The organism is Aromatoleum sp. (assembly GCF_036675785.1).
Taxonomy (GTDB): Bacteria; Pseudomonadota; Gammaproteobacteria; order Burkholderiales; family Rhodocyclaceae; genus Aromatoleum.
Genome location: NZ_JAKFEF010000062.1, coordinates 1 through 57,671, shown reverse-complemented (window position 1 = coordinate 57,671; position 57,671 = coordinate 1). Strand labels below are relative to the sequence as shown.

The window sequence follows — 57,671 nt, the reverse complement described above, 5'->3', positions numbered from 1 at the left end:
CGTCGTCGGCGGCGGCATCGCAAACACCTTTCTCGCCGCTCGCGGTCATGGGGTCGGGAAGTCGCTGTTCGAGCCGGACCTGCTCGACGCCGCCCGCCTGGTCGAACGCCGCCTCGCCGCGCGCGGCGCGCATCTGTGGCTGCCGGAAGATGTCGTCGTCGCGGACCGATTCGCCGCCGACGCGCGCGTCACGGTGCGTGGGGCAGGGGAGGTGCAGGCCGACGAGATGATCCTCGACATCGGACCGCGCGCGCAGGCGAGCCTCGCGGGCGAGCTCGCGCGCGCCGGCACGATCGTCTGGAACGGACCGGTCGGCGTGTTCGAGCTCGCGCCGTTCGCGGCCGGCACGCGCGCGCTGGCGACTGCGATCGCCGAGAGCCGTGCGTACTCGATCGCCGGTGGCGGCGACACGCTCGCGGCGATCGCGGCGTTCCGCGTCGGCGAGCGCATCGACTACATCTCGACCGGGGGCGGAGCGTTTCTCGAGTTCCTAGAGGGGCGCGAACTTCCGGCGGTCGCGGCGCTGCAGATCCGCAAACAGCTCTCCAGCCGCCGCGTCGTGCCGGTGCGTGAATACGAACACGAGCCGGAGCCGGGCTGACGCCGGCCCCACGCTCCACGAAAACCCGACCCCATCCAGGAGACAGCAATGGCAATGATCGCGCTGCGCCAACTTCTCGACCACGCCGCCGAACACGGGTATGGCGTGCCTGCTTTCAACATCAACAACATGGAACAGATCCAGGCCATCATGGCCGCGGCCGAACGAACCGACAGCCCGGTGATCCTGCAGGCTTCGGCCGGCGCGCGCGGCTATGCCGGCGAAGCCTTCCTCCGCAAGATGGTGGAGGCCGCGGTGGAGCAGTGGCCGGACATCCCGATCTGCCTGCACCAGGACCACGGTGCGAGCCCGGCAGTGTGCGCGCAGTCGATCCGCTCCGGCTTCACGAGCGTGATGATGGACGGCTCCTTGCATGAGGACATGAAGACGCCGGCAAGCTATAAGTACAACGTCGACGTCACCCGCCGCGTCGTCGAGATCGCGCATGCGGTCGGCGTATCGGTCGAAGGCGAGCTCGGCTGTCTCGGCTCGCTCGAGACCGGCCAGGCCGGCGAGGAGGACGGCGTCGGCGCCGAAGGCACGCTCGACCGCGCGCAGATGCTGACCGACCCGGCGGAGGCGGCCGACTTCGTCGCCGCGACTGGCGTCGACGCGCTCGCGGTCGCGATCGGCACGAGCCATGGTGCCTATAAGTTCACCCGGCCGCCGACGGGCGACATCCTCGCGCTCGATCGTATCGCGGCGATTCACCGCCGCATCCCCGATACCCATCTCGTGATGCACGGGTCCTCCAGCGTGCCGCAGGAATGGCTCGCGATCATCCGCGAGTTCGGCGGCGAGATCGGCGAGACCTACGGCGTGCCGCTCGAGGCGATCGTCGAAGGCATCCGCAACGGCGTGCGCAAGGTCAATATCGACACCGACCTGCGCCTCGCAATGAGCGGGGCGATCCGCCGCCTCGCGGTGCAGGCGCCGGGCGAGTTCGATCCGCGCAAGTTCTTCAAGGTCGCGAAGGACGCCGCCGCAGGCATTTGTACCGTCCGTTTCGAAGCCTTCGGCACGGCCGGGCAGGCGAGCCGCATCACGCCCTTGCCGCTCGCCGCAATGGTGAAGCGTTACTCCTGAAACGAACGAGCGGGCGCGCCCGATCGCGGGCGCCCGGGATGCGACGAGGCCGCCCGCGAGGCGGCCTTTTTGTGTCCATCACCGGCGTCACGCGCGGACCATTCCCCGACGCCGTACCCCCGCCGATGCGCCCGCCCTGTACCCCGGCCTGACACCCCGGTCCGACACCGCGGCGCCCGCGCCCGACCCAGCCCCGCGGCCCCGCGGCCCCCGGCACGTTGGCACCCCGGCCCGACACCCGGCCCGACACCCGGACACTTTCGTATTACAGACAGGAATGCGAGTTGGGTAATGACTCGTCAGTCATGCGGTCGCACGCCCCCGGTGGCAGTCCTCTTGGCCTGCCGCGGTAGCGGCCGCTACTACCCGCGGGGTAGTGCCAACGGGAAATTTCGGCGCTTTGTCGATCTACCGATACTTGGCCCCAGAACAACGACGGACATGGAGATTTTTCGATGACATCCCGACAGTCGGTCCTGAACGTACGGCACCGCGAACTTGGCTCCAAACTCGATGGCGACACCTGGAACGGAATGCCGATTCCCTGGCGCTACGGTCGCGACCCGCACGACGAGGTGGTCGCCGTGCGCACCGCGGCGGGCCTCTACGACATCAGCGCGTTGAATATCGTGCGCGTCAGCGGCCGGGACGCCGAGGCCGTCATCGACCGCCTGGTTCCGATCGATGTCCGGCGCCTGCGTCCGGGTTCAGCCCGGCTCGCCGCCGTCGTCAATGAGCGCGGGGCGATCAGCGACGATCTGATGGTCATTCGCGACGGCGAAAACGAGTTCCGCCTGTCGCACGGCAGCGGCGCGACGCAGGAGCAGTTGGCGGCGCTTTGCGCCGGCCGCGACGTGAGCTGGGAGCAGGATTTCGACGTACATATGCTGTCGCTGCAGGGTCCTCGCGCCGCGGCGATCCTCGCGCCGCACATCGGCATCGACCTGGCGTCGCTGCCGTACTTCGAACATCGCCAAACGACGCTGTGCGGGCTGAAGGTAACGGTGTCGCGCGGCGGCTATTCGGGCGAGGAGGGCTTCGAGCTCGCGTGCTCGGCCGCCGACGCCGTCGCGCTGTGGGACAGCCTTCTCGAGGTCGGAAAACCGGCGGGCCTGATTCCGTGCTCGTGGGACTCGCTCGACGTCGCGCGCATCGAGGCCGGCCTGCTGTTCTTTCCGTTCGACATGCCCGAAGGCGACACGACGCCGTGGGAGGTCAATCTCGGCTGGGCGATCGACGAGGACAAGGCCGCCGACTACATCGGCAAGACGGCGCTGCTCGCGGCGCGCGGAAACGAGCGGGTCTTCCAAGCCGGTGTCGCCGTGCGTGACGAGGTCGCCGTCGAGGGAGGCGCCCGCATCCTGGTCGACGGCAAGGAGGTCGGCGTCGTGACGAGCGCGACCTTCAGCCGTTACCTGATGCAGTCCCTCGCATTGGTGCACCTGAAACCCGAATACAAGGCGCTCGGAACGCGGGTCGAGATCCACGACAGCCGGGGCAGGCATGCCGGCGTGGTCGTCAGGACGCCGTTCTACGACCCGCAGCGCCTGCGCACCCGCGTGCGGGCGGCCTGACGAGTGCGGCCTGGAGGCCGGCGACGGGACTATGCGCGCGAACGCATTGCCAATGGCCCGCCGCGGCCAAATCTGCCCCCTGCCGACGAGTGCCGCCGCAAGCGCCGTCGTGCCGGCAAATCGCGGAACGCCCGATTCGACCCCCCCGGAGGCCTCATGAGCATGGACCATCCCCTCGACGTGCGTGTGACCGAGATCGAGCAGGTGACTCCCCTGATCAAGCGTTTCACGCTCGAAGCCGCGGACGGGGAAGCCCTGCCGTCCTTCAGCGCCGGTAGTCATATCGTCATCGAGATGACGGACGGCGACTCGGTCTATTGCAGCCCGTACTCGCTGATCGGTTCGCCGTGGGAGAGCGGGCCTTACCGGATCGCGGTGCGCCGCAGCGAGAAAGGGTGGGGCGGGTCGCACTACATGCACGAAAAGGTCGGAATCGGTTCCGTGCTGCGGATTTCGGCGCCGGTCAATCTGTTCCCGCTGATCCGCACACGCAGCAAGCACGTCCTGATCGCCGGCGGCGTCGGCGTCACCCCGTTCTTCGCGCATCTCGCCGAGTTGCGCGCGATGGCGGTTCCCCACGAACTGCATTACGCGGTGCGCAACGTCGAACACGCCGGCTTCGTCGATGAGCTGCGGCAGATGATCGGCGACGACCTGCATGTGTATGTCTCGGACGACGGGCAGTCGATCGATTTCGATGCGCTGCTGGCCCCGCAGCCGCAGGGCGCCGAGGTGTACGTCTGCGGGCCCGAGCGGATGGTGGCGGCGACCTTCGCCGCCGCCCGCGCCGCCGGCTGGCACGACGGCAGGGTGCATGCGGAACAGTTCGCCTCTCCCGCTGCCAGCGTGTCGCCCGAAGGCCGTGCGACGAAAAGCGGTTCCACCGCTAGCGAACCCTTCGAGGCGGGCGAGGGCGGCACTGCGCGCCTCCAGCGCGACGACCGCGTCGAGCTGGCCGTCTAGGAGGGGAGATGAAACCTGCCCTCGGCGGCCGCGCGAAGTTTCACGACGACATCCCCCGCGCGAACGCCTCCGCGATAACGCATTTCCCGTTTCCCTCGGGCTCCTCGCCCGAATGACCAGATGCGGCACCGGATGTCGGCCGGCGCCGCGCTGCAAACCGATGCCCTGACCGCAATCCACGCGAACAGGGCGGATTCCTACAACCCGCCTGGAGACAACACGATGGCTCGCGATCCTCGTTACGACATTCTCTTCGAACCGATCCAGATCGGCCCGAAAACCCTGCGCAACCGCTTCTATCAGGTGCCGCACTGCATCGGCGCCGGCTCGACGCTGCCGGGCTTCCAGGCCGCGCACCGCTCGATGAAGGCCGAAGGCGGCTGGGCGGCGATGAACACCGAATACTGTTCGATCCACCCTGAGTCCGACGACACGCATCGTCTGTCGGCGCGGATCTGGGACGAAGGGGACGTGCGCAATCTGCGCGCGATGACCGACGAGGTGCACAAGTACGGCGCGCTCGCGGGCATCGAGATGTGGTACGGCGGCGCGCACGCGCCCTGCATGGAAAGCCGCGCGACGCCGCGCGGCCCAAGCCAGTACGCGTCGGAGTTCGAGACCCTGACCTACTGCAAGGAGATGGATCTGGACGACATCGCGCAGGTGCAGCAGTACTACGTCGATGCGGCGCTGCGCGCGCGCGACGCGGGCTTCGACATCGTTTATGTCTATGGTGCGCACTCCTACCTGCCGCTGCAGTTCCTGTCGCCGTATTACAACAAGCGCACCGACAAGTACGGCGGCTCGGTGCAGAACCGGGCGCGCTTCTGGGTCGAGACGCTCGAAAAGGTGCGCCGCGCCGTCGGCGACGACTGCGCGATCGCGACGCGATTCGCGGTCGATTCGCTCTATGGCAAGGGCGGCATCGAGGTCGAGCGCGACGGCATGGCCTTCGTCGAGATGGCCGACTCGCTGGTCGACCTGTGGGACGTCGATGTGGGCGACATCGCCGAGTGGGGCGAGGACGCCGGCCCGTCACGCTTCTATCTGCAGGGGCACCAGGTGCCCTGGACGCGCTTCATCAAGCAGGTGTCGAAGAAGCCGGTGCTCGGCGTCGGCCGCTTCACCGATCCGGAGAAGATGACCGAGATCGTCACGAAGGGCATCGCCGACATCATCGGTGCCGCGCGGCCGTCGATCGCCGATCCGTTCCTGCCGAAGAAGATCGAGGAAGGGCGGGTCGACGACATCCGCGTCTGCATCGGCTGCAACGTCTGCATCTCGCGCTGGGAGATCGGCGGCCCGCCGATGATCTGCACGCAGAACGCCACCGCCGGCGAGGAATACCGCCGCGGCTGGCACCCGGAAAAGTTCGCCAAGGCCAAGTCGGATGATGCAGTGCTCGTGGTCGGCGCCGGCCCGGCCGGTTCGGAGTGCGCGCGGGTGCTGATGGAGCGCGGCCACACGGTGCACCTGGTGGACCAGGCCGAGAAGATCGGCGGCCACCTGAACAAGATCGTCACGCTGCCGGGCCTCGGCGAGTGGGGCTACCACCGCGACTACCGCGAAACTCAGATCACCAAGCTGCTGAAGAAGAACAAGCAGAACCAGCTCGCGCTCGGCCAGAAGCCGATGACCGCCGCCGACATCCTCGCGTACGGCGCGGAGAAGGTCGTCATCGCGACCGGCGCGCACTGGGTCGGCGACGGCACGAACTGCCTGACGCACGATCCCATCCCGGGCGCCGACGCCTCGCGCGACGACCAGCTCACTCCGGAGCAGGTCATCGAAGGCAAGAAGCCGATCGGCAAGCGCGTCGTGATCCTCAACGCCGACACCTACTTCATGGCGCCCAGTCTCGCCGAGAAGCTCGCGGTCGCCGGCCATGACGTGACGATCGTCAGCGGCGTGCATCTCGCGAACTACATGCACTTCACGCTCGAGTACCCGAACATGATGCGCCGGCTGCACGAGCTCGGCGTCAAGGAGATGGGCGACCACTTCGCGAGCCAGATCCGGCCGGGGGAGATCGAGGTGTACAACATGTGGGGCGACGGCTCCCGCCGCACCTATCGGGGTGCCGGCGAGTCGCCGCGCGACGCGAACAAGACCCACCGCTGGATCGGGTTCGACTCGCTGGTGCTGGTCACCGGCCGGCGCTCGAACGACAGCCTGTTCCGCGAGCTGAAGGCGGCCGAGGGCCAGTGGGAGAGCAACGGCATCAAGGGGATCTACCTGATCGGCGACGCGGAAGCCCCGCGGCTGATCGCTGACGCGACCTTCAGCGGGCACCGCGTCGGCCGCGAGATCCAGGAGAAGAATCCCCAGATCCCGCTGCCTTACCGCCGTGAAGTCGCGGTGTGGGGCACGCCGCACATGCCGGGCGGCAGCTTCGAGATCCAGTACAAGGTGTAAGGCGCCCTCCGCGCTGCGGGTGCGGCGCGTCAGGCGCCGCACCCCGCCGCTTCCCCTGAAAACCAGACGGAAAGCCTCCATGCTCGCGACAGACACATTCGATCCGCTGCAGGTCACGCGCATCCTGTTCGAGGGATTCTCGTCCCCCGCGATTGTCCTGTTCTACCTGCTCGGCTTCGGCGCCATCGGGGTGTTCGGTTACGGCACGTGGGTGCAGATTCGCAAGTACCGCCGCGGGCGGCCGCTGGAGTCCACGCTCGCGCTTGGCGCGCGCTTCCTCGACATGTGCCGCACCGTGCTCAGCCATCGCACGATCGTGCGCCGCGACCCCGCGGCCGGCCGCGCGCACCGGCTGATCTTCTTCGGCTTCGTGCTGCTCTTCCTCGGCACCGCGACGATCACGCTCGAATACGACGTCCTCGAGCCGCTGACCGGGCTGCGCTTCTGGCATGGCGACTTCTACCTGTGGTTCTCGCTCGTGCTCGATGTCGCCGGCGTCTGCCTGATTTCGGGCCTTATTTACATGATGGTGCGGCGCGGCTGGATCAAGCCGCCGAAGCTCGACTATGCCCGCCCCGACCGCCAGCTCGGCGACCCGGACTACGACCGCAGCGCCTACCGCCGCGAGGACTGGGCGTTCCTGTGGACGCTGATCGTGATCGGCATCACCGGCTACGTGCTCGAGGCGTCGCGCCTGGTGTGGCTCGCGGAGCGCCCGGAGGCGTGGGAGCTGCGCTGGTGGTCGCCGTTCGGGGCGCTGGTCGCCCACGCGATGAGCGCGGCCGGGCTCGGCGCAGACGGCGCGGGCGCCCTGCGCGCCGGACTGTGGTGGTTCCATGGCGTGCTCGCGCTGACGCTGATCGCGCTGATCCCCTTCACGAAGGTCAAGCACATCTTCACCGCGTCGGGGTCGCTGATGATGCGCAACCCGCTGGCCGCGCAGCGCCTGCCGCGCCAGCCGGCCGAGAGCGAGCGCGTCGGTTACGCGACGATCACGGACTTCACGTGGAAGCACCTGCTCAACCTCGACGCCTGTACGAAGTGCGGCCGCTGCCACGAGGCGTGTCCCGCGCGTGCGTCCGGCGCGCCGCTGTCGCCGCGCGACGTGATCCTGTCGCTGCGCGAGTTCGCGAACGAGGCGCTGCAGAAGAAGACGCTGCCCGACGAGGTGAAGCTCGACGTGCATGGCAAGGACGTCGGCCAGGTGTTCATGGAAACGCTGTGGTCTTGCCGTACCTGCATGGCGTGCGTCGAGATCTGCCCGGTCGCGGTCGAGCATGTGCCGATCATCGTCCAGATGCGCCGCAAGCTGGTCGAGGACGGCGCGATGGAGCCGCTGCTGCAGAAGACGCTGCAGACGATCCACAAGACCGGCAACTCGTTCGGCGAGTCGAAGCGCAAGCGCGCGGCCTGGACGAAGGCGCTGCCGTTCCCAATCAAGGACGCCCGCAAGGAAGAGGTCGAGGTCCTGTGGTTCGTCGGCGACTACGCGTCGTTCGACCCGCGCAACCAAAAGGTCAGCCAGGCTTTCGCGACCCTGCTGCACGACAATGACATCGATTTCGGCCTGCTCTTCGAAGGCGAATCGAACGCCGGCAACGATGTGCGCCGAGTCGGCGAGGAGGGGCTCTACGAACTGCTCGCGGAAAACAACATCGCGACGCTGAACGGGGCGAGCTTCAAGCGCATCGTCACCACCGATCCGCACTCGTACAACACGATCCGCAACGAGTACCCCGATTTCGGTGGACGGTACGAGATCGAGCACTACACGAGCTACGTGCAGCGCATGGTCGAGGAGGGGCGGCTGCGGTTCAAACGCCCGCTCGGGTACCGCGTCACGCTGCACGACCCCTGCCACCTCGGCCGCTACAACAAGGGGTACGGTGCGCCACGCGAGCTGCTGCGGGGGCTTGGCTGCGAGCTCGTCGAAATGCCGCGCCACGGCGACAACTCCTTCTGCTGCGGTGCCGGCGGCGGGCGCATCTGGATTCCGGATGCGGTCGGGACCGAGAAGCCCTCGCAGATCCGCATGCGCGAAGCCGGGGAGATCGAAGGGCTGGAAGTGTTCGTCGTGTGCTGCCCGAAAGACCTCACGATGTTCGAGGACGCGCGGAAGACCTGCGGTTTCGAAGGGCGCTTCGTCGTCCGCGAGCTGATCGAGCTGATCACCGAAGCGCTCGTCGATCCGAAGTCCGCGACCGCTGCCGAGGATGCCAGCCGTGACGCGGTCGCCGTCGTCTAGTTCGCGCTCCGTGGCGTCGTCGCAGCGGCACTGGCTCGAGTTGCTGCGGCGCGCGCGGGGGAGCGACGAGCCGTTCAGCGCGGCAGCGCTGTACCCCGACGCGGGGCCGCAGCAGCGGCAGTTGCTTGAACCGCGTTTGTTCGGCGCGCGTCGCGACCGGCTGCTGTTGGCATCGGCCGCGTTCGTCGCCCCCGCCGTGCTGGAGCGGCTCGCGAGCGTCGCCGACGACGAGACGCTGCGGGTACGACTGGCCCGCAACCCTTCGGCGCCCGCCGAAGCGTTGGGCCAGGTGTGGCGCGACGGCGCGCGCGCGCGCCTTGCCCCGTTGCTTGCCCGCCACCCGAATACCCCGCGCGAGATTCTCGCGGAACTGGGCGAAGCCACTACGGATCTCGATACGCTCTGCGCGCTGTGCGAGAACACCGGCAGCAGCTCCGACATCCTCGCGACGGTCGAGCAGCGGCGCATCCCCGTGCTCCAGCGTCTGCTCGCAGTCAATCTCGCGACCGATGGCCCGACGCTGATGGCACTGTGGCGAGCCACCGACGAGGAAGCGGTTCGCGCGCAGATCCTGCTCCATCAGCACTGCCCGGACGCGCTGCTGCGGGCGCTGCCGGCGTCGCCGCTGGAACGGCGCTGCATCGCGCGGCACGCTCGGACGCCGCCCGCGCTTCTCGCCGAACTCGCACGCGATGCCGAGGTCGCCGTGCGTCGCGCCACGACGGCGAACCCGGCGACGCCCGTCGCGGCCATCGTCGCAAGTTGCTTCGATACCGACGAAGCGGTGCGGCGCACCGTAGCCGCGCGACGCGATCTCCCGATCACCCTCGCCGCGTGTCTCGCCGACGACTCCGACACCTGGGTGCGCCGGGTACTCGCGCGCAACCCGGCGTGCCCCAGCTATCTCCTCGAACGCTCGGCGGCGGACCACGATCTCGAGGTCCGCCGCTCGGTGGCCCGGCACCCGGCCTGCCCCGAGTCGCTGCTCGATCGCCTCAGTCGCGACGCGGCCCCTTGGGTGCAGGCGGCAGTGGCCTATCGCGACGACCTGCCGCCCGCGGTCGTGCGGCGGCTCGCGCGCAGCAGCGACGTCGACGTCCTCGCCGGCGTCGGCCGCAACCCGGAGACGGCGGCGTCGCGGCTCGCCCGCCTCGCGGTGCACGAGTGCGCCGACGTGCGCCGCGCGGTGATCCTGAATCGGCAGACGCCGCGCGCGATCCTCCGGGTCCTGCGCCAGGACCCGTATCCGCTGCACCGTGCGCTCGCGGTCGACCATCCCAACCTCGCCGACGCCGACCGCTGGCGCATGCGCGACGACCCGGACATCCAAGTCCGGTACCGCGTTTACCACCATTTCGCGAGGCAACTCGGACCGGCAGCGGACGCGACCGGCGACGCCGCCATGCAGCACGAGCAATACCCCCACGCAGCGCAGGAGAAGATGGAGACGATATGAAAATACTGGTGACGATCAAACAAGTGTCCTCGCTCGACGAGGATTTCGAGATCCGCGAGGACGGTCGCGACGTCGATCCCGACTTCCTTCTCCACGATCTCAACGAGTGGGACAACTACAGCCTCGAGGAGGCGATGCGGCTCAAGGAAGGTCCGGGCGGCGCCGACATCGAGGTCGTCGTCGCGACAGTCGGTCCGGACAGCGCCGACGAGGAGCTGCGCAAGTGCCTCGCGAAAGGCGCGGACCGCGCGATCCGCGTGTGGAGCGACGAGCTCGAAGAATGCGACGCGATCGCGGTGTCGCGGGTGCTCGCCGCGCTCGCGCGCAAAGAGGCGCCGGGCCTGATCTTCGCCGGCGTGCAGGCGTCGGACCACGCGTTCGGCGCGACCGGCATGGCGATGGCCGGGTTGCTCGGTCTGCCGCATGCCGCGGTCGTCGCGGCGCTCGACTATGAACCCGGCGGCAAGAGCGCGACGGTCCGGCGCGAGCTCGAGGGCGGCACCTTCGCGTCGGTGCGCATCGACTGCCCGGCGGTCCTGACGCTGCAACTCGGCATCAATACGCCGCGCTACGCGTCGCTGCGCGGCATCAAGCAAGCCGCGCAACGGCCGATCGAGCTGCTCGATCCGCAAGCGCTCGGGATGCCGGCGGATGAGATTGGCACCGCGGGATCGCTGTCGCGCGTGCGGCGGATGTACGTGCCGGAGAAGGGCCGCGCCCAGATGATCGCGGGAACTCCCGCCGAACAGGCTGCGCGGCTGGCACAAATCATCAAGGAATTCAGGGGGGAAGCGTAATGAGCGGAATTCTCGTAGTCGGCGAACATCGCAAGGGCGAATTGCGGCCGGTCACCGGCGAACTGATCGGGGCCGCGGTCGCGCTGAAGTCCACGACCGGCGAGCCGGTACGCGTCGCGGTGATCGGCGAGGCGCCGGAGCGCTACGCGGACGCGCTGAAGCTCGAGGGGGTCGACGAGATTCTCACCGTGCAGGCCGTCGTCGATGCGTTCGACCCGGAAATCTACGAAGCGTCGGTGCGTGCGCTGATCGCGGCGCGCCAGCCGTCGCTGGTGCTGCTGCCGCACACCATCGATACGCTGGGATACGCCGCGCCGCTCGTCGCCTGCGACGGGCACGGGTTTGCGACCGACATATTCGGCATCGTGCGGGACGCCGACGGCTGGCTCGCGACGCGTGCCGGGTATGGCCAGAAAGTGAATGTGGAAGTGGACTTCCCGGGCCGCGAAACCGTCGTCCTGACGGTGCGTCCGGGCGCCTACAAGCCCGTCGAGAATGCCGGCGCCCCCGCAGTTGCCGCGATCCCGGCCCCTGCGGTCACGCCGCGCAGTCAGCACCTCGACTTCGAGGAGCCGGCCGGCGGCGACGACGTCGATATTCCGGGTGCGGAGTTCATTCTCTCGATCGGCCGCGGCGTCGGCGAAGAGGACAACGTCGAGCAGTTCAAGGAGCTCTCGGACGCGGCCGGCGCGACGCTCGGATGCTCGCGCCCGATCGCGGACTCGGGCTGGCTGCCGAAGTCGCGCCAGGTGGGCCAGTCGGGCAAGACCGCGGCGAACTGCAAGCTCTACATCGCGATGGGCATTTCGGGCTCGGTGCAGCACATGGCCGGGATGAAGCACGTCGACACGATCGTCGCAGTGAACACCGACCCCGAGGCTTCGATCTTCACGATCGCCCGGTACGGCATTGTCGGCGACATCTTCGACATCGGCCAGGAACTGCGCAATCACCTCTGACCATTCGGGGGGCCGCAGGCCCCCTTTTCACAGGGAGAGATCGAAAATGTCACAACGGCATCTGGGAATGCGCGCGCTCGGCTGCATGGCTGCATGCGGTGCGGGCCTTGCGGTTAGCGGCGGCGTCCTGGCGCAAGAAGCGGAGAGCCCGCACAAAGTCAGCTCCAACGTCGGCTTCTTCACGAACTACGTGTTTCGCGGCATGACCTACACGCAGAATCGCCCGGCGCTGCAGGGCGGGTTCGATTATGCGCACGCGAGCGGGCTTTACGCCGGCGTCTGGGGCACGAACGTCAGCAACGAGGCCATCAACGACGCCAGTCTGGAGATCGATCTGTACGGCGGCTATGCCGGGGCGGTCGGGGACTGGAGCTACGACGTCGGCCTGCTGCAGTTCTATTACCCCGAACACCCGAAGCTTCCGGGGACGCGGGAGAAATACGACACGCTCGAAGCCTACGCGTCGGTCGGCTGGCAGATGCTGACGCTGAAGTATTCCCACACGCTGACCGATTTCTTCGGATTCAACAGCGACTCGATGGGCGACGGGCGCGGCGATTCGAAAGGCAGCGGCTATCTCGAACTGAACGCCAAGGTGCCGCTCGGCGCGGACTTCGCTCTCGGCCTGCACGTGGGACGGCAGCGGGTGCGAAACTACGACGACTTCGACTACACGGACTGGCGGGTCGCTCTGAGCAAGACGTTCGGGGAAGGCTGGACGGCCGCGGTTGCCTACACCCGCACCAATGCGGACGACGGCCTGTGGGTCGCGGACGACGAGAAACTCGGTGAGGGGCACTGGATTGCGAGTCTCGTGCGGTCCTTCTGAAACCTCCGCAGGGGCGCGGGCCTATCCTTTCGCGGTCGTCGCCACGGAATCAGCTGCGGTGACAATTGCGACGCCCCGGCGGGCCGCGAGTTCGAGGAGGTCGGAAAGGCGATTGTCGGTTCCGCTGGCCCGGCCGGCGTCGGAAACGACATTGATACGCCAGAAGTCGGCGACCATCAGCCACGCCGATAGCGCGGTGTCTTCGTCGAGGGACGCGGCTGTGATGTGCAAGCCCACGCGGACTCCCGACTCGCGCAGAGACCGCAGATCGAGCTGCCGCGGCGCAACGCAGTGTGCCGCAGGCAGCGCGAGCAAAAGATCGACGCGACCGGCGGATTTCGGCGGGAGCGATTTCAGGGCAGCGGCGGCGCTGGTCAGCAGCGAAGCGGTCGGCGGCATGCAGTCGAGGCGGATTGCGAGCCGCTGCCCGAGCCGCAATGCAAGGAGCCCTTGTGTGCAAACGGCCTCGATATACCTCGAAACCAGGGCATCCAACGTGCCCTGCTGATATGCGTGGAGGAACATCTGCGCCGGGGGTATCGTGCCCATGCGCGGGCTATGCCAGCGGGCGGAGCCCTCGATTGCGCCGTGCCCCGCGTCCATGACAGCGTTGGAAACGAGACTCACCGCGAGCGCGTCCGCTATGAACGCGCGCTCGAATTCGCTCGCGGAATGGCGCCATCTCAGCGCGGATTGCTGCGCGCGCTTGCTCGCAAAGGCGAACCGCACGGCGCTACCGGCGCGTTGGCACTGGGGCGAACAGCCCGCGCGCATCGCGTCGCGTAACATCGACTGGGCATCCGAGTGGGGGTCGATGCTCAGGGCGACGCCGATCCGGACGCTGATAGAAATGTCGACGCCCTCGATGTCGAAGGGGGCCTCGAGCAGGCCGGCGATAACGTCCACCCATGCCCCCGTGCATACCACCGCTTCGGTGCAGACGTCACCGGCGGCCTGGCCGGTGAAGCGCGCCAGATCGGGCAACTGCGGCAATCGCCCGTCGGGCAGCGCGGTGTCGTAATGAATGAGAATGTCGAACTCGTCGCTGCCATGCCTCCCCACCGAGATCCCGGCGCGACAGAGCTGTCCCAGGCGCTTACCGAGTTGCGCCAGCAGCGCGTCGCCGGTCGCGCGGCCGTGGCGCTCGTTGATCCGTTTGAGGTTGTCGATGTCCAGGCGCAGCAGCGCGAACGGCCGCGGCGTTACCGCGTCGTCCCTGATCGCCGCCGCCACGCGGTCAAGGAGCAGTGCAGGGCTCTTCAGACCGGTCAGCGTGTCCCGCAGGGATTCACGGACGATCCGCTCTTCGTCCCGCTTCTGCCCACTGACGTCGGAGACGAAGCCTTCGATCGCGAGCAGCGTGCCATCACCGGCGAAAATGCCGCCGCTGCGTTCCTCGACCCATTTCTCCTGGCCTTCGCGCGTGCGGATGCGATAGCGCAGGTGAAAAGCCTTCTGCTGCGCCAACTGGGTCTGGACGTAGTCCCACACGTATTCGCGATCTTCGGGGTGGATCAGTTGGTCGTAAGACGACTGGTCGAGCAGGTCCACTGCTTCGTAACCGGTCAGTTCGAAGCATCCGTCGCTGACGAATTCCATTGTCCAGCGGCGGTCGTTGCGGCAACGGAAGGCCGTTCCGGGAAGGTGATCGAGCAGCGTCGAGAGGCTGCGATCGCGGGCACGCAGCGCGTCCTCGGCGCGTTTGCGCGAGTGAATGTCCGTCATCACGCCGGTCGCGCCGTTGATCTGTCCGTGTCTGCCGCGCCGACGCGTCAGCCGGACTTCCACCCAGCACTGGCGCCCGTCGCGACAGATCAGCCGAGTCTCGAAGCGAATCGCGTCGTTGCCGGGCTGCAGGATCTGGAGGAACCGCTCCCGGTTCTGTGCCTGGTCGTCCGGATGGACGTAATGGAAAAAGGACGTGCCGACGCAGTCGCGTGCGTCGAGCGCGGTGACCGTCTTCCAGGCGCGGTTGAGAAAAGTCAGGGTGGCGTCGCGGTCAGCCTGGAATACGATATCGTGAATGCCGTCGACGAGCGTGTGGTCGTCGTGCCCGACGGGAGTTTCATGCGGTGCGGACGGGGGCGGGCGGCTCGCGGGTTGCAGACGGCTGCGGCGGGTGCAAAATTCAGCGGAGACGAGGAACAATGAGGCGACGCCGAGGCACCCGACCGCGAGGATGGGGGTCGAGGGCATCCATCCGAATCCGGCTCCTATTGCATACGCGCATGCCACGGCAGCACCAATCAGATAGAGCCATACCGTCAGCACGTTCTTCCCTCCACGATTGATCAACAGCAGGGGGCGAGCACGAGGCGATGCCTCGGCGGGGATGAGCGCGGAAAGCAGCAGATGGAGATATGACTTCCAATCGAACGACGTCCGCCGAGACTCGGCCATCATACTGGCTTTTGGAGACGGGACAACGGCTGCGGGCCCGGCCTTGGCTCCCGGTGATGGCCGTGGCGGTATGCGCTGCGCTCGCACTGCTCGCGCAGCCGATCCTGACCGCTGCGTGGACCAGCGACGCTGTACGTTTCATCGCGCGAGCCGCCCAGTTGCAGGAGCGCGCGATGTCGCTCTCCCATCAGGTCCCCGCGACAGCCGCAACACGCGAATGGCTGGATGAAACCCGGCTCCTGCTCGACGCGTTACCGTTCCGGATCGAGCTCCCGGTGGCTCCGCCGCCCGCGACGTTCGACTCGATTGCCACCGCAATGCCGGTTCTGGAGGCGGGAACGCTGGCGGTGGCCGAAGCCTTGCAGCGGCATCTGCGGGTCGACATCGCGGTGAGGATCGCACTGCTACTCGTGGCCGCCGGCGGTGCGTCGATCGGCTTGCACCTGCGACGCAACGCCGAGCAGTTCGCCCGCGAATCCGCGGCTCACATGCTCGCAGCCGCGCCCCCGCCCGACCGCTGGCTCGATCTGCTCGACCGGGTGATAGCCGAGCTGGCCGGGCCCGCGCTCGGGCGGCAGGCGCTGAAGAAGTTGTCGGAGGGGTTGGGTGAAGCGCTCGATGCCAGCGCCTGCGGTATCTGCCTGAGCGAGGACATCCAGGAGTCGATGCAGCTGCCCCCGGTCATCCACGCGGGCGAGCTCGGGTGGGCGCAGGTCGAACAGCTTCGCTTGCTGTCCGTGGCGGGAAGGTACCAGACCTTCGAACTGGGCTCTTCGAGCGGGCGCGACAACGAGGTCTCGCGCGGCATCGCAGTGCCGGTCGGTGACGGCAGTACATGGTACGGGCACCTCTTCGCCGTGGGTCCGGAGTGGGGGGAGCACCCGACGATCCGCGTGCAGGTCATCGAGCTCGTGAGCAAGCATGTGGCGATGGCGATCGGCCATTCGCGCCGGACCCGGGAGGGCCGGCGCCTCGCACTCATCGAAGAGCGTACGTCGATGGCGCGCGAACTTCATGACTCGCTGGCGCAGTCGCTGTCCTTCATGAAGATCCAGGTCAGCCGCGTGCAGACTCTGCTGCAGCGCGGCCGCCCTAGCGAGGAAGTCGCGGCTGCGGCGGAAGAGCTGCGCGACGGGCTGAACGGCGCGTATCGCAAGCTGCGCGAACTGCTGAACACCTTCCGCACGCAGATCAATGCGGGAGGACTAGCGGCGGCGCTGGACGAGGCGCTGGAAGAATATGGCGAGCGCAGCAGCGTTGCGATGACGCTCGACAACCGCCTGGGAAACTACCACCTGAGCGCCAACGAGGAGTTCCATGTCGTCCAGATTGTGCGTGAGGCGTTATCCAACGTCGTGCGTCACGCCGGGGCAAGTCATGCGATCGTCAAGCTGGCGCTGCGGGAGGACGGCTGGACCGCCGTGACGATCGAGGATGATGGGGGTGGGTTCGAACCGGCAGCCGACCATTGGAACCACCACGGGGCAACAATCATGCGCGAACGCGCTTTGAGCCTTGGCGGCGCCCTCTCGATCGAGCGGCGACCGCAGGGCGGATGCCGTGTTACCGCGAGCTTCAAATCGACCGCAGGGGAAGAATGAGGAGGAGTCGCCTCCAACATGTGCAGCAAGACATTGCACGGACAGGGGAATCGAGGGGGTGTAGCATCACCGGTGGTAATGCGCAGTCGCCGGAACAGGCGATGCTTTGGCGGACGTTTTTGCTTTGGGCGACAGGCGTCCGTCACAAAACAATATGGAGCCAATTAAAGGTGGAGACACGTCATACGGTACTGATCATCGATGATCACGCTCTCTTTCGTCGAGGGATGGTCCAGCTGATCGACATGGACACGGATTTCCGCGTGATCGGTGAAGCGGCATCCGGACCCGCAGGTTTGGAGATGGCCGAACGCCTGCGGCCGGACCTCATTCTTCTCGACCTCAACATGCCAGGCATGAACGGCATCGATACGCTGACGCTGCTGCGGGAACGCAATGTCGACGCACGCCTGATAGTACTCACCGTGTCGGACAACCAGCGCGACGTCGTCACGGCCCTCCGCGCCGGTGCCCACGGATATCTTCTGAAGGACATGGAGCCCGAGGATCTGTGGGAAAACCTCAAGAGGGCGATGAAAGGCGTTTCGGTGCTGAGCGAGGCGATCACCGGCACGTTGATCCACGCGGTCACGACCAACCAGCATGTGCCGGCGGTCGAGACCGACCTTACCGCGCGTGAGTCGGAAGTACTTAATTACATCGCCGAAGGCATGTGCAACAAGACCATTGCTCGTGAGCTCGGCATCAGCGTCGGCACGGTCAAAGTCCACGTCAAGCACTTGCTGCACAAGCTCAATCTGCACTCCCGACTAGAGGCTGTCGTGTGGCACCACCAGCGCGAGTCGCTCGCGCAGCGCACGCCTTCCTGAGCGGTTCATGGCGGCGCGGCAGGGGCCGCGCCCGCGCCGTACTTTTCCGCGCCTCCGGTCTCCCCCGCTGCGCGCCCGCGCGCGCCCAAAAAATTGTCCGACGCCGCAGTTTCTCGAGATCCGCGGCGCTGCGTCGACTTCCGACGCAACATTTTCCATCGCAAGAACGCTTCCGATGTGCTCCTTTGTGGGTATGTTCCTCTGGAATATTGTCGCGCTCTCCGACCCCTCCAATAATCCATTTACACGTCGTGCCTTTGTCGGCAGGGACGGACGAGGATGGAGACAGCGATGCCGCTCGCATGGCACGCACAACAACAGGAGGAATGATGACAACCGCAATCCAGGCGAAAGCAGCGTTTCGTGCCCGCAGTATTCGGTGGGGCTTCATCTGGGCGCTCTGGTGTGCAGTGCTGTGGGGCGCGTGGTATGTCCCGGGCGCCGCAATATGGCAAGAGCAACCCTTCGTCGCAATGAACATGGACGATCCGCGTCAGTTCCTCACTGCCGCCGCCGTGATCACGACGCTCAACGCACTTTCGGTGTTGCTGTTCCTGTTCCTGTGGCTGATCGTGCTGGAGAAATTCCGCGACTTCGGCAGGACCGTGGTCCAGTTGCGACGTATCTCCAAATGGTATTTCGCCGCGGCCATTTTCGGCGGACCGATGGCGATCTTTGGTTCGTTCCTGGCGATGGGCTACGTCGGTGCCGTCTTCGCAGCGATCGCCGGCCTGTTGTATCCGATCGTCGGCGCGACGATCGCGCGCGTCTGGTACAACGAAAAGATCACGATCCGGGCCGCCCTCGGGATTCTCGTGATCATCGGCGGCGGCGTTGCGATCTACGCGCCCGGGATCCTCGGCGAAGTGTCCAGCGCTTCTGCAAGCCAGTCATCGTGGATCGGCTATGTCGGCGGTGCGATGGCGGCGCTCGGCTGGGGGGTCGAAGGCGCGCTTGCCGGACGTGCTCTCGATGTCACCGATCCCGATTGCGGCATCACGGTGCGCTTCACTGCGGAGGTTATTTACTGGCTTTGCCTGGTCATGCCGGCGCTCGCGCTGTTCGGCGACGTCGACGTCATCCGCTTGCTGCTCGAAGCCCTGAACCTCAAGGCCGTCACCTGGCTGCTGCTCGCGGGCATCACTTTCGGGTTCTGCTACGTGTCCTGGTACAAATCCTTTCCGTTGATCGGCGTCGGTCGGGGACAGGCGATCGCCGCACTCTACGGCGCCTTCGCCGTGGTCTTCCTGGCGGCATTCACCTTGCAGTTTCCGGCGTGGAACTTCGTGGTCGGTCTCGCACTGGTCGTCGGCGGTGCGTTCCTCATGTACACGGAGAAGAGCGACGTACTCGAGGTCGTGCGGGCGCTGTAGAGAGGCGTCGTCACGCGAACCCAAGGAGAGGGCAAATGGCAAAGATCCACATCAAAGGCTTCATCCTGCAACTCATCGCGCAAACCGACGGCATGTGGGAGAACGAGATCGCCGCGTCGGTCTGCGAGGAATATGGCAGGCCCGGACCTTACTGGCAGGGGGCGGTGCGCGTGACGCTGAGCGACCTGTATTCGGGCGGACTCATCACCAGCCTCGAAGAAAGATTCGACGCCTACAGCGACAAGATGCGATTCCGTTTCGGCCTGAGCGATTTCGGCCGCCGGCGGATGGCGGACACGGGACTGCTCTGAGCTACTTCTCGACCTACTCAAGGAGGAACAACATGTCGGATTTCTGGGGCTATCCGGGAGCGGACGTTCTCGCGCTGATCGTGATTTCCGCTCTTAGCCTGTTCGCGCTATACAACGCGCGGACCTTCGTTACCAAGATCTAGTCGCCGCGCGCCTTGCGGGCCCGCGGCCCCCGGCGCGGGCGGTGATCGGGACGAGCCGCCGGCCTGTATTTCCCCGCCTTATGTCTTCGTGATGGCAACGTGTCGGTCAGGACTGCGGTTCGCGGAAGCGCGGGTTCTGCAGCGCCCACACCGCCGCTTCCAGCCGGCTGGTGACGTTGAGCTTGCGCAGCAGATGCTTGATGTGCACTTTGACGGTTGCGTCGGAGATGTCCAGAAGGCGCGCGATCTGTTTGTTGCTGCGGCCGTCGGCGAGCACGCACAGGATTTCCCGCTCGCGTTCGGTGAAGCCTGCGTGGAGGATCGCGGGCGGTGCATTGAGAGCATGCGCCAGAAGCCCGGCGACGTTGTCTTCGAGCACCACGGCGCCGCGCACCGACTGTTTGATCCGCTGGCACAGTTCCTCCGGCTCCAGCTCCTTGAGCAGGTAGCCGTCTGCGCCGGCGCGCATCGCTTCGAGGACGTCGAGCTCGTTGTCGGACATCGTGAGCATGACGCAGCGCGCGTGCGCCCCCTGCGCCTTCAGCGCCCGCAGCGTTTCGATGCCATTCATCGCCCGCATGTGAAGATCGATCAGGATGAGATCCGCGTCGACCGTTGCAGCCATGGCTACGCCGGTTTCGCCGTCGCTGGCCTCGCCGGCCAGTTCGAGTTCCTCGTCGTCGCGCACGAGCTGCGCCACGCCCTTGCGGAACAGCGGATGGTCGTCGATCAGCAGTATCCGTATCGTCATCGGGTAGTCTCCTCCAGCGTGTCGATGGGCAAGCGCTCCGGAGCGAAGGTGAGTTCGACGTGCGTGCCGCCGTCGGGCCTTTTGGCCACTTCGAGTTTTCCGCTGAGCGAATGAGCGCGTTCGCGCATGATGCTCAGGCCGTAATGATCGGATTCGTTCGCGGATTCACCGACGCCGCGGCCGTCGTCATCCACTGTCACGGTCAAGAGGTGTCCAGGCCCATAGCGGACGTTCACCCAAATGCGGCTGGCGCAGGCGTGGCGTACCGCGTTCGACAGGGCTTCACGGACGATCTGCATGACGTGGAATTCCTCGTTCACTTCGAGGTGACAGCCGCTGATGTCGTGCGCAAGACCGATGTCGAGGCAGCTGCGCTGGCCGAACTCGTCGATCGCCTCCTGCATTGTGGGGAGCAGGCCGCGGGGGTCCATGCGCGCGCGAAACGCGGTGATCAGCTCGCGTACGTCACCGTAGGCGAGCGACAGCCCCTCGCGCAGCTCGGCCGCCATCTGTGCTGCGCCGGCCGCAGCGTTCTCGCCTTCGAGACGTCGTTGCAGCCGCGCCACCTGGATCTTCATGAAACCGATCGACTGCGCCAGCGAGTCGTGCAGCTCCGCCGCGATTGCGCTGCGCTCTTCGATCAGCGCCACGCGCTTTTCCTCGCGGCTGCGGCTGGCGCTCGAAATGGTCAACGCGACGAGATGCGAAAAGCTTTCGGCGAGACTGACTTGAGGGTCATCCACGCGCGCGGTTTCGGAAAATTCAGCCACCAGCATGCCGACGAATGCATCGCCGCAACACACCGGTACCACCAGCGACGGCCTGTCGCAAAGAGCGGACGGCGGCACGATCCGAACAGCGGTTTCCCGCGCCCCCGCGTCATGCGCAAGTGCGTGGACGATTGCGGGTTCGCCCCGGGTCGACAGCACGGCAGCGGCACCGAGGGCCTCGCGCCCCGCTTCGCTCAGGCACAGCGCCACGGTGCGTGCGCCCAGCGCCGTCTCGACGAGCGCGAGCCCGCGCACCAGGCTGAACTCGGACACCTCGTCTGCGCAGAACATGCTTCCCGCCTGGTGCAGTGCCTGCAGGGCCTGGCTCTTGCGCCTCAACTGGTCGCTGCTCGTTCGTCGTCGCCAGCGCTTTTCCGTATCGAGCGCGGCCCGGCGTGCGCTCAGCTCGGCGAGGCGCTCGATCAGGCGGCCGATCTCGTCGCGCCCGCGCGCGTCGCCGTTGCCCGCGGTCAAGCCAAGCGCGGCGTCGGTCCGCCGCACCAGCAGCAGGTAAGCGCGGCGGGCGAGCAGGGCCGCGCCTGCGAGGATGAGCGCAAGGCAGAACCCCTGCAGCAGCAGCATCACGGCGACACGCTGAAGCAGCATGCGGTCGATCCGAGCGAGCGTTGCGCAGATCGGCTCGGTGGCCGCCGACGGTGAATCGGGGCACAGCCCGATCAGCTCGGTGAAGACGCCTTCGAACTGTCGCTGAATCTCCAGGCTGCCCAACAGACTCAACGTGGCCGCCACTGAGCAGCCGCCGAGGATGGCCAGCAGTCCGGTAAATAGGGGATAGCGCCCGCGCGGGCCGACGAAGGGAGAGAGCACGGCTATGGCACTTTATGTCTTTTCCGCATGGACGCTCGCGCTGCTTTTCGCTGCAGTAGTTGGTTCCTGGCACGGCAACGATGCCATGCTACGCCTCACCACGGGGGTGATTTTGACTGGTTTGTTCGTGCTTTTGCTGCTGCGATACGCGCGGTGGCAGAGCGGCCGACCTGCGGGGCGCGTCGCAAGTCCCGAGCAAGTCCGATGGTCGGGGCAACTCTGTCACAGTATCTCGTCGCCTTCGGTCGCGGTGCAGGGCCAGGTCATCAGCTTTGCCAATCACGCCTTCCTCGCGCTGCTCGACTATCGCGGACGAGGCGACGAGGTGGTGGGCCTGCCGCTCACCAATCTGCTACATCCCGTCGATCACGGGCGGCTCGCGGTCCTGCTTGCAATCGCCTACGGCGAGGACGAGTCGGATGCCGCGGGGGTACTCAGGCTACTGCGTGGGGCAGGTTCCACAGTCGCGATGCACGCGAGCCTCTCGCCGCTGCCGGCCGTGCCGGGGAGCCTCCTCATTCAGTTCAGCCCGCATGACGCCGCCGCTCCGCTCCGCGAGGTCGCGAGCGGGTCGCCGTCGGCGGTACTGGATCAGATCGAGCTGGTGCTGTTCCGGACCGATGCGGAAGGACGCATCGCCTACGTCAATCGCGCCTGGGAGCGCCTCAGCGGTCGGTCGGTCGCCGACAGTCGCGGCCGGATGCTGCTGACGGCGATTCATCCCGAAGAGCGAGACGCGACCGGGAAGACCTTGCAGGCGGTGGCGGGAGGGCAGATCGATCACATGAGCGTCGAAGTGCGGCTGGTCACAATCGCGGGCAACGCGGTACGGGTGCTGCTGCATGCGCAATCCTGCACTTTGCCGGACGGGGATCTCGTGGGAGTGGTGGGCACCATGTCCGAGATCACTCGGCGCAAGCGGATGGGCGAGCCGAATTCGACGCGGCGTTATCTCGACACGCTGCTCGCCAATGTCCCGGGCATGGTCTATCGCGGGCGGAACGACCCTGATTGGACGATGGAGTACGTCAGTGATGGCTGCGTGGAATTGACCGGCTACGAGCCCTATGAGCTTGTCGATGACCGGCGCGTGTCGTTCGGCAGTCTCATTCACCCGGACGATCGCGAATTCGTGTGGACGCGGGTGCAGTCCCATCTCACCCAGCGCAAGCCGTATCAAATGTCGTATCGCATCATCGACGCCCCCGGCCGCGAACGGCGGGTGTGGGAGCACGGACGGGGCGTATTCGCCTCGAACGGGGAATTTCTCGCGCTGGAGGGATTCGTGACCGACGTGAGCAGGTGCCGCAGCGCGGACGAACCGGCAAAACCGGCCGGCGCTCGCGTGGTCGAGCGCGGACCGAGTCACTGCTTGTTCGAGTGATGATCGAGATATGCACCAGTAGCAGGGTCGATGCGGCCTCCGAGTGGATACGACTTAGAGGGTAGGGACCGCAGAAGCGGAATGTTTGTCGCGGTTGCGCCGCGGCGTCTGGACGACGCGAATCGACTGGCAGTCTTGATTGGCGCGCGATACGGAACAAAAACGATCTGTTCGTCATGTTTCGGGCGCGACGCTTCCGGTGCAGTTACTCCCAATGTAGTAATGCCTCCTGCGCATTGCCGCCGTTTCCCCCCGTTTCGATAATCCGCTCCAATCTCACGCCGGGCTTCGCGCTCTTCATGCGAGCCGGCGTTGGCTAACGACTGTCGGGTACGACCTCGCCGCGCCCATTTCCGTTACCACACAGCCGCCTCCCGGCGCTGCAGGGGGCCTGCGCCTGTCCGGGAAGCACGCAATGCCGGCTCGCCAACCGCAGGAGCGAACCGGCAAATTCATCCGCGCGCACCCGGAAGGGATGCAGGTCGGGCGGTAGGAACAGGCTGGTTTCAATCAAGTGCAGGTTCTGACGATTTCGGGCAGCCGGCTCGGCGGCATGCCCGCGTTTAGGAGGGGGACTACAAATGAGCGAAGCAGATGTACTTGGCGCACCCGGTATAGCTCTTCCCGCCGGCCGTGCTGAAAGCGGTTCCCTGCAGCGCACGATCAGCTGGACCGGCGCGTTCTGGGTGGCGAGCGGCGTTCCCGCACTGGTGTTGTTCTCGATCGGTGCCATCGCCGCCACGGTCGGAAAACCGTCTTGGATGGTGTGGGCTGTCTCGATCACTTTCGGTTTTCTGCAAGCCTTCACTTATGCGGAAATCGCTGGTCTCTTTCCGCACAAATCGGGCGGGGCCTCCGTCTACGGCGCCGTCGCGTGGGTGCGCTACGGCAAGATGATCGCGCCCATCTCAGTGTGGTGTAACTGGTTCGCCTGGTCGCCGGTGCTCGCGATCGGATCCGGACTTGCGGCGGGCTACCTCCTCGGTGCGCTGTTCCCGGCCGACGCGGCAATCAACACCTGGCAGATTACCCTGCTCGACCTTGGCAGGATCAAGTCGGGCCTCGAGTTGCGCATCAACGCGACCTTCATGGTCGGTGCCGTCCTTCTGCTCGCGGTATTCGGCATCCAGCACGGGGGGATTCTCAGGTCGGCCCGGACGACGATGGTGCTCGGCGTCACCGCGTTGATCCCGCTGACGCTGATCGCGCTGGTGCCGCTGCTGGGCGGGGGCTTGCCGTCCGAGCATTTTTCGCCGCTGGTTCCGATCGCTCATGACGAACAGGGCCTCGTGGTCGACGGGATCTGGAACATGGCCGGCATAACGCTGATGGCCGGCGGCCTGTTCATTGCCGCGTGGTCGACCTACGGCTTCGAAACGGCCGTTTGCTACACGCGCGAATTCAAGGATCCCAAGCGCGACACCTTCAAGGCCATTCTGTACTCCGGTCTGCTGTGCCTCGTCGTTTTCACGCTGGTGCCCTTGGCCTTCCAAGGCTATCTGGGCCTCGGCGAGGTCGTAACGCCCCCGGTGTTCGATGCCGAAGGCAACGTGACCGCGGGGGCGGTCTACAGCGGCATGCTCGCGCCTGAAATCTATAGCGGGATGGGCGTGGCGAGCGTGATGTCGCACATGGTCGGAGGCGGGGAGATCGTCGCCAACCTGCTGGTGGTGATGCTCGTCCTGGCGGTGCTGCTGTCCATCATGACCTCGATGGCCGGCTCATCTCGAACGCTGTACCAGGCGTCGGTCGACGGCTGGCTGCCGCGCTACCTCTCGCATGTAAATGAGCATGGTGCACCGACGCGCGCGATGTGGACCGATCTCGGCTTCAATCTTCTCCTCCTGCTGATGTCGGACTACGTGTTCGTGCTGGCCTGTTCGAACGTCGGCTACGTCATCTTCAATTTCCTCAACCTCAACTCAGGCTGGATCCATCGCATCGACCGACCCAACTGGGAGCGGCCGTTCCGCGCGCCGAACATCGTGCTGGGCATCGGCGTGGTCCTCGGTTTCGTCAACCTCGCGCTGATGGGGCTGGGCGCGGACATCTACGGCGCCGGCACGCTGACCGCCGGCCTCGTGTTCGCGTCGCTGATCATCCCGGTGTTCCTGTATCGCCACTATGTTCAGGACAAGGGACGTTTCCCGGACTCGATGACCCAGGACATGCACCTTGACGATCAGCTCCCCGGCGGCGGGCATCGCGCCGGCGTCCTGCCCTACCTGACGCTCGCCGCGGCCGTCGTGGTGGTGTACGTCGCGCACAGCATCGCCGTGTATTGAAAGATCGCCCCGGCGCTTGTTTCACCGGGGCCGGTCGGCATTTTTCTGTCCGGCAAGTCGCGGGCGTCCTGGCAGGCGCTTGCGAATCGCCGGATATTTTTTTGCGTACTCGTACAACGCGTGGGCGACCGCGCCTGGCAGGCAAGCCGTCACGTGAAACGCCGGCTCGGCCAGAGCAAGCGAAATCCAGCGCGGGTACGACGCCGCAAGGCGTGACCGCCGTTACCCCAAAAAGATCGAGCGACTGGGAATGCACATTCTGGCCGCGACCGCATTACCAAAGCGGAGCACCCCATCATTAAACGGCTCGTCAATTACGCCACTCGCCCTGAGCTGCCGAAGGGCGATGGTGGGGCTTCGACAAGCCCGTTGCGAGCGGAGTCGAAGGATTCAGCCCAAAGGACACCGGGTGCCGTGTTAATAGGCAGGAATGAATTCCCGCGCCAACACCTTGATCCTATTCCGGCCGTGCTACGGCCGTCAGCGCTGTTGCGTGGGAGATGGGTCCCGAAAGCGGCGGTGACCAGAATTTCCCGGGCCGACGCGAGGACTTTGCCCTGCTTGTCGCGAGGATCTGACAGTGGAAGAGAAGGGGCGGCAGGTGAAACGCGAGCGCCGTTGCCAGTCACGCATCGACGCCGAACTGCTGGGCGGAGGCACAGCATCAATACCCGCCGCGAATGATCCGTAATTCGACACCGTCTGTCGTGAAGCGCAATCAGCCGGGCGAAAAACTTCACGACACGGCCCTGCCGCGGGGCCCCATGCCAACGGAAAAAACCACCCAATCGTCAAAAAAAAGAAGCCCCGGGGCGCGGCCTGGCGGCGGCGCCCCGGGGCAACTCGAACCAAATGCCGCGCTGCAGCGCAGCCCCGCGCTACGCTCGAGGCGGTCCGCTCGGTGGTGCAGTCGAAAGTTCGAACACTACTGCTTTCGGGACCTTAAAGCCGCCACTCGAGCTCGGGGTTCTCGCCCGGATTGTAGGCGACGCCCCAGACCTTCTGCTCGCGCTTGTACGGCTTCTGATGCTGCGGGTCCTTGTCTTCGATTTCGCGCGCCAAGCGGTGGCCATCGAAAGTCGCGTCGGCAATGATTCTGGGCGCCTCGGCGTCCCCGATCACGAACACGTCGGTGATGCCGTTTTTCGCCCACTCATCCTTGCGTGCCTTCAATTCGCGATACAGCTTGTCTTCGGAGCGCCTCGAAGTGACCAGAATCACCGTGTCGCAGTCGTGCCATTGGTGGGTGTCGTTGGCCTTGCGCGGCAATTGACCGGTGCCCTTGTATTCGCGTTTGTAGCCTTCGCCCCAGATATTGAATAGCTCGACCCGTCCCGGCTCGACCCTGGAGCAACCCGTTTCACCCAGCACTTTGATGCCGAGCTCATGGATGAGGCGCTGCATGTTCGCGCCCTCGAGCGTGAAATCCATATAGGCTCCCAGCGCGCAGACAGTGGCAACGGTGACCTCGTGACCGGCGCGGGCGAACTTCTCGGCGAGGCTCGGGGCCATATAGTAAGGATCGTAGTTAACGATCATTACCCGTTTGCCGACCTTCTTCTTGCCTTCGAACACCTGCTCGGGTGTCAGCACGTGGGGCAGATTCGCGTCCGCGCCGGGAATCGGCTCGTGCGTGCGATGGTTGACGCCCGTCGTGCTCCACTTCGCGCCGGTAGCGATGATGACGCGTGCGGCCCCGTACGCGAGGATGTCGTCGGCCGACATCGGTTTTACACCGAGCGCCAACTGGCAAACCTTGTTTTTCTTGGTCAGCTTCTGGAGTTGCGTTTCGCGATAGTCGCGGTGGTAGCTCCATTCCGCCAGGCCCGGCAGCGTCGCGACGTCGTTCACGTAACCGCCGATCTTGTCCCGCGCGTCGACGAGGTGAACGACATAGCCGCGCTCCATCAGCACCCGTGCGCATTCCGAGCCTGCAGGACCGGCGCCGACGATCAGCACGTCCTGGTCCGATTTTGCCGGTTCGAATTTCTCCGGATGCCATCCGCGGCGGTATTCCTCGCCCGCCGTCGCGTTCTGCGTGCAGATGAACGGCACACCGCCCATCTCCCAGCGCGAGATGCAGACGTTACACCCGATGCAGGTCCGGATATCGTCGACCCGCCCTTCGTCGATCTTCTTCGGCAGGAACGGGTCGGCGATCGACGGCCGCGCGGCGCCGATGATGTCGATGATGCCCGACGACACCACCTGCAGCATCTTCTCCGGATCGTAATAACGGCCGACTCCGACCACCGGCTTGTTCGTCGCCTGCTTGATGAAGCGAATCCAATCGTTTTCGTGTCCGATCTGGTAGAAGCGCGACGGTCCCGCGTCTTCGCCCCATTCGGTGATGTCGCCGATATTCACGTCCCACAGATCGAGGTAGGGCGAAGCCATCTCGACGAATTTCAAACCGTCCTCGCCGATTTCGACGCCCTTGTTGCCGTACAGCGTATCGACCGCGCAACGAGTGACGAGCGCGCAATCGTCGTTCAGGGCATTCTTCAGTTTCTCGAGCGTTTCGATCCAGAAGCGCGCCCGGTTCTGGAAGCTGCCGCCATATTCGTCGGTGCGGCGGTTGTAGTACGGGTTGAGCCACTGCATCGGCCCGTAGGCGTGGGCGCCGTATACGTTGATGAGGTCGAATCCGGAATCTCGCGCCCGCAGCGCCGCGTCCACGTATTGCTGCTGCAGACGGAGGAGTTCGTCCTTGTCCGCTTCGTGGTTGTAGGTGAAGCCGGGGCAGCCCGGCACGGTCGCGAAATCCGAGTTGTACTGGCTCGGACCGCGCGAAATCGTCCGTGACTCCAGTCCCGGTGCGTGAGGCCCGCCGTAGAACAACTCGCAGCCGGCAAGCGAACCGTGGCTATGGACATGGTCCACCATCGCGCGCAGGTTCCGCATATCCCCTTGGTCCCAGATCCGGGCCGTGATCCGCAGCGTGTCGTCGCATTCGGGGTGAATCGAACATTGCTCCGTATTGACCGCGCCCCAGCCCCCTTCGGCCTTGATGCCGCGGTGGGCCATGTTCATGCCGGGGTGGTTGGTGCCAGCGCCATTGCAGTGCGGCACCTGGTAAAAGCGATTGCGAATGGTCTTCGAGCCAATCTGGACCGGGGTGAATAGGATGTCGTATCTCGGATCGCGAGCCATGCTGAACCTCCGTGGTGGACTTCGACTGTGAATCGACTTTCTCGACTACCTGCCAAGACAGAGAAAAACGCCTGAAACCGGATATTCGCGAAGGGATGGATTTAAGCGGTTAACTTCCGCCGGAAACACGAACCCGCATCGGATCGTAGAAGGGACAGCGCACGACGTTGCCGTCGAACAAGCTGCCGTCGGGATTTCGCACCTGGATTGCCGTCCCGATCGGCTGCGCTGCCGGTTGGAGATGGGCGAGGGCGATCGACTGCATGAGATGCTGGCTGTAGGAGGGGCTAGTCACGATCCCGGCTTCCTGCCCGTTTAAAAGAATCTGTGCTCCCGGTTCGACCGCCGCTTTGTGCTTTACCCAGATTCCGCCGTGCTTGAAGCGCTCCTTGCCCTTCGCTGCAAGAACGGCTTTCTTCCCGCGATATTCGCCGTTACCGGAAATCGTCCATCCCATGCCGACTTCCCACGGTGTCGTGTCTCCCTCGGGCATGTCCAGCGGATAGAACAGCAGGCCGGATTCGATGCGCAGAGCATTGAGTGCGGTCCACGACCCAGCCGTCAGCCCGTGTGCGCTGCCCGCGTCCACGGTCGCGTCCCAGATGTGCAGCGCGTCCGCGGAGCGGCAATAGATTTCGACGCCATATTCCCCGGTGAAGCCGCCGAGGAAGATCCGGACGTCGCGGCCGAAGAGCTTCACCTCTGCGTGGTCGAACCACTTGAGGCGCGAAAGGTCGAGCGAGCAGTGCGGTTGCAGCGCTGCGCGCGTCCGCGGTCCCTGAACCGCGAGAATGTTCAGCTCATCGTCCCAGCGGACCTGGACATTGCGGCCTTCCGCACTCGTGAGAAGATTTGCGGGTGTCGCGCCGCCGCCGTGGCACAACCGAAAGACGTCTTCCGCATCGCGCTGAACGATGATGTCGTCGACGATGGCCCCCGCGTCATCGAGTTCGCTCCCGACTTGGGCGGTGCCGGGCGCCATGGACAGGCAGTCACAGGACACGAGGTGATCCACGATCCGCGCCGCGTCCGGGCCGGTTACGCGGGCGGTATGGACGGCGGATACATCGAAGAGGCCGATCCGATTGCGCGTCGCCGCGACTTCGTCCGATGGGTCCGTTGCGTACGTCCAGGGCACCGCCATATCGTTGTACGCCCCGCCTCCGAGATCCGACCCCAAAGCGCGATGGCGCACATCCAATTCGTTTTTTCGCATTCCCGAGCTCCTTCAGCTTTTCGAGTGCTTGTGGAAACTAAAGCCGGTGTGGGCGAACCGGTTATCGCATACCGGCCACGGTGCATCGACAACGGAGAACTTCTTGAAACCTCTGTCCTTCAGTTTTAAAAGATCTTGCCACACGTCAATTCGCCGCAAACAGATAGATTCGAGTCAATTCAGAGGAGATGCGGGCGCCGACGTCAATTACGATTGACAGCCGCCTTGCACCAATTGCAATTCCACGAGCATTTATTGCCGGCGAGTGCTACCCGAGCCGAAATGGCCGAAGGATGAAATATCGCGGGCGCGAGATCAAACTTCGCTGTAATTGCGTTGTTTTGAAGAGTGGAGGTGTAGTTAGCGACGAAATGAATTCTGCGAGTCGGGAGGACGAAGCAGCAATTCTCACCTGTGGTTACCACCCGGGAGGTAGCTCCGGCATGGGCCCCTCACGACTTGCACGAACTCCTCGTGCAATTGCAGGAGGGCGCCGACCGCTTTGGCGGCAGACCGCGGGAACTGGTGGAAATGAGGGTGTCGCGCTGATTGTCGCGGCGCTAAACGATTACGGGCGGTATTTCGACCATCCGACGGGGCGAGCGGAACGGCTGACGTGGGCGCCGCTTGCGGAGAGGACGATCCGGTATTGCGACGGGGCGACCTCGCGGAGCCGCATCCGGGGCAAGGGGACGCCCGCCGCGCGCCGCACGGGACCAGTGTGTAGATATCGCCGGGCGGCCGTCCCGTCCTTGCCGTCCGCGTTCCGCTTGCCGCGGGGTTGCGCGTGTAACGTTGCTCTCCGGGCGGCACAACAGGCCGGCGTCGGTTTACAACGCGTCCTGAATGTCTGCGAGCGATTTGGTGATGAGCTCAAGCGCTTGTCGCGCTCCGACAGGCACACTGACGGCGATGTTGCTCCGCGTCTGCGGATGCCGCGGGTTGATCCTGATAAGCGGCCACCCGCTTCTTTCGGCGATCCAGCGGATCGCCGGAAGGTCGACGCCCGCGCCGAGTTCGATCACGACCGGGCTTGCGACATTCTGCACCCACGCATCGAAATGCTCGCGTTGCTTCTCGGTCCGGCTGTCAATCCACCCGAGATCGTCGAACATCAGGATGTTGGGACGCGCGAGTCCGCCGCAGTGAACGCATCGCGGGAGCGCTCTGGCGCTCCACTCGCACCGTTCGTCGTCGGTTTCGGGTTCGATGGAGTTCGCGGACCAGACGGTTTCGCGGCATGGACCGCAGCATTGCAGGTGATGAATCGAGCCGTGGATCTCCAGGATCCGCTCTTCGGCAAAGCCGGCCTTCTGGAATTGGCCGTCGACGTTGCTCGTGACGACGAATGCCCCGCGCGGCAGTCGACGGGCCATCGTCAGAAGCAGTCGGAATCCCGAATGCGGTACGGACTTTCGGTACAACGCGAGCCGATGCCCATAGAAACCCCAGGCTCGTTTCGGATTGGCGTCGAACGCAGCCGGATTCGCGATTGCCTGGAAGTCGATGCTGGCGTGTGCGAGTGCAGGATAGGCTTTCCAGAAGCCCTCGTTGCCCCGGAAGTCCGGCAAGCCGGAATCGACTCCCATCCCGGCCCCGGCCGTGATCAGCAGGCCGTCGGCCGAGGTGAGCAGCTTTGCAGCGCGAAGAATCGGGGCTGAATGCATGGCGCCAATCGTACGTCGGCGCCCGCGTCGGTGGGAATGCCATCCCGCGACGAGGCCGGCCGCCTACGCGAGGCGCCTCGGCGCGGGCGTTTAGCCCGGCAGTCGAATGCACGTTCGCCTGCACGGTGTCCGTTAAGGTCGTATCGCGGGGTGGCGCCTCGTCGGGAAACATGCGGTAATAGTGGCTCTTCGACGTTCCGAAACGAGGCATGAGCATGGCGATTCCTTCTGCGTCCGTCCCCGATGTCGAATCGGTGCGGGCGATCCTGCGACAAGTCATCGACCCGGAGGTCGGTGTCAACATCGTCGACCTCGGCCTTGTGTATCGCATCGACGTGAGCGCAGAGCAGGTCCTGATCGAGATGACGATGACGTCTCCGGCTTGTCCGATGGGCGACATGATCATGGACGACATCAACGCTGCGGTCGAAGCGGGGCTTCCGGAGGATATCCCCGTCGTCGTGCAACTCGTGTGGGAGCCCCCCTGGAACCCCGGGATGATGAACGAGGCGGCTCGCGAACATTTCGGCTGGCAGCGCGACCAGTAGCCGTTCGCGGTTAGTTTTCACCTCCCGCGCATTGTCGCGCGGCCGACACCCGTCGCTTCACGCCGCTCATGAAGGCCGCGTGAAATCCTTCACCTAACGGTCTTCGATTCGATGGATCCCCGTACCCTCGCGCGTTTCCCGTTGCTCGCGCTCGCAATGCTTTCGTTGCTCGCCGGTGTGCTCGGCGGCCTCGCGCGGCTTGCCGTCGACGTGCCCGCGTTCGGTGCGCAGGCGGGCGTCCACGGCGCGCTCATGATCGCGGCGTTCTTCGGTACCGTCATCAGCCTTGAGCGCGCGGTGGCGCTCGGACGGCTCTGGCCTTACCTCGCGCCGGCGCTCGCGGGTCTCGGCGGACTGACGCTGCTCGGCGGGCTCCCGGCGATTGTCGCGCAGTCGCTTTTCGCCGGCGGTGCGCTGACGCTTTTCGCCGGGAGCGTCGCGGTGATGCGGCGTCAGACCGTGTTGTTCACGGTCGTCCTCGCGCTGGGCGCCGCGAGCTGGCTGGTCGGGAACCTCGTCTGGCTCGCGACGGGCCTCGTCCAGGCGGCAATTCCGTGGTGGCTCGGCTTTCTCGTGCTGACGATCGCAGGCGAGCGGCTCGAACTGACCCGCTTTCTGCCCGCCCGTCCGGCCGCGGCGCCGCTTTTCGTCGCCAGCGTCGTCATCCTGCTGGCCGGTGCGCTTGCAAGCCACTGGCGGGAGGGGATGGGGTTGGGGGTTTTCGCTTGGGGGCTGCTCGCCCTGTCGGCATGGCTGCTGCGCTACGACATCGCCCGGCACAACGCGCGACAACGCGGTCTCACGCGCTTCATCGCGATCTGCCTGTTGTCCGGTTACGTCTGGCTCGCGATCGGCGCGGTTCTCGGGATCGGGGGCAACTTCGCCGCCGGCGCCCCGATGCGTGACGCCGCGCTGCATGCGGTCGTGCTCGGCTTCGTGTTCTCGATGGTGTTCGGGCACGCTCCGATCATTTTTCCGGCGGTCGCGAAGGTCCGGATTCCGTACCATCCGGTGTTCTACGCGCCCTTGATCGTCCTGCATGTGTCGCTCGCGCTCCGGGTGATCGGCAACGGCGACGACGCGTTCGTGTGGCGACAGCACGGCGCGCTCGTGAATGCGTTCGCGCTGCTGCTGTTCGTCGTGACGATGGTGACGAGCGTCGTGCGCGGACGGCGACGGAACCAAGCGAGTCGAACGGAGCCGCACGGCGAGATGCGCTGAATCGCTTACAGAATTTTCTGCACGCGCGCGCGCGGAGCGGGTGTCTCCGCCGCGGCGTCGGTCAGTGGCGCTCACTGCTTGGCGGCGCCGCCTTCAGCCGGAAAGACGGCCCGGTACAGCGATTCGGTCGCGTATGCCGCGATGGGGAGGGTGACGGTCAGCAAAAGCGGGATGATGACCGACGCGATGACCACGGCGCCGAGCAGGACGGCCCACAGGGCATTCGCGATGAAGCTGCGGAACACCGCACGGACACTGGCGTTGACGGCGACGACGAGATTCTCGCGGCGGTCGATGATCAGCGGCACCGCGTAAACCGTCACGCAGAACACGATCAGCGCAAAGAAACCGCCGGCGACCGCAGCGCCGAACTGGTATCGCAGCACGATTCCGGAGAGGGGGAAGAGCGCCCCGCTGGCGTCCCGCCCGCCGACCATGAAGCTGTACAGGATACCGGCGTCGGTGATCCAGATCACGAACAGGAATCCGCACACGAGCAGGAGGCCCCAGAGGTCGCGCGAAGTGTTCCGGAAGCCCCTTGTGATGTCACGAAAGCCCGGGCGCCGGCCTTCGCGGACGGCCCGTGCGATCGCGAAAAAACCGGCGAGCAGGGATGGCGCAACGAGCATGAACCCGCCGATCAGCGGGACCGTCATCGGCGCGAAGCCCAGACGGATGACGGTCGTCAGCAGGACGATGCCGATGATCGCGAATGTCGCGGAGAACGCCATGCTGGGCACGGGCGCGCGTGCGAAGAGGCGGGCGCCGTCGACGATCGACGCGAACACCTGGGCGGGCGGGATGTACGTTGGTACCGGGCGTGAGCGGGCCATCGATTTCCCTGACGTCGAGTCGAATCACCGACAAGGCTATGCCGGCGGCGGCGCGGAAACCACGATGCAGGTCAATTCCCGAAAGGAAACCACGCGGAAATCGGTGCGCGCCGGGCGGACTTGCGCCCTCCCGAGCAAACCGTAATTCTCGGCAACGAAAGTGAACTTTTCGACTTGACGCTTATCAATTTCACGTGCCAATGCAGTGAATATGATCCCCGGTTCGCTTCGGGGATCACTCATTTGACCCCGGCATAACAGGAGATTCCGATGAAAAAAACCACGTTCGTTCTGGCCGCCTCGCTTGCGGTCCTTTTGTCCGCGTGCGGACAGAAGGAAAGCGAGGCGCCGGTGGCCCCTGCAGCGCCTGCAACCACCCCTGCTCCCGAAACGTCGCCCGCACCTGCAATGCCTGCGCCCGCTCCGGCTCCCGAAGCGCCCGCAGCCCCGGCGGAACCTGCGACCACGGCGCCCGCGGCACCGGACGCCGCCGCGACCGGCGCCGCGGCGGGAGGAACCTCCAGCGCGAACGGTGCGAGCGTGTTCAACAAGACCTGCGCGCTTTGCCATGCGGCAGGGGTTGCCGGTGCACCGAAGCCGGGCGACAAGGCCGATTGGGGGCCGCGAATCGCCCAAGGCAAGGAGACGCTCTACAAGCACGCGATCGAGGGCTTTACTGGCGAGAAGGGCATGATGCCCCCGCGGGGCGGCGGCGCTTCGCTGACGGATGACGAAGTCAAGGCGGCCGTGGATTACATGGTCGGAAAATCGAGCTGATTCGTGCCGAAGCCGGCCCGCAATTACCGGGCCGTCGAGAGAACGGGAACCGCTGCGGCTGTTCCCGTTTTTTTGATCCGGGGATTCCGCACGAAGGGATGAAGATCCACCGGAGGACGGGTTGCGCCGTCCCGGTTCCTGTTTCTCCGGGGCCGCGCGGCGACTGCGAAAGCTTCGCGAGAATGCCCAGTGTCGGATCGCAGGTCAGGCACCCGGTGCCAAGCACGCACCCGGCCAAATCAACGCGAAAAGGCGCGGCCCGGCCCGCGGAGCGCCTTCAGCCCTCGTCGAGAATCCCGAGCGTCGGATCGTCGAGCAGGGCCTGAACCAGCCGGACCATATTCTCGGTCGGCATACGGTCCGGGCGGGTCACCGGATCGGGGCGCAGGCTTCCGTTCGCGTCGTGGAGGTGGTTCGGAAACGTCGCGAGTTCGCGATGCAGCGGCGCAGTGTCGATGCCTGCTTCGGCATCGCCGTACGACCACCGCATTGAGTAGGCGTCGGGCGCCGCGTAGCGCACTGTCAGCATGACGCCGTTGTCTAGGGCGACGACGAGCGCATCCTGTTTTTGCTCAGCAGGTCGGGCGAGGCGTTGTCCGAAAGTCTCATCCACGGCCGCGGCGAGTTCGATATGGAGGCTCATTTGCGGCCGATCTCCTTGAGGCATTCCGCGAGCAGTGCGCGCACGGTTTCGCGTGTGTCGTAGAGAATTCGCGCGCCGAGGTAGCGCTCGTACGCGGGATGCTCAGGAAGTTTCCCCGTATAGATGCCTTCGAGCAGCGCGATTTCGTCGGCGACATCGTAGCTCTTGAGAATCGCATCACGGTTCTCGCGCAGCTCGTAGATCAGGCGGGAGAGGCGTTCGAGCTGGGCGGCGTCGTCGGGCTCGAAGCTGTCGTAAAAATCGGCCATGTTTACATGCTCTTGTCGTGAAGCGCGCCGCCGTCGGTCGCGGCCATCCCCGGGGTGACGTCGGCGAACGCGAGCACCTTCCCGCCGTGCTCGGCGGCGAACTTCTGCGCGTCGCCTTCGAGCGCGAACGACGCGATCGTCGGTCCCATCGAGCCGTGACGCGAGCTGCCGTGGACGTACCAGGCGTTCTTCGCATCGATCCAGTTGTTCTTCGGCTCGTTCCAGTCGGCTTTGCCCATGTCCTGGACGAACAGCGCCCGCACTGGACGGACCTGTTCCGGCTTCAGATAGACGGAGAACATCTCGACCGTGTCGCAGAAGAACTCCGGCTCGGATTGGTCGGCGTAGTGGATCTGCGCCTTCGGGCCGGGATAGTCGGCTAGCAGCATCCCGTCGAGGGAGCACGAGGTGCTGCGGTCGATTTCGACCGGGACCAGCGCCGCGGTCTGTTCGGATTTGCCGCACGCGGCAAGCAGCGTCGCTGCGAAGCAGATCACGAGGAGGTTGCGAAGAAGGGGGTTGCGCAAGGGGTTCATGCGGGGGTGCGGACTCGATTCGCGTCGGGCGTTCATTTGCCAAATCTCCAGCTGGCGACACCGAGCGGTGCCACGATCCACGCGAGCATCACCAGGGTGAGCAGCCACGGCTCCGCCAGCGCGCGGGGGAAAACGGTCGCGAGTCCATACAGCGTGCGGACTTCGTCGAGCGTGAAGATGTTGAGAATCCGGAAGACGTCGGCCGGATTGAGCAACAGCAGGTAAGGAAGACTCTCGCCGCCGTAGCTGCCGCCGGTGACGACGAGGACGCCGAGCAGCAGCAGGTCGAACACCAGCACGAAGAAGAACCAGGTCGCGATCGCGAGCCCCGACGCACGCGTACGATCGGCGGCGAACACTGACAGCATTACCGCGATGCTCAGGAACGCCATGCCGAGCAGCACCGAGCTCGCGACGAAGCCGAAGAAATGGAAGAGGGCGGTGAGGTCGAGTTGCGCCGAAAGGACGACCGCGACGAGGCCGAAGCCGGCGACGGTCGAAAAGGCGAGGGCTCCCGCGAGTCCGAAATACTTGCCCAGCAGCAGTTCGAGGCGGGTGATCGGCATCGACAGCAGCAGGTCGAGCGAGCCGCGTTCGCGCTCGCCGACGATCGCGTCGAAGCCGAGCACCAGCGCGATCAGCGGGATCAGGTAGATCACGAGTGACACGAGGCTCGCGATCGTGACCTCGATCGAGCGGAAACCGATCGTGCCCTGTTGCGCGGCGCCGAAATAGGCGATGACGAGCGCGAAGGCGGTGAATACCAGCGCAACGGCGAGCACCCAGCGATTGCGGATGCGGTCCCAGAATTCCTTGGCGGCGATCGTGCCGATTTGTCGCGGTTCCATGCTTCTAATCCGAGAAACCGAAGAACACGTCTTCGAGCGAAGGTTCGTGAACGTGGAGGTCGACCATCTTTCCGCCCAGCGAGGCGAGCGCCTGCATCACGACCATCTTCTGGTCGCGCCGGCACTGCACGGCGACGTGATCCTCGCGCGCTTCCACCGCGAGCACCGGCAGATCGCACAGCGCGCCACGAACGCTTTCGAAATCCGGCGGCGCGAGCCGCACCTGGAACCACAGTGGCAGATCCATCTGTTCGCGCAGCGCCTGGACCGTGCCGGTCGCCTGCACCTTGCCGTCCGCCATGATCGCGAGGCGGTCGACCCGTTCCTGGATCTCGGCGAGGATGTGCGAGGTCAGGATCATCGTCACCCCGTCGGCCTTGAGGCGGCGCAGGATCAGGTAGAACTCGCGGATCGCCTCGGGGTCGAGGCCGGTCGTCGGCTCGTCGAGGAACAGGATCCGCGGCCGTCCGAGGAGGGCCTGCGCGAAGCCGAGCCGCTGCCGCATGCCTTTCGAATACTCGCGGACGCGGCGGTTCGCTGCGGCGGCGAGGCCGACGCGCTCGAGCGCGGCACCGCATTCGTTCGCCGGCACCCGCTTCAGGCGGGCGAAGAAGCGCAGGGTTTCGAGGCCGGTGAGATTGTCATAAAGGACGACGTTTTCCGGCAGGTAGCCGACAGTCCGGCGCACCGCGCGAAAGCCGCTTCCGGTCACCGGCGCGCCCGCGATGCGGATGTCGCCCGACGTCGCGGGGATGAGGCCGAGCATCATCTTGAACAGCGTGCTCTTGCCGGCGCCGTTGTGGCCGATGAGGCCGAATAGCTCGCCGCGGCGGACGTCGAGATCGACGCCATCGACGGCGCGAATCGGCCCGTAGTGCTTCGTCGCGCCGTGCACGGCGACGACCGCGTCGGCGCTGCGGTCAGCGGGAGCCGGGATAGTGCCTGCCAATCCAGTTTCTCCAGTTTTCATGTTTCGGCCGCATCAGCGGATTGCGGTCGACGATGCTCGGCGCGCGCAGCAGCGGAAATTGCTGCCCGACCAGGCGCAGGGTCTGCACTGCCGGGCTCGCGAGCAGCAGTTTCATCAGCGGGTGCTGCCACGACAGGCGGTCGACGAGGTCGTTCGCCTCGTACTGCACGTCCCCCAAACCGTCGCCGTCGCGGTCCCAGCCGAGATAGTTGCTCCAGTAATTGCCTTCCTTGACGCCCCAAGGCTCGTCGCGCGCGCCGACGTAGCGGACCTGCTCGCGGTTGCCGATGAAATCATTGCGCTCGACGACGTTGTTCTTCGAGCCGGCCCAGAGGTGTGTGCCGACGATATTGTCGACGACGAGATTGCCGCGTAGCGTGTTGTACTCGGCGTCGTAAATGAAAAAGCCGCGCTGGTTGCCGGCGACGATGTTGTCCTCGACGACCGAGTCCTGGATCGTGCGCAGCATGATGCCGTGGTCCGAGTTGCCCCAGGCGCGGTTGTTGCGGACCTCCTGGTCCCGCACCTCCATCAGCGCGAGGCCGCCGCGATTCATATAGACGTCGTTGTCCTCCCACAGGTTGTAGTAGGAGTTCATGTAGTGCGTGCCGTAGCGGCTGTGGTGCAGGCGGTTGCCGCGGAACACGGCGCGGTGTGATACGTCGACATAGATCGCGTCGCGCACGAAGCTGATGTGGTTGCCGATGATGCGCGCGCCGGTCGTGTTGTAGAGCTGGATGCCGTTGCCGCGCTGCGATGACTGGTAGTCGCGCTTGCCGGTGATCACGTTGTTCTCGATCCGCACGTCGTTCGCCTTCTCGATCCAAAGCCCGAAGAGGTTGTACGTGAGGTCGCAGTTGCGCACGATCGCCCGGTGTGCGCCGGGCCGCAGGTAGATGCCAGCGTTCTGACCGCCGAGGCTGTCGCCGGAATCGCGGACGATCAGGCCGTCGATGACGACGTCCTCCCCCGTGACGCGGATCGTGTCGTCCTTCATCCCGCCGCTCAGCGTCGGGCGGTCGATCCCCTTCAGAGTCAGCGACTTCGCGATGAGCAGGTTCTCGACGTAATGGCCGCGCTCGACTTCGATCACGTCGCCAACCGCTGCGCGTTCGATCGCCGCCTGGATCGACTGGCCGGGCACGACGGTCAGCGTCGCCCCGTGCGCCGCGCCGTAGAGGAGCAGCGCTGCGGACAGCGCGAGTTCGAGCAGCGAGCGGCGCATCGGCGCGTGCCTAAGGTACCAGCAGGCCCAGGGACTTGAATGCGAGAAACAGCGTCGCGCCGATCAGCAGATTCTTGAAGCCTACGTAGCAGATCATGTCCATCGTGTTCGCGACGCGATAGCGTCGGCCCCACCACGGGCCTTCTTTCACGTACGGCTTCGAACCGAGGCGCACGACGACTTCGAAGACGCTCCAGCCGAACCACCAGCCGATCACGGCGCCGGCCGGCAACTCGCCCATCGCGGCGAGCACCCAAACGACGCTCGCTGCAAGCGCGAGCGCGAGGCTGGCGGCCTGTATCGCGCGCTGGCGTTGAAAGCCCTGTCGGCTCCACGGCCACAGGTGGTCCCAGATTTCGGCGGCGAGGATCGCGAGCGCGCTGTCCCGGTGCGGGTAGGGCGTCGCCGGATCGGTCGGCATTGTCGGATTGACCATTGTCGTAATCTCCAGATCTCGTCGCGATCAGGCCGCGGACTTCGCTTCCGAGGCCGGTGCTGGCTCGATCGGGATGTAATACCCGTCATTGCCGATCGGGGTCAGCGGCAGGCCGGCCTTCGTGCGGCGCTTGCGCTCCTGTGACAGCGCAGGGCAGGCGCGCTCGTCGGTGTAGAGGACCATGCACTCGAGGCAGTGCAGGCACTCGCGCTGGTCGATGCGTCCGTTCGCGTCGATCGCCTGCGCGCCGCACGCCACTCCGCACGCTTTGCAGGAATTGCACTTCTGCTTGCGGTCGAGACCGAACCAGCGGAACGTCGAAGGCATCGCGAGCGAGGCGCCGAGCGGGCACAGGTACTTGCAGAACGGCCGCTCGATGAAGATCGACAGCCCGAGCAGACCTGCGGCGAACAGCGTGTAGGGCCAGCTGCGGTTGAACAGGCCGACGAGGAAGGTCGTCTTGAACGGCTCGACTTCGGCGAGCTTCTCCGCGAGTCCCATCGAGAAGAACGACACCGCGAGCAGCCCGAAGAACACGGCGTACTTCACCCACTTCAGGCGGTCGTGCCACTTGCGCGGCAACTGGAACTGGAAGCGCTTGAGGCCGACGACGCTGCCGAGCTTGTACAGCAGTTCCGACAGCGAGCCGAACGGGCACAGCCAGCCGCAGAACAGGCCCCGGCCCCAGACGAACACCGTGACGATGATGAAGATCCAGAACAGGAAGATGAACGGGTCGGTCAGGAACAGCTCCCACTTCCACTGGAACAGCAGCGCGTGGAACCACGTCAGCACCTGCGTGATCGACGGCTGCGCGAGCAGCCCGAAGCCGACGTAGCCGATGCTCACGACCCACGCGGTGTACTTGAACATATTGACCGGCCACTTGTTCTTGTGCGTCGAGCGGCGCGTGAGGCGGTCGCGGAACGTGTAAGCAGTGCCGACGCCGAGGAGCAGCGCGGCGAACAGCCCGATCTCGACGGCGCGCGTCTTCCATACGCGGACCCACGGCGCGTCTGGCTTGACGACCTCGGGTCGGCCGCCCTCGAGGTACGCCGCGGGCAGCCAATACTCGCTGTCGAAATTCGCGAAGCTGCGCGCACCGGTTTCGCGGTCGACCCGGTTGCCGAGAAACACGAGCTTCCACGGGTACGCGCCCGAGAAGGCCGGTGAACGGATGATGAAGATCGACGACTCGTTGAACGCCGGCGCGCCCGCCGCCGGAATGCCGTAGAGATTCACCGCGTCGAGGTCGCGGAACGTGAACGAGTCCGCGCCCTGGCGTACCTGCACGCGATCGTAGATGCCGCCGCGCACGAAGCCCGAGCCCTTGAACGATTCCTTGCCCGCGGTGCGGATCACGAACAGCGCATGTTCGCCTTCCTTCAGGCGGCTCATCAATGCGCGCCACGGCCCGTCGCCGAGGACTGCCCGGCCGACGTCCGGCTGATTTAGGTAGCCGTACCACAGCTCGATGAACGGCTCCTTGCCGCGCGGCAGTCCGACCTGCTCGGGCGTCACCGTCAAGCGCTGGATGCTGCCTTCCTTCACGAGCGCCGCCCAGTCGGGCTTCGCGCCGGTCTCGATGAACTTCGCCTGTTCGCGGATCGTCGGCTTCAGGATGCCGACCTGGCGACCAACCGCGGTGCCCGAAGTCATCATTACTTGGTTCTGCGCGATCACGGTCACCGTCGCACCGGAAATCGCGTCGAGGCCGATGATGTCTTCTTCGGGGCGGGAGCGGCCGATCTCGATGTTGTCGCCGATGAACTTGCCGAGGTACTGCTGGTTGAAACGGATCAACGCCGATTCGGGAATGCCGAGCAGAAGAATCGGTTCGGAGTGCTTCAGGATCTTCACGCCTGTGAAATGACCCTGCAAATCCATGCCGACCAGCGTGACGACCGGCTTGCCCGAGTACGCGGGCGTGTCGGTGATGTCGGTCGACAGCATCACGTAGCCGACCTTGCGCTTCGCCCCGTTCTCGTCCGCATAGCCTTCGACGTACGGGGGCTGTCCCTTGCGCTCCGAGAACGAGGTCGCGCCGGGCAGCACCTCGCCGCACGGGACATGGTCGCACATCTGCGGGGCGGTATTGAGTTCGTCGGGAAGCTTCGCCTCGTACGCGTCGGCGAGGGCTGCGGATGCGGGCAGCACCAGCGCGAGGGAAACCAGAATGTTCCGAAGTACGGCCGGGAAGTTCATGGCAGTTCCGTTTGCGGGGGTATTGGCAGTCTAAAAACCCTGCCCCCGTATGTAATTGTTCCTGGTCAATTAATAAATTAGTGACTGCTGAAACAGCAAAAAAACGAGGGGCGCGCAGCCCCTCGAAACGATCACCCCATCGGTTTCCCCCGGTACGGGGGAGGGTGTTGCACCTGCCGGAAACAAAACCCATCCGGCAGGTCTTGCGAGACGGAAGCGGCGTCGCTTACGCCTCGACAATCATGCGGCTGCGCATCTCGAGGTGCAGCGCGTGGCAGAAGTGCGTGCAGTAGCACCAGAACACGCCGGCCTTGTCGGCCTTGAAGGTCACCGAGGCAGTTTCCTGCGGGTTCACGATGAAGTTGATGTTGTACTTCGGAATCGCGAAGCCGTGCGTCAAGTCTTCGATCTTGTCGAGGTTCGTCAGGATCAGCGTGACTTCGTCGCCGACCTTCACCTTGAACTCCGGCAGGCTGTACGCCGGGGCCTGCGAGGTCAACTTCACGGTGACCTTCTTGCCCTCGCGGAACACCCCGGACTCACTAGGCAGCTTCACCGCATGCGGGAAGTCCTCGAGCGTGTAGACCTGCTTCGGACTGAGCAACTCCCGCTTGAAAATGATGAAGTCATGCGGCTCGGGACGGACCGGGTGGTCGGCGACGTGCACCATCTTCTCGCCCGAGATATCGACCAGCTGTTCGGTTTCCGCATGCAGCGGACCGACCGGCAGGAAGCGGTCCTTCGAGAACTTGCATCCGACGCACAGCCACTTGCCGTCCGCCGCGACGGTTTCCGATTGCGACGCGTTGATGTGGCCCGGCTGGTAATGCACGTCCAGCCGATCGACGACGTACTGTGCCGCCTTGTCACCCCCGTGGAACTTGATCGCCGCGTCGATGTTCCACTTCACGATCTGGCTGTCGAGGAACAGCGTCGTGTATGCATTACCGCGGCCGTCGAACGCCGTATGCAGCGGGCCGAGGCCGATCTCGACTTCGGCGACGATCGCCTGGTCGGGGTTCTCGAGCTTGCCGTCGAACCAGTCGAGCACCTTCGCAACTTCGATCACCGTCGCGGTCGGCGACAGTTTGCCGGCGCAGATGAAGTACTTGGTGTCCGGGGTGGCGTTCACGCCGTGCGGATTCTTCGGGACGCTGACGGTGCAGGTGAGCGCGGTCTTCGGATCCTTGTTCGCTGCGCGCGTGCCGTCGACGACGGGGACTTTCGAATCGCCGATCGTGGTGTACTTGCCGTCCTTCACCGCCTGCTCGATGCGGGCGATGTTGAAGAACAGGCACGCGTCGCGTTCGGCCGACATCATGTCTACGTAATGGACGCCGCTTTCGAGGTTGTACTGGTTCGTCGCGGCGAGCTTGCCGTCGAACGACGTCGCGGTGAGGTCGCAGTTGCCGTCGATCAGGACTTGCCAGCGGACTTCCATCGATTCGGCGTCGACGCAGGTGAAGAGCGCACGGTATTTCGACGTGTCCTCGAGATCGGTCCCGTTATTCGGCAGCGGAACCTGGAACTCGGCACCGCAGAACACGCGGGTCGTGTAGTTGATGGCGGGATCGACCGGGTCGCGCTTGTCCGGGAAGATGCCGTGGAAACCCTGGACGTTCGGGATTTCAATGATCTTGTCGCAGATAAAATAGTCGAGCCGGATGCGGGCGATGCGGCTGTTGATCTTTTCGTTGATCCACGCGTAGCGGCCGTCGTAATTGCCGTCCTTGTACGACGCGTGCGTGTGGTGCGTATCGCCAACGGTGTACTTCAAGCTGCCGTCGGGCTTCGTGCCCATGATCGCTTTCGATTCGTTCGTGAGGCCCCAGCCGGTCAGCGCGTCGGGGACGAAACACGGCACCCGGTGCAGCTCCCGGCCCGAAGGCATGCCGAGCACGCGGAAGTCGCCGGTGTGGCCGCCGCTCCACAAACCGTAATACGTATCGAGTTCGCCCGGCTTCAGATGCACGCCAGCAGACGTCGCGTGCGCCGCAGGAGCGGCGCCGGGCGCCTCGGCGCCCGGCGCCGGGGCCTGTTCCTGCTTGCATGCGGACAGGCCGACGGAAAGGCCCGCGCCGGCGAGACCGGCGAACGCGGCGGTGTTGAGGAACTTGCGGCGGCTCGGGTCCGGTTGGCCGTCAAGCTTTTGATCCGGGTGCTGGCTCATGTGATCGACTCCGTTTTACAAGGTGATCGCTTCTTCATCGACGTTCGCTCGCCCTTGCCGCAAGGGCGGGACCGTCTTGTGATTAGGTAAGGTTGGGCGCGCGGGCTGCGTCGGGCGCACGCGGCACTTTAGGACAGCATGCTCCACGAATCCTTGACCAAGATTAAGGAAACCCGGTAGTCGAAGGGGATTTACAGGCATGCCGACGGGCAGGACGCGGCGCGGGGCTCAGGCCGGCGACAGCGACACGAAGATCATCAGCACCAGCGGGATCCACAGCACGACGGCGACGCTGTACACCATGTAGGCGACATGCAGCGTCTCGAGGTCGTCGGCGATCTTCAACTGGTCCCGGATATCGCGGTGGAGCGAGCGCAGCGCGACGACGTGCGCGAGCAGGTGAGCGGCGACGAGCGCCGCGAGGCTCGGCACCGCGAGGACGATGGCCGACGCCCACAGCGGTGACGCGGTGCGGGCCGCGAACACATAGGCTTGCGCCGGTGAGGGGCGCGATTGGCTGGAGGGTGCCGTCAGGCGCAGCATCGCGGCGACGAGGGTGACGGTTGCGAGTTCGGCGACGAACACGAGCAGCGCGATCCATTCCCAGTTCGCGGACAGCGGGTCGAGCCGGTAGACCTCCGGGTGATCGCGCATCGCGAACACGATCATGAGCGGCGGAATCGCCGCGAACGGCAGGACGGTGCGGACGAACGTCGCGGTCCGAGTAGGTGTCGAGGGCGCCAATGCCGTCTCCGTCGGCCCGGGGTCAGGCGTCGGGATCCTGGACGATTCCCTGTTCCACCGCAAATACCGCGGCCTGCACGCGGCTCGTTAGGTTGAGCTTGCGCAGGATGTTCTGGACGTGGATCTTCACCGTGCTCTCGGCGAGGTCCAGTTCACGGGCGATCTCCTTGTTGCTCTGGCCGCGCGCGATGAAGCCGAGGATCTCGCGCTCGCGCGGCGACAGCTTGTTGAGTTCGGACGCGACGACGGCCTGCGCGGGGTTGGCGCGGGGCGGGAGCTCGCCGCGCACGCCCTTCAGGAGTTTGCCCATCATCTGCGGCGAGATGATCGATTCGCCTTCGGCCGCCTTGTGGATCGCCGAGATCAGGGTTTCGGCCTCGATGTTCTTCAGCAGGTAACCGCACGCGCCCGCGCGCAACGTTTCGATCAGGTCCTCGGCGTCCTCGGAAACCGTGAGCATCAGCACGCGGGAGGCGGGCGACTCCTCGGCCATCATCGCCGCCGCGTCGCGGCCGGACAGGCCCGGCATATGCAAGTCGAGCAGCACGACGTCCGGCTCGAGCTGACCGGCACGCTTGACACCCTCCATGCCGTCGCCGGCTTCCCCGACGATTTCGAACTCCGCGTGGCGCTGCAGCAGCGACTTGATGCCGCTGCGGAAAAGCGCATGGTCGTCGACAAGAAGCACGCGGATCGGCTCTGGCATCAATGAATTTCCTTGTACAGGCGGGGGAGTTCGAGGCGAACTTCGGTTCCGTTGCCCGGTGACGAGCTTACCGCGAACTTGCCGCCGATGCGCACGGCGCGTTCCCGCATGATCTGCAGCCCGATGTGCGCTTCCCGCGCGGCCGCGCTGCGATCGGCTTCGTCGAAGCCGACGCCGTCGTCGCGCACGGTGACGACGAGCCCCTCGACGCCGCGCCGCACCGCGACTTTCACCGAGCGCGCGTTCGCGTGCTTGCGCACGTTCGACAGCGCCTCCTGCACGATGTAGAGGATCTGCGTTTCCGATTCGGCATCGAGCGGCGCGGCGTCGCCTTCGATCTTGAGATCGGTCGCGATACTGGTCTGGTCGGCGAGGCGACGCAGCGTGGCGCCGATCGCCATCCCGAGATCCTGCTTCTCGACCCGCGTGCGGAAATGCACCAGCAGCTCGCGCACGTCGTCATAGCTCTCCTGCACGCCCTGGCGGAGCATCGCGAGAGTGTCGCGGGCTTCGCGCGGTTCGTCGCGGTCGAGCGCGTCCTCGAGCATCTGCACCTGCAGGTTCATGAACGCAAGGCCTTGCGCGATCGAGTCGTGCAGTTCGCGCGCGAGCAGGTTGCGCTCTTCGGACACCGCGAGTTCGCGGCCGCTCGCCTGCAGGCGCTGGTTTTCGATCGCGATGCCGAGCTGCTGGCCGAGCGTCTCGAGCAGCAGCTGGTCGGATTCGGAGAGCGGCCGCATGTCGGTGAAATACAGGTTGTAGATGCCGAGCGTCTGCTTGCCCGCGGTGATCGCGGTCGCGGAGACGACGCGGAATCCGGCGAGCCGGCAGCCGCCGAGCGTCAGCAACGCCGACGGGCGGTCGACCTCGCAGACGAACGACGAGCCGCGCCGGGCCGCTTCGCCGCAGACGCAGTCGCCGCAGTCGAGCACCGCTTCGCGGATGATGAAGCTTTCGTCGAGTCCGAGCTGGACCGTCAGGCAGAGGTTGTGCGAATTGTGGTCGAGCAGCCGCGCCGAACTCGCTCGCGCGCCGAACGTCGCCTGCACCCGCTCGAGGAATCCCTGGCACAGGCCGTCGACGTCGTTCGGTTCGCGCAGGAAGGCGCCGATGCTGTAGAGGATTTCGAGCTCGCGGTTCTTTTCGGCAAGGCTCTGCGTCTTTGCGACGACGCGTTCTTCGAGCGTCCCGTAGAGGCCTTGCAGGTGCACCGCCATGCGGTTGAAGCCTTCGGACAGCTCGCCGAATTCATCGCTCGCGAGCACCGGCACGCGAGCGTTGAAGTCGTCCTGTTCCATGCGCTTCATGCCGTCCTGCAATTCCGACACCGGCCGGATCACGAGGACGAAGAAGAAACGGATCAGGACCAGCGTCCCGATGACCGCCAGCGCGATCAGCGAGACCTGCGACGCGCGCAGGATATCGGTGTTGCGCGCGTAGCTGCGTTCCATCTTCAGCACGACGTCGTTGACGCCAGTGACGAAACTCTTGACCGTGTGGTCGAACTCCACGAGGTTCGACGTCAGGCGTCCGGGCTCGGGTTCGAGCAGGATGGCGTCGAGCACGGGACGAATCCGCGTCTTCCAGAATTGCGCTATCCGCTCGACGTCGCGGGGAATGCCGGCGTCCTTCGGGATGAAAAGCGGCCGTTGCGGATCGCCGCGCCGCAATTCGTCGAGGACCCGCTCGAAGTCGTCGAGCTCGCGCCGCAGCCGGTCCGCGAAGGCGAGCGGCTCGGCGAGCGAGCTGGCGTTGGCGCGCCACAGCATCTGATCGATGCGATGCGCCCGCATCCGCAGGCTGCCCGCGTCGTTGATCGCGGCGGCGGCCCCCTGCAATTGCCAGGACATGAAAAGCGTCAGCCCGATCGCAGTCAGCGCGACGACGAAGAACACCAGCAGGATGCCGGTGATCTTCGTGGCGAGACTGTTTCGGGCTGGCAGCATGGATGTGACCGGTTGGGGGAGGGCGCAAGACTACGGTGCGACCAGCCCCCGAAGCAAGACCGGACGGCGGGGTTTGCCGTCCGGCCGTCGGCGTTCAGGCCGACGCGGTCGCCTTCACGCGGCGCTTCGAGCGGACGATCTGGTACGCGCGGCCGACATAGGAGAGCGGCGCGGTCAGGATATGCACGAGGCGGGTGAAGGGGAACAGCAGGAACACCGTCATGCCGAGCACCATGTGCAGGCGGAACACCGGCTCGACGTCGGCGAGCAGCGACGGTTGCGGCTGCAGCGTCAGCACGCTCTGCACCCAGCCCGACAGCGCGAGCATCACGGCGGCGTCGCCGTGGTTCGCGTGGCCGATCGACACCGGCAGCGTCGACAGGCCAGCGAGCAGCGTGATCATCAGCCAGCTCAGGATGAACGCGTCCATCCGGCGGCCGGCTGCGCGCACCCGCGGGTTGAACATCCGGCGCAGCCACAGGATCGCGCCGCCGATCAGGCACATCGTGCCGAACACGCTACCGGCCATGATCGCGAGCCACTGGTGGTCCATGTCGGAGACGCCGAGCGCGATCCACAAGCCGTGCGGCAGCACCAGACCGGCGAAATGGCCTCCGAAGATCGACAGGATGCCGACGTGGAAGAGGTTGCTCGCGAGCCAGACGTTGTTCTTCGACAGCAGCTGCGACGAGTCGGTCTTCCACGTGTACTGCGCGTTGTCGTACCGGACCCAGCTGCCGACGATGAAGATCGTCAGCGCGATGTAGGGGTAAACCCCGAAAAAGAAGTTCAGCAGATTCATTGATGTCTCCTCAGGCGGCCAGGCGGGCGAGGCTGCCCTGTTTCTCGATGATCCGGATCAGCGGCGCGTACGCGCTGCCGGATTTTTCCAGGTTGTCGGCGAGCACCTTCAGCACTTTCGCGACGTCGGCGAGGAACACGCGTGCCTCGTCGAGCCACAGCGTCGAGACGAACTCGAGGATCACCGGCAGGTAGTCCGGCAGCTCCTTTTCGTCGGCCTTCAGCCCGTAGCTGCGGTAGAACTCGCCGAGGTCGATCAGCGCGGGCCCGCGCGACTTTTCCTCGCCGAAGATGTGGTGCGTGAGATGCAGGCTGTGCTCGGCCGTGAGGTCGAAGTTCTGCACGTACGCGCCTTGCAGCGCCATCGGGTCGGCCTCGAGCAGCGTCGTGATGAAGCTCGCGATCGTTTGCAGCTCGACCGCGCTGAACGCGTCGGCCTCGTCGAGGCCCTCGACGAACGCGAGCGGGTCGTTGCCGGCCGTTTCACGCAGCGACGCGAGGAGCTCGTCGGACGGGTAGTCCAGCAGGACGGACAACAGGCGGAAGATTTTCATCGTCGTTTCCTTCAATCGCGGGGTTCGGCGACCGGAGCCGGGTTGCGCGGCTCGGCGGACGTCGTGCGGCGCTCGGGGAACAGCGAGAAGGTGCCGTGCCCCTTCGACGTATCCGCGCCGAACGTGAAGCCGTTCTGCCCCTGGAACGCGTGGTAGTCGTCGAGGCGGATCTCCTCGTGCGCGGTCGGCACGACGAAGCGGTCTTCGTAGTTCGCGATCGCCAGATAGCGATACATCTCCTTCGCGATGTTGTCGTCGATGCCGGCGCGCAGCAGCGGGCCGAGATCGGGCTTGCCGTCGACGTGCACCGAGCGCATGTACGAACGCATCGCGAGCAGGCGGTTGAGCGCGGTCTGGATGTACTCGGTCTTGCCGGCGGTCAGCAGGTTCGCGAGGTACTGCACCGGCAGGCGCATCGCTTCGGCCTTCGGGATCACGCCGTCGGCCTCGGTCGGCAGGTTCTTCTGGTCGATCTGCGACTGCACCGGCGAGAGCGGCGGCACGTACCAGATCATCGGCAGCGTGCGGAACTCGGGGTGCAGCGGGAACGCGATCTTCCACTCGACGGCCATCTTGTAGATCGGCGACTTCTGCGCGGCGTCGATCCAGCTCTGCGGCACGCCGTCCTTGATCGCCTGTTCGATGATCTTCGGGTCGTACGGATCGACGAAGAGGTCCAGATGCGCCTTGTAGAGGTCCTGCTCGTTGTCGGTCGAGGCGGCGTCGAGGAGCTTGTCGGCGTCGTAGAGGATGATGCCGTTGTAGCGGATGCGGCCGACGCAGGACTCGGAACAGACGGTCGGCAGGCCGGACTCGACGCGCGGGTAGCAGCCGATGCACTTCTCGGCCTTCGAGGATTCCCAGTTGAAGAACACCTTCTTGTACGGGCAGCCGGAGATGCACATCCGCCAGCCGCGGCAGCGGTCCTGGTCGGCGAGCACGATGCCGTCTTCCTCGCGCTTGTACATCGCGCCCGACGGGCACGACGCGACGCACGCCGGGTTGATGCAGTGGTTGCAGATGCGCGGCAGGTAGAGGTGGAAGGTGTTCTCGAACTGCTTGTACATCTCCTTCTGCATGTTCGCGAAGTTCGAGTCCTGGGCGCGCGCGGCGAATTCACCGGCGAGGTCGTCCTCCCAGTTCGGGCCCCAGGTGATCTTGTCCATCTTCTCGCCGGTGATCTGCGACACCGGGCGCGCGGTCGGCGCGGCTTCCGACAGCGGCGCGTTCTGCAGGCGCGCGTAGTCGTACGTGAAGGGCTCGTAGTAGTCGTCGATCTGCGGCATGTTCGGGTTCGCGAAGATCTGGATCATCTTCTTGATCTTGCCGCCGGCCTTCAGCTCGAGCTTGCCATTGACCTTCTCCCAGCCGCCTTTCCACTTCTCCTGGTCTTCCCAGTTCTTCGGATAGCCGATGCCGGGCTTGGATTCGACGTTGTTGAACCAGGCGTACTCGATGCCCTTGCGGTTCGACCACACGTTCTTGCAGGTCACCGAGCAGGTGTGGCAGCCGATGCACTTGTCGAGGTTGAAAACCATCGCGAATTGCGCGCGTATCTTCATTTGAATCTCCTGTGTCCTTTTACGTACTCCGCAGCGCGGGAGCGGGCGGGGAAGGGGTGAGGGGTCAGCACCCCTTGCCCGTCGCCGCGTGCCCGCGCGCGAAGTACTCGGTCGTGTGCGTTAGCGGGTCCCGATGCCGACCGGGTTGCGCTGCGCCTCGCGTTCGGGCGTCAGCGGCCGTTCGAGCCAGTCGATGTCCTGGTCCGCGATCTTGTGCAGCACGACCATTTCGTCGCGCTGGCAGCCGACCGTGCCGTAGTAGTTGAAGCTGTACGCGAGCTGGGCGTAGCCGCCGACCATGTTCGTCGGCTTCACGATCACGCGCGTCACCGAGTTCAGGATGCCGCCACGCTTGCCGGTCGAGGGCGAGCCCGGGACATTCACGTTCTTCTCCTGGGCGTGGTACATCAGCGCAACGCCGCGCGGCACGCGCTGGGAGACGACCGCGCGGGCCATCGTCGCGCCGTTCGCGTTGATCGCCTCGACCCAGTCGTTGTCGCGCAGGCCGATTTCCTTCGCGTCGTCTTCCGACACCCACACGTACGGGCCGCCGCGGAACAGCGACAGCATCCGCAGGTTGTCCTGGTAGGACGAATGGATGCCCCACTTCGAGTGCGGCGTCAGCCACGACAACGTCAGGTGCGGCTTCTTGCGGACCGAATCCGGGATCAGGTTCTGCGCCTTCATGTCGACCGGCGGACGATAGGCGCAGAAGCCTTCGCCGAAGTCGAGGAACCACTCGTGGTCCTGATAGAAGTGCGCGCGGCCGGTCAGCGTGCGGAACGGGATGTGCTCGTGGATGTTCGTGTAGCCGGCGGTGTAGCTGACCGTCTCCGACTCGATCCCCGACCACGTCGGCGCGGTGATGATCTTGCGCGGCTGGGCCTGGATGTCGCGGAAGGTGATCTTGTCCTCGTGACGTCCGGCGTACAGGTGGTGGTGGTCGATGCCGGTTTTCTTCGACAGTGCCGACCACGACTTGTGCGCGACTTCACCGTTGGTTTCCGGCGCCATCCGCATCACCGCGTCGCACACCGAGATGTCCTCCTCGAGCGACGGCATGCCGAACGAGATCCCCGGCAGCTTCACGGTGTAGTTGCACTTCTTGAGCTCTTCGTACTCCTGGTCCGTGTTCCAGTCGATGCCCTTGACGTTGTTGCCGAGCTTGGTCATCAGCGGGCCGAGCGCGATGTACTTCTTGTAGGTATTCACGAAGTCGCGCTCGACGAGCTTCAACAGCGGCATCGTCTTGCCCGGGATCGGCTCGCACTCGCCCTTCTTCCAGTCGCGCACCTGGCCCAGCGGCGTCGCGAGCTCGAACGGCGAGTCGTGCTGCATCGGCAGCGCGACGACGTCCTTGACGACGCCGAGGTGCTTCTCGGCGAGGTCGGAGAAGGTCTTCGCGATCGTGCGGAAGATCTGCCAGTCCGACTTCGACTCCCAGCCCGGCGTCACCGCTTCGGACAGCGGGTGGATGAACGGGTGCATGTCGGTGGTGTTGAGGTCGTTCTTCTCGTACCACGTCGCGGTCGGCAGGATGATGTCCGAATAGGCGCCGGTCGAGTTCAGCCGGAAGTTGATGTCCACCATGAGGTCGAGCTTGCCGACCGGGGCCTCGTCGCGCCACTTCACTTCCTTCGTGCCCTTGCCGTCGCCGCCTTCCTGCAGCACGCCGTTCTGCGCGCCGAGGAGATGCTTCAGGAAGTACTCGTGGCCCTTCGCCGACGAGCCGATCAGGTTCGCGCGCCACACGAAGAGGTTGCGCGGCCAGTTCTCCTCGGCGTCCGGGTCGGCGAACGCCACGTCGAGCTTGCCGCTCTTCAGCTCATCGACGATGTACTTCGCGACGCCCGCTTCGTCGGTCGCGCCGGCCTTCTCGGCGGCTGCGACGAGTTCGAGCGGGTTGCGGTTGAAGTGCGGCGCCGACGGCAGCCAGCCCATCCGCGTCGCGGCGACGTTGTAGTCGGCGAGCTTGTAGCCCTTGTTCTTGGCCTTCGCCGCCGGCTGCAGCAGATCGTCGGCGTCAATCGTCTCGTAGCGCCACTGGTCGGTGTGGAAGTACCAGTACGACGTCGAGTTCTGGTGACGCGGCGGACGCTGCCAGTCGGTCGCGAACGCGATCGGCGCCCAGCCGGCCTGCGGACGCAGCTTCTCCTGGCCGACGTAGTGCGCCCAGCCGCCGCCGCTCTGGCCGACGCAGCCGCACATGTGCAGCAGGTTCATGATCGACCGGTACTGCATGTCGTTGTGGTACCAGTGGTTGATCGCCGCGCCCATGATGATCATCGACTTGCCGCGGGTCTTCGACGCGTTCTGCGCGAACTCCCGGCCGGTGCGCTCGATGTCGGCGGCCTTCACGCCGGTGACCCGCGCGGCCCACGCGGGAGTGTAGGCGACGGTCGCGTCGTCGTAGGACTTCGCGACGTTCTTGCCGCCAAGCCCGCGGTCGATGCCGTACTGTGCGACCTGCAGGTCGAACACGGAGGTCACGTACACCGTCTCGCCCGACGCGAGAACCAGCTTGCGCGCGGGGACGTTGCGGTATAGCAGGCCGGGTTCGCCCGGCTGGAAGTGCGGGAAGCCGACCGAGACGACGTCATCGCGGAGTTCGATGCACGACAGTTCGGCTTGGATTTCCTGCTGCGTCGCGGCATCCTTCGGCAGCAGGTTCCACTTGCCTTCTTCGCCCCAGCGGAAGCCGATCGAGCCGTTCGGCGCGACGTAGGAGTTCGAGCGCGAGTCGAAGACGATCGTCTTCCAGTCGGGGTTGTTTGCTTCGCCGAGGTTGCCCTCGAAGTCGGCCGCGCGCAGGTTGCGGTCCGGCACGAACGCGCCGTCGTGCGCCCGCAGGATCACCTGCATCGGCAGGTCGGTGTACTTGCGCGCGTACTCCTGGAAGTAGGGCTCCTGGCGGTCGATGAAGTATTCCTTCAGCGCGACGTGGCCCATCGCGAGGAAGGCGGCGGCGTCGGTGCCCTGTTTGACCGGCATCCACAGGTCGGCGAATTTCACGTATTCGGCGTAGTCCGGTGCCATCGACACGATCTTCGTGCCCTTGTAGCGGACTTCGGTCGCGAAGTGCGCGTCCGGCGTGCGCGTCATCGGCAGGTTCGCGCCGGTGATGATGACGTAGGTCGAGTTGTACCAGTCGGCCGCCTCGGGCACGTCGGTCTGCTCGCCCCAGGTCTGCGGGCTTGCCGCCGGCAGGTCGCAGTACCAGTCGTAGAACGAGCCGCAGGCCGCGCCGATCAGCGACAGGTACCGCGCACCGGCCGCGTACGAGATCATCGACATCGCCGGAATCGGCGAGAAACCGTAAATCCGGTCCGGACCCCACTTCTTGATCGTGTAGATGTTCGCCGCGGCGATGATCTCGTTGACTTCCTTCCAGTCGGTGCGCACGAAGCCGCCGAGGCCGCGGACCTTCACGTACTTGTCACGCTTCGTGTTGTCGGCCTGGATCGCCGCCCACGCTTCGACCGGATCCTTGCCGGTCTTGCGCTCGGCGCGGTAAAGCTCGAGCAGGCGTCCGCGGATCATCGGATGCTTGATGCGGTGCGGCGAGTACAGGTACCACGAGAACGACGCGCCCCGCTGACAGCCGCGCGGCTCGTGGTTCGGCAGGTCCTCGCGGGTCCTCGGGTAGTCGGTCTGCTGCATCTCGAACGACACCAGGCCGTTCTTCACGAAGATCTTCCACGAACAGCCGCCGGTGCAGTTCACGCCGTGCGTCGAGCGCACGACCTTGTCGTGGCGCCAGCGGTTGCGGTAGGCGTCCTCCCACTGGCGGTCTTCATGAGTGACGATGCCGTGGCCGCCGGCGAAGGTGTCCTTCACCTGATCGAAGAACTTCAGTCGGTCGAGAAAATGACTCATTGCTTGCTCCTGTCAATCCGTTGCGTGTCGGTCGATGCCCGGGCTGCCGGTTTCGCTGCGGAAACGGCGTCAGCCGTCGGGCCGCGGCTGCCACCGGAGCGGGTCCGGCAGCGGGCACTCGTTCTTGAAGATCTCTGGTTGGGTCAGGGGTTTTTGATGTAGGCGTTCTTGCGGAGGTAGAACCACCAGTTGAGGACGAGGCAGGCGGCGTAGAACACCGCGAAGCCGTACATCGCGTTCTCCGGCGTGCCGGCCTTGATCTGCCCGCCGATGACGACCGGCGCGATAAACGAGCCGTAGGCCGCGACCGCCGAGGTCCAGCCGAGCACCGGGCCGCGCTGGTCCTGGTCGAAGACGAAGCCGACCGTGCGGAAGGTCGAGCCGTTGCCGATGCCGGATGCGGCGAACAGCAGGATGAAGAGCAGCATGAACGCGAGGAAGTAGCTCTCGGGCGTGGCCGACTGGTAGGCGAGATGCATCACGTAGCCGGTCACCGCCGACGCGCCGACGAGCACGACCGAGATCACCTGCGTGACGATCGAGCCGCCGAGCTTGTCGGAGATCCAGCCGCCCAGGGGGCGGATCAGCGCGCCGACGAAGGGGCCGATCCACGCGAACATCAGCGCGGACGGTGCGTTCGGGTTCTTCGCATGCACCCAGGCGTTCGCGGCCGCGTCGAAGGTGTGGGTGTTACCGAAGATCACCGTGATCGACAGCGGCAGCGCCATGGAGAAGCCGATGAACGAGCCGAAGGTCACGACGTAGAGCGCCGTCATCGACCAGGTGTGCTTGTTGCCGAAGATGCCGAACTGCTTGTTCAGGTTCGTCTTCATCTCTCCGGTGGCGACCGCCTTCAGCGCGAACAGCGTGCCGAAGATCACCAGCGGCAACACGATCCACATGCCGTTGCCGGCGAGCAGGCCGGAGCCGGTCGGAGCGGGCAGATAGAGGTACAGACCGATGCCGGAGACGGCGAGCGCGATGCCATACATCAGCAGGATCCGACCCATCGCCGCGCCGTTCGAGCCGATGTTCGGCGACACGACCTTGAGGTTGTTCAGACCGAACCAGCCGACCACCGCGAGCGGCACGAGGAGCAGCAGCCACAGGAAGCCGGCGTTCTGCACGTAGGTCGGCGTGCCTGCAGCGATCTTGCCGATCAGGGTCGCCGAGTCCTTCGCGAGCGGGATCGCGTCGCCGCCGATCGCACCGAACAGGCCCAGCGTCATCACCGCGGGAATCAGGATCTGCGACGTCGTGACGCCGAAGTTGCCGAGGCCCGCGTTGAGGCCCAGGGCCGTGCCCTGCAGCCGCTTCGGGAAGAAGGTGCTGATGTTGGCCATCGAGCACGCGAAGTTGCCGCCGCCGATGCCCGACAGGAGGGCCATCAGCTGGAACACCCACAGCGGCGTGTTCTTGTCCTGCAGCGCGATGCCGGTGCCGAGCGCCGGGATCATTAGCAGCGCGGTCGTCAGCCAGACCGTGTTGCGCCCGCCGCAGATGCGGATGAAGAAGGACGCCGGGATGCGCAGCGTCGCCCCCGACAGACCCGAAATCGCCGCGATGGAGAACAGCTGGTCGGGTGTGAACGGGAAGCCCGCATTGGCCATCTGCACCGTGATGATCCCCCACATCAGCCACACGGCGAAGCCGCACAACAGGCTGGGGATCGAGATCCACAGGTTGCGGTTGGCGATGCGCTTGCCCGTGTGGGCCCAGAACTGTTCGTCCTCGGGGCGCCAGTCGGCGATATCCGGGCCGCGCGGACGCTCGCCAGGCCGGACGCCGACGCGTCCTCCGGCCGGGCCCGGGACCGGCGGAATCGGGCGGAGGTTTGCAGGTGCCATCGATTTGCTCCTGTTCATAGGATGCTTGGTGGTATCGGGGAGAGGGCGGGGGTGACGGCGCGCTTACTTCGTCGCCGCTACAGCGACGCCGTGCATAACGTCGGTACGGCGGACTTCGGTCCAGTACATCCAGATCAGCGACACCCAGGTGACGCCGTAGAGCAGCATGAAGGCGCTCGAGCGCACGCCGGTCAGGTCGAGCAGCGCGCCGAACAGGATCGGCAGCAGGAAGCCGCCGAGCCCGCCGACGAGACCGACGATTCCCGACACCGCGCCGATCTGGCCCGGGAACTCGTCCGAGATGTACTTGAACACCGAGGCCTTGCCGAACGCCCACGCGACGCCGACCGTGAACATCAGGACCGTGAAGAACCACACGTTGTGGTGGATCGCGAAGGTCTTCGGGCCGGACACCGTCATCACCGTGAATTCGGTGTGCGGGTAGGACAGCAGGAAGAGGCAGATCCACGACACCCACATGACCCACCACGTGACCTTGTGCGCGCCGAAGCGGTCCGAGAACCAGCCGCCCACCGCGCGCAGCACGCCGCCCGGCAGCGAGAAACAGGCCGCGAGCAGCGCCGCGGTCTCGAGGCCGAGGCCGAACTCGGCCACGTAGTATTTCGTCATCCACAGCGCGAGCCCGACGTAGCCGCCGAACACGATCGAGTAGTACTGGCAGTACTTCCACACCCGCGGGTCCTTCAGCACGCGCAGCTGATCGCCGAACGTGACGCCGGAATTCACGCGGTGCGACGGGTCGTCGTAAGTGAAGAACCAGAACGCGATCGCGATCGCGAGCATCGCGGCGGCGAAGGCCTGCGGCACGAACTGCCAGCCGAACGCAACGACGAGCGCGGGTGCGACGAGCTTCGTCACCGCCGCGCCCGAGTTGCCGGCGCCGAACACGCCCATCGCGAAGCCCTGGTTCTTGCGTTCGAACCAGCGCGCGCAATACGCGATGCCGACCGAGAACGAGCCGCCGGCGAGCCCGACGAAGAGGCCGGCGAGGAGGAAGTGCCAGTACGCGGTCGCCTGGCTGATCAGCCAGATCGGCGCGACGGTCGAGAGCATCAGCGCGAAGAACACGACGCGGCCGCCGAGCTTGTCGGTCAGCATCCCGAGCGGAAGACGGATCAGCGAACCGGTCAGCACCGGCATCGCGGCGAGCAGGCCGAACTGAGTTTCGTTGAGGCCGAGCTGGGCCTTGATCGGAATGCCGATCACCGCGAACAGCATCCACGCGGCGAAACACATCGTGAATGCCGTCGTGCTCATGACGAGCACCGAAAACTGTTTCTGACGCGACGAGGCCAT

Annotated in this window: 44 protein-coding genes (1 of these 44 running past the window's edge); 19 read left to right on the top strand and 25 right to left on the bottom strand. The window is 65.5% G+C overall.

The features are described from left to right. The 10 genes from V6M37_RS13045 to V6M37_RS13000 all read left to right on the top strand — a co-directional run. Window positions 1-601, top strand: partial view of a phosphoglycerate kinase gene (locus V6M37_RS13045; RefSeq protein WP_332673941.1) — the 3' portion only. Its footprint begins 644 nt before the window's first position; 601 of the gene's 1,245 nt are visible here — the last part of the coding sequence; its start codon lies beyond the left edge, outside the window; its stop codon occupies window positions 599-601. Window positions 602-649: 48 nt separating this feature from the next. Further along, window positions 650-1,687: a class II fructose-bisphosphate aldolase gene (gene fba / locus V6M37_RS13040; protein WP_332673940.1), complete on the top strand. Its 1,038-nt coding sequence runs from the start codon at window positions 650-652 to the stop codon at window positions 1,685-1,687. A 455-nt stretch (window positions 1,688-2,142) separates the two neighbouring features. Beyond that, the gene (locus V6M37_RS13035; protein ID WP_332673937.1) at window positions 2,143-3,261 is read left to right on the top strand and encodes an aminomethyltransferase family protein; all 1,119 of its coding nucleotides are present in this window, start codon (window positions 2,143-2,145) and stop codon (window positions 3,259-3,261) included. Between the two features lie 162 nt (window positions 3,262-3,423). Further along, window positions 3,424-4,224, top strand: coding sequence for a ferredoxin reductase (locus V6M37_RS13030; RefSeq protein WP_332673936.1), 801 nt, complete (start codon window positions 3,424-3,426; stop codon window positions 4,222-4,224). 222 nt (window positions 4,225-4,446) lie between these two features. After that, a complete protein-coding gene (locus V6M37_RS13025) occupies window positions 4,447-6,639 on the top strand; it encodes an oxidoreductase (RefSeq protein WP_332673933.1) in 2,193 nt (730 codons plus the stop codon). 79 nt (window positions 6,640-6,718) lie between these two features. Continuing rightward, window positions 6,719-8,884, top strand: a complete 2,166-nt coding sequence (locus tag V6M37_RS13020) for a heterodisulfide reductase-related iron-sulfur binding cluster (protein ID WP_332673932.1) — start codon at window positions 6,719-6,721, stop codon at window positions 8,882-8,884. Then, a complete protein-coding gene (locus tag V6M37_RS13015) occupies window positions 8,862-10,340 on the top strand; it encodes a hypothetical protein (protein WP_332673930.1) in 1,479 nt (492 codons plus the stop codon). The genes V6M37_RS13020 and V6M37_RS13015 overlap by 23 nt, the downstream gene beginning before the upstream one ends. After that, a complete protein-coding gene (locus tag V6M37_RS13010; protein WP_332673928.1) occupies window positions 10,337-11,137 on the top strand; it encodes an electron transfer flavoprotein subunit beta/FixA family protein in 801 nt (266 codons plus the stop codon). The genes V6M37_RS13015 and V6M37_RS13010 overlap by 4 nt, the downstream gene beginning before the upstream one ends. Beyond that, entirely contained in the window at window positions 11,137-12,096 is a 960-nt protein-coding gene (locus tag V6M37_RS13005) for an electron transfer flavoprotein subunit alpha/FixB family protein (protein ID WP_332673927.1), read from the top strand. Before V6M37_RS13010 ends, V6M37_RS13005 begins: the two co-directional genes overlap by 1 nt. A gap of 46 nt (window positions 12,097-12,142) precedes the next feature. Next, window positions 12,143-12,925 (top strand): TorF family putative porin, encoded by a 783-nt coding sequence (locus tag V6M37_RS13000; RefSeq protein ID WP_332673925.1) that lies wholly within the window; start codon window positions 12,143-12,145, stop codon window positions 12,923-12,925. 21 nt (window positions 12,926-12,946) lie between these two features. Here the strand turns inward: V6M37_RS13000 and V6M37_RS12995 are convergent, their stop codons facing one another. Further along, window positions 12,947-15,328, bottom strand: coding sequence for a PAS domain S-box protein (locus V6M37_RS12995; protein ID WP_332673922.1), 2,382 nt, complete (start codon window positions 15,326-15,328; stop codon window positions 12,947-12,949). A 53-nt stretch (window positions 15,329-15,381) separates the two neighbouring features. Between V6M37_RS12995 and V6M37_RS12990 the strand changes: the two genes are divergently transcribed. From V6M37_RS12990 to V6M37_RS12975, 4 genes are all read left to right on the top strand, one after another. Further along, window positions 15,382-16,926 (top strand): histidine kinase, encoded by a 1,545-nt coding sequence (locus tag V6M37_RS12990; protein WP_332673920.1) that lies wholly within the window; start codon window positions 15,382-15,384, stop codon window positions 16,924-16,926. Between the two features lie 170 nt (window positions 16,927-17,096). Beyond that, a complete protein-coding gene (gene narL, locus V6M37_RS12985; RefSeq protein WP_332673918.1) occupies window positions 17,097-17,756 on the top strand; it encodes a two-component system response regulator NarL in 660 nt (219 codons plus the stop codon). A gap of 329 nt (window positions 17,757-18,085) precedes the next feature. Continuing rightward, a complete protein-coding gene (locus V6M37_RS12980; RefSeq protein WP_332673916.1) occupies window positions 18,086-19,129 on the top strand; it encodes a DMT family transporter in 1,044 nt (347 codons plus the stop codon). A 35-nt stretch (window positions 19,130-19,164) separates the two neighbouring features. Continuing rightward, window positions 19,165-19,440, top strand: coding sequence for a hypothetical protein (locus tag V6M37_RS12975; protein ID WP_332673915.1), 276 nt, complete (start codon window positions 19,165-19,167; stop codon window positions 19,438-19,440). Window positions 19,441-19,689: 249 nt separating this feature from the next. Here V6M37_RS12975 and narL (V6M37_RS12970) read toward each other — a convergent pair whose 3' ends face one another. Together narL (V6M37_RS12970) and V6M37_RS12965 are read right to left on the bottom strand one after the other, a co-directional pair. Then, complete coding sequence (gene narL, locus V6M37_RS12970) at window positions 19,690-20,334, bottom strand: two-component system response regulator NarL (protein WP_332673911.1); 645 nt, start codon at window positions 20,332-20,334, stop codon at window positions 19,690-19,692. After that, the gene (locus tag V6M37_RS12965; RefSeq protein ID WP_332673909.1) at window positions 20,331-21,932 is read right to left on the bottom strand and encodes an ATP-binding protein; all 1,602 of its coding nucleotides are present in this window, start codon (window positions 21,930-21,932) and stop codon (window positions 20,331-20,333) included. Before V6M37_RS12965 ends, narL (V6M37_RS12970) begins: the two co-directional genes overlap by 4 nt. A gap of 4 nt (window positions 21,933-21,936) precedes the next feature. On the opposite strand from V6M37_RS12965, the gene V6M37_RS12960 reads away from it, so the two are divergent. Beyond that, complete coding sequence (locus V6M37_RS12960; RefSeq protein WP_332673907.1) at window positions 21,937-23,316, top strand: PAS domain-containing protein; 1,380 nt, start codon at window positions 21,937-21,939, stop codon at window positions 23,314-23,316. A gap of 581 nt (window positions 23,317-23,897) precedes the next feature. Further along, window positions 23,898-25,601, top strand: coding sequence for an APC family permease (locus V6M37_RS12955; protein WP_332673905.1), 1,704 nt, complete (start codon window positions 23,898-23,900; stop codon window positions 25,599-25,601). A 942-nt stretch (window positions 25,602-26,543) separates the two neighbouring features. Here the strand turns inward: V6M37_RS12955 and V6M37_RS12950 are convergent. The 3 genes from V6M37_RS12950 to V6M37_RS12940 form a co-directional block, all read right to left on the bottom strand. After that, on the bottom strand, window positions 26,544-28,754 hold the full coding sequence (locus V6M37_RS12950) for an oxidoreductase (RefSeq protein ID WP_332673902.1): 2,211 nt from the start codon (window positions 28,752-28,754) through the stop codon (window positions 26,544-26,546). A 109-nt stretch (window positions 28,755-28,863) separates the two neighbouring features. Next, a complete protein-coding gene (locus V6M37_RS12945; protein WP_332673899.1) occupies window positions 28,864-29,970 on the bottom strand; it encodes an aminomethyltransferase family protein in 1,107 nt (368 codons plus the stop codon). Window positions 29,971-30,800: 830 nt separating this feature from the next. Further along, the gene (locus V6M37_RS12940; RefSeq protein WP_332673897.1) at window positions 30,801-31,637 is read right to left on the bottom strand and encodes an SIR2 family NAD-dependent protein deacylase; all 837 of its coding nucleotides are present in this window, start codon (window positions 31,635-31,637) and stop codon (window positions 30,801-30,803) included. 215 nt (window positions 31,638-31,852) lie between these two features. Between V6M37_RS12940 and V6M37_RS12935 the strand changes: the two genes are divergently transcribed. Next, window positions 31,853-32,185 (top strand): metal-sulfur cluster assembly factor, encoded by a 333-nt coding sequence (locus V6M37_RS12935; RefSeq protein ID WP_332673895.1) that lies wholly within the window; start codon window positions 31,853-31,855, stop codon window positions 32,183-32,185. Between the two features lie 111 nt (window positions 32,186-32,296). Next, a complete protein-coding gene (locus tag V6M37_RS12930; RefSeq protein ID WP_332673893.1) occupies window positions 32,297-33,406 on the top strand; it encodes a hypothetical protein in 1,110 nt (369 codons plus the stop codon). A 71-nt stretch (window positions 33,407-33,477) separates the two neighbouring features. Here V6M37_RS12930 and V6M37_RS12925 read toward each other — a convergent pair whose 3' ends face one another. Continuing rightward, on the bottom strand, window positions 33,478-34,239 hold the full coding sequence (locus tag V6M37_RS12925) for a DUF2189 domain-containing protein (protein ID WP_332673892.1): 762 nt from the start codon (window positions 34,237-34,239) through the stop codon (window positions 33,478-33,480). A 270-nt stretch (window positions 34,240-34,509) separates the two neighbouring features. Here V6M37_RS12925 and V6M37_RS12920 point away from each other — a divergent pair, with 270 nt between their 5' ends. After that, entirely contained in the window at window positions 34,510-35,016 is a 507-nt protein-coding gene (locus V6M37_RS12920) for a c-type cytochrome (RefSeq protein ID WP_332673890.1), read from the top strand. Between the two features lie 277 nt (window positions 35,017-35,293). On the opposite strand, the gene V6M37_RS12915 is transcribed toward V6M37_RS12920, so the two are convergent. From V6M37_RS12915 to V6M37_RS12830, 18 genes are all read right to left on the bottom strand, one after another. Then, window positions 35,294-35,659: a hypothetical protein gene (locus V6M37_RS12915; protein ID WP_332673888.1), complete on the bottom strand. Its 366-nt coding sequence runs from the start codon at window positions 35,657-35,659 to the stop codon at window positions 35,294-35,296. Beyond that, window positions 35,656-35,928: a hypothetical protein gene (locus V6M37_RS12910; RefSeq protein ID WP_332673886.1), complete on the bottom strand. Its 273-nt coding sequence runs from the start codon at window positions 35,926-35,928 to the stop codon at window positions 35,656-35,658. The genes V6M37_RS12915 and V6M37_RS12910 overlap by 4 nt, the downstream gene beginning before the upstream one ends. Window positions 35,929-35,930: 2 nt before the next feature. Beyond that, window positions 35,931-36,500 (bottom strand): nitrous oxide reductase accessory protein NosL, encoded by a 570-nt coding sequence (locus V6M37_RS12905; protein WP_442881015.1) that lies wholly within the window; start codon window positions 36,498-36,500, stop codon window positions 35,931-35,933. After that, complete coding sequence (locus V6M37_RS12900; protein ID WP_332673885.1) at window positions 36,497-37,312, bottom strand: ABC transporter permease; 816 nt, start codon at window positions 37,310-37,312, stop codon at window positions 36,497-36,499. The genes V6M37_RS12905 and V6M37_RS12900 overlap by 4 nt, the downstream gene beginning before the upstream one ends. A 4-nt stretch (window positions 37,313-37,316) precedes the next feature. Further along, complete coding sequence (locus V6M37_RS12895; protein WP_332673882.1) at window positions 37,317-38,261, bottom strand: ABC transporter ATP-binding protein; 945 nt, start codon at window positions 38,259-38,261, stop codon at window positions 37,317-37,319. Next, on the bottom strand, window positions 38,233-39,507 hold the full coding sequence (locus V6M37_RS12890) for a nitrous oxide reductase family maturation protein NosD (protein WP_332673880.1): 1,275 nt from the start codon (window positions 39,505-39,507) through the stop codon (window positions 38,233-38,235). Before V6M37_RS12890 ends, V6M37_RS12895 begins: the two co-directional genes overlap by 29 nt. Before the next feature lie 10 nt (window positions 39,508-39,517). Continuing rightward, the gene (locus tag V6M37_RS12885; RefSeq protein WP_332673878.1) at window positions 39,518-39,943 is read right to left on the bottom strand and encodes a transcription regulator; all 426 of its coding nucleotides are present in this window, start codon (window positions 39,941-39,943) and stop codon (window positions 39,518-39,520) included. Window positions 39,944-39,970: 27 nt separating this feature from the next. Then, on the bottom strand, window positions 39,971-42,148 hold the full coding sequence (locus tag V6M37_RS12880) for a 4Fe-4S binding protein (RefSeq protein WP_332673877.1): 2,178 nt from the start codon (window positions 42,146-42,148) through the stop codon (window positions 39,971-39,973). Between the two features lie 226 nt (window positions 42,149-42,374). Then, window positions 42,375-44,318: a TAT-dependent nitrous-oxide reductase gene (nosZ, locus tag V6M37_RS12875; protein ID WP_332673873.1), complete on the bottom strand. Its 1,944-nt coding sequence runs from the start codon at window positions 44,316-44,318 to the stop codon at window positions 42,375-42,377. A gap of 228 nt (window positions 44,319-44,546) precedes the next feature. Continuing rightward, complete coding sequence (locus tag V6M37_RS12870; RefSeq protein ID WP_332673871.1) at window positions 44,547-45,062, bottom strand: hypothetical protein; 516 nt, start codon at window positions 45,060-45,062, stop codon at window positions 44,547-44,549. Between the two features lie 22 nt (window positions 45,063-45,084). After that, a complete protein-coding gene (locus V6M37_RS12865) occupies window positions 45,085-45,768 on the bottom strand; it encodes a response regulator transcription factor (RefSeq protein ID WP_332673869.1) in 684 nt (227 codons plus the stop codon). Next, window positions 45,768-47,714, bottom strand: coding sequence for a type IV pili methyl-accepting chemotaxis transducer N-terminal domain-containing protein (locus V6M37_RS12860; RefSeq protein ID WP_332673868.1), 1,947 nt, complete (start codon window positions 47,712-47,714; stop codon window positions 45,768-45,770). The genes V6M37_RS12865 and V6M37_RS12860 overlap by 1 nt, the downstream gene beginning before the upstream one ends. A 94-nt stretch (window positions 47,715-47,808) precedes the next feature. Further along, window positions 47,809-48,516 (bottom strand): respiratory nitrate reductase subunit gamma, encoded by a 708-nt coding sequence (gene narI / locus V6M37_RS12855; protein WP_332673867.1) that lies wholly within the window; start codon window positions 48,514-48,516, stop codon window positions 47,809-47,811. Window positions 48,517-48,526: 10 nt separating this feature from the next. Then, window positions 48,527-49,069 carry a nitrate reductase molybdenum cofactor assembly chaperone gene (narJ, locus tag V6M37_RS12850; protein ID WP_332673865.1) on the bottom strand — a complete coding sequence of 181 codons (543 nt, stop codon included), beginning with the start codon at window positions 49,067-49,069 and terminating at the stop codon, window positions 48,527-48,529. 11 nt (window positions 49,070-49,080) lie between these two features. Next, window positions 49,081-50,631 carry a nitrate reductase subunit beta gene (gene narH, locus V6M37_RS12845; protein WP_332673863.1) on the bottom strand — a complete coding sequence of 517 codons (1,551 nt, stop codon included), beginning with the start codon at window positions 50,629-50,631 and terminating at the stop codon, window positions 49,081-49,083. A 120-nt stretch (window positions 50,632-50,751) separates the two neighbouring features. Next, window positions 50,752-54,507 carry a nitrate reductase subunit alpha gene (locus V6M37_RS12840; protein WP_332673861.1) on the bottom strand — a complete coding sequence of 1,252 codons (3,756 nt, stop codon included), beginning with the start codon at window positions 54,505-54,507 and terminating at the stop codon, window positions 50,752-50,754. Window positions 54,508-54,650: 143 nt separating this feature from the next. Continuing rightward, complete coding sequence (locus V6M37_RS12835; protein WP_332673859.1) at window positions 54,651-56,354, bottom strand: MFS transporter; 1,704 nt, start codon at window positions 56,352-56,354, stop codon at window positions 54,651-54,653. Window positions 56,355-56,417: 63 nt separating this feature from the next. Further along, complete coding sequence (locus tag V6M37_RS12830; RefSeq protein ID WP_332673857.1) at window positions 56,418-57,671, bottom strand: MFS transporter; 1,254 nt, start codon at window positions 57,669-57,671, stop codon at window positions 56,418-56,420.

What these genes read in the sequence shown, in the direction of transcription:
- V6M37_RS13030 (WP_332673936.1), top strand. Translation starts at nt 3,424, where the DNA reads ATGGACCATCCCCTCGACGTGCGTGTGACCGAGATCGAGCAGGTGACT.
- V6M37_RS12840 (WP_332673861.1), bottom strand. Translation starts at nt 54,507, where the DNA reads ATGAGTCATTTTCTCGACCGACTGAAGTTCTTCGATCAGGTGAAGGAC.
- V6M37_RS12905 (WP_442881015.1), bottom strand. Translation starts at nt 36,500, where the DNA reads ATGAACGCCCGACGCGAATCGAGTCCGCACCCCCGCATGAACCCCTTG.
- fba (WP_332673940.1), top strand. Translation starts at nt 650, where the DNA reads ATGGCAATGATCGCGCTGCGCCAACTTCTCGACCACGCCGCCGAACAC.
- V6M37_RS12910 (WP_332673886.1), bottom strand. Translation starts at nt 35,928, where the DNA reads ATGGCCGATTTTTACGACAGCTTCGAGCCCGACGACGCCGCCCAGCTC.
- V6M37_RS12890 (WP_332673880.1), bottom strand. Translation starts at nt 39,507, where the DNA reads ATGCGCCGCTCGCTGCTCGAACTCGCGCTGTCCGCAGCGCTGCTCCTC.
- V6M37_RS12940 (WP_332673897.1), bottom strand. Translation starts at nt 31,637, where the DNA reads ATGCATTCAGCCCCGATTCTTCGCGCTGCAAAGCTGCTCACCTCGGCC.
- V6M37_RS12860 (WP_332673868.1), bottom strand. Translation starts at nt 47,714, where the DNA reads ATGCTGCCAGCCCGAAACAGTCTCGCCACGAAGATCACCGGCATCCTG.
- V6M37_RS12990 (WP_332673920.1), top strand. Translation starts at nt 15,382, where the DNA reads ATGGCCGTGGCGGTATGCGCTGCGCTCGCACTGCTCGCGCAGCCGATC.
- V6M37_RS12880 (WP_332673877.1), bottom strand. Translation starts at nt 42,148, where the DNA reads ATGAACTTCCCGGCCGTACTTCGGAACATTCTGGTTTCCCTCGCGCTG.
- V6M37_RS12900 (WP_332673885.1), bottom strand. Translation starts at nt 37,312, where the DNA reads ATGGAACCGCGACAAATCGGCACGATCGCCGCCAAGGAATTCTGGGAC.
- V6M37_RS12975 (WP_332673915.1), top strand. Translation starts at nt 19,165, where the DNA reads ATGGCAAAGATCCACATCAAAGGCTTCATCCTGCAACTCATCGCGCAA.
- V6M37_RS12920 (WP_332673890.1), top strand. Translation starts at nt 34,510, where the DNA reads ATGAAAAAAACCACGTTCGTTCTGGCCGCCTCGCTTGCGGTCCTTTTG.
- V6M37_RS12945 (WP_332673899.1), bottom strand. Translation starts at nt 29,970, where the DNA reads ATGCGAAAAAACGAATTGGATGTGCGCCATCGCGCTTTGGGGTCGGAT.
- V6M37_RS12885 (WP_332673878.1), bottom strand. Translation starts at nt 39,943, where the DNA reads ATGGTCAATCCGACAATGCCGACCGATCCGGCGACGCCCTACCCGCAC.
- V6M37_RS12930 (WP_332673893.1), top strand. Translation starts at nt 32,297, where the DNA reads ATGGATCCCCGTACCCTCGCGCGTTTCCCGTTGCTCGCGCTCGCAATG.
- V6M37_RS13035 (WP_332673937.1), top strand. Translation starts at nt 2,143, where the DNA reads ATGACATCCCGACAGTCGGTCCTGAACGTACGGCACCGCGAACTTGGC.
- V6M37_RS13025 (WP_332673933.1), top strand. Translation starts at nt 4,447, where the DNA reads ATGGCTCGCGATCCTCGTTACGACATTCTCTTCGAACCGATCCAGATC.
- narH (WP_332673863.1), bottom strand. Translation starts at nt 50,631, where the DNA reads ATGAAGATACGCGCGCAATTCGCGATGGTTTTCAACCTCGACAAGTGC.
- V6M37_RS12865 (WP_332673869.1), bottom strand. Translation starts at nt 45,768, where the DNA reads ATGCCAGAGCCGATCCGCGTGCTTCTTGTCGACGACCATGCGCTTTTC.
- V6M37_RS12955 (WP_332673905.1), top strand. Translation starts at nt 23,898, where the DNA reads ATGAGCGAAGCAGATGTACTTGGCGCACCCGGTATAGCTCTTCCCGCC.
- V6M37_RS12995 (WP_332673922.1), bottom strand. Translation starts at nt 15,328, where the DNA reads ATGATGGCCGAGTCTCGGCGGACGTCGTTCGATTGGAAGTCATATCTC.
- narJ (WP_332673865.1), bottom strand. Translation starts at nt 49,069, where the DNA reads ATGAAAATCTTCCGCCTGTTGTCCGTCCTGCTGGACTACCCGTCCGAC.
- narL (WP_332673911.1), bottom strand. Translation starts at nt 20,334, where the DNA reads ATGACGATACGGATACTGCTGATCGACGACCATCCGCTGTTCCGCAAG.
- V6M37_RS13010 (WP_332673928.1), top strand. Translation starts at nt 10,337, where the DNA reads ATGAAAATACTGGTGACGATCAAACAAGTGTCCTCGCTCGACGAGGAT.
- V6M37_RS13000 (WP_332673925.1), top strand. Translation starts at nt 12,143, where the DNA reads ATGTCACAACGGCATCTGGGAATGCGCGCGCTCGGCTGCATGGCTGCA.
- narI (WP_332673867.1), bottom strand. Translation starts at nt 48,516, where the DNA reads ATGAATCTGCTGAACTTCTTTTTCGGGGTTTACCCCTACATCGCGCTG.
- V6M37_RS12830 (WP_332673857.1), bottom strand. Translation starts at nt 57,671, where the DNA reads ATGGCCTCGTCGCGTCAGAAACAGTTTTCGGTGCTCGTCATGAGCACG.
- V6M37_RS13005 (WP_332673927.1), top strand. Translation starts at nt 11,137, where the DNA reads ATGAGCGGAATTCTCGTAGTCGGCGAACATCGCAAGGGCGAATTGCGG.
- V6M37_RS12925 (WP_332673892.1), bottom strand. Translation starts at nt 34,239, where the DNA reads ATGGCCCGCTCACGCCCGGTACCAACGTACATCCCGCCCGCCCAGGTG.
- V6M37_RS12935 (WP_332673895.1), top strand. Translation starts at nt 31,853, where the DNA reads ATGGCGATTCCTTCTGCGTCCGTCCCCGATGTCGAATCGGTGCGGGCG.
- V6M37_RS13020 (WP_332673932.1), top strand. Translation starts at nt 6,719, where the DNA reads ATGCTCGCGACAGACACATTCGATCCGCTGCAGGTCACGCGCATCCTG.
- nosZ (WP_332673873.1), bottom strand. Translation starts at nt 44,318, where the DNA reads ATGAGCCAGCACCCGGATCAAAAGCTTGACGGCCAACCGGACCCGAGC.
- V6M37_RS12950 (WP_332673902.1), bottom strand. Translation starts at nt 28,754, where the DNA reads ATGGCTCGCGATCCGAGATACGACATCCTATTCACCCCGGTCCAGATT.
- V6M37_RS12835 (WP_332673859.1), bottom strand. Translation starts at nt 56,354, where the DNA reads ATGGCACCTGCAAACCTCCGCCCGATTCCGCCGGTCCCGGGCCCGGCC.
- V6M37_RS12960 (WP_332673907.1), top strand. Translation starts at nt 21,937, where the DNA reads ATGGCACTTTATGTCTTTTCCGCATGGACGCTCGCGCTGCTTTTCGCT.
- V6M37_RS12980 (WP_332673916.1), top strand. Translation starts at nt 18,086, where the DNA reads ATGACAACCGCAATCCAGGCGAAAGCAGCGTTTCGTGCCCGCAGTATT.
- V6M37_RS12915 (WP_332673888.1), bottom strand. Translation starts at nt 35,659, where the DNA reads ATGAGCCTCCATATCGAACTCGCCGCGGCCGTGGATGAGACTTTCGGA.